Genomic DNA, 57,671 nt, shown 5'->3' with positions numbered 1-57,671 from the left:
CTGCGTTCCTATCTGCCGGAACTCCTCGACTCCGGCTATCGCATCACCCTGCCGAGCCGCTTCATGTCCTGAACCCTTTCGCCCGCCGGGTCGGTGTGCCGAGCGCGTTCGGTTTCTTCGGCTTGCTCAGCGCACGGCGACCAGGCGGGCGAACACCACCACGTTCCCGTCGTATCCGGACTGCTTGGAGAATCCGCCGCCGCAGGTGATGACCCGCAATTCGGGCCCGCCCGCGCTTCCGTACACGCGCTTTCCGGGGAAGTTCTCCTTCTCGAACACCTCGATGCCGTAGATCTCGAAAATCGCCGTCTTCTTGTCCTTGCGCGCGACCTCGACGCGATTTCCCTTCTTCAGGGAACCGAGGCCGTAGAAGACGGCGGGGCCCTGCTGATTGTCCACGTGGCCGACCACCACGGCCGTGCCCTTCTCGCCGGGGGAGACGGCGCCGGTGAACCAGCCCGCGAGATTCGGGTCCTCGGGCGGCGGCGCGTCCACCCAGCCCTCGGCGTCCAGGCCCACCGGCATGATCGGGGCGTCCACCTGGATGCCCTTGATGCGGACGCGCTCGGCGGGCGAGAACGCCAGGGGCGCGGGGGCGCCGCGGCCCGCGTCGGGCGCACGGTCCGCGGCCGCCGCGGACGCGGGCTGCGGCGGGCCGACGTCGAACTCCCCCGAACCGTTGCGGATCAGCGCGAGGCCGGTGAGCAGGACGAGTGCCATCACTCCCCACGGGGCGCGCTTCCTCTGCTTTTCGTCCTCCTGGAAATCCTGGAACTCGAACTCGTCGGCCGGATGGGACGAAGGCATTCTCTATCCCCTCTCAACGCGGCATTCCCGCCGCGTCCGTTGCGCGTACGAAAACGCTAAGCGCGGTGCGCGCGGCGTGCGAAAGGGCGGGAGCGAACGGGTGGCGTCCCGGCTCCGGTGCGCCATCCGAGTCGCCCCCGGCGGGAAATTTCTGACGGTCCGTGACCTGCGGCAATGGGGCCTCGCGCACACCCCCCTCGGCGTGTCGTCTCACCAGGACGGCCGATCCCCGAAATGCGGCTCCGCACACGGCGTCTGAGGGTCAGTCCGGGAGGCGCTCTCGCCGATCGACCGGGGACGGTATCCCCGGGGCGCCTTCCGCGGAGGATTGCCATGCGTACTTCTCGTATGCGGACCACCCGTGCCCTCGCGGTCGCCGCCGCGGCCGTCGGCGCCGTCGGGCTCGCCGCCCCGGCCGCGTCCGCGTGGGCCGACCCGACCAACATCGTGGCCATGCCCGGCGTGATCCCCAAGGGCGGACATCTGACGGTCACGGTCGACGGCACGTCCTGCCAGACGCCCGACAGCAAGATCACGTCGCCCGCCTTCCCCGACGCGCGGCTGCACAAGATCGACGGAGGCAGCACGTCGAGCGCGACGGCGGTCGTCCACACGAACGCCATGCCGGGCGCGTACGACATCACGGCGCACTGCGGCGGCAAGACGCTCACCCGCCCGGCCGCCTTCACGGTCATCCACGGCGGTGTCCGCGGTGGCGTCGGCGGCAGCTCGACCGCCGGGGCGACCAGCACCGACATGGCGATCGGCGGTGCCCTGGTGACCGCAGCCGTCGTCGGCGGCGGAGTGTTCTGGATGCGCCGCCGGTCCGAGAACAGGGCCTGACCCCTCGGCCGGGCACGGCGCGCCCCCTTCCGTGCCGCGCCCGGAGCCGCCTTCTCGCACGGCACGTGCCCCTTCTCGTACGGCACGTGCCAGCTACGGCACGTGACAGCGCTTCGCCCCCGGGACCTGGAGACGTCCCGGGGGCGAAGCGCCGTTGAGGCGGGTCAGGAGTTGTCCTCGCCGGTGCGCCGGCGCGTCTTGTGGTACGCGACACCGATGGTGCCCAGGATCAGCGCGCTGCCCAGCGCGATCTCGTGCAGGTCGAGTCCGCCGAGGCTGCCGCCGACGCCCGCTTTCACGCCCTTGTGGACGGTGTGGCTGTCCGGGCGTCCCGTGGCGATGGTGAGGTCGGTCTTGTCGCTGCCGGGGTTGCTGCCGGTGCAGGTGAACGTCACCTCGTACATCGCGCCCGGTTTCGCGTCCCAGAACACCTGCGCGGTGGCGGACTTCTGCCCCTTGGGGATGGTGGTGTCGTCGAAGACACCGGAGGTGACCTTGGTGTCGCCGTCGCAGCCGTCGACGTTGAGGGTGACCGTGCCGCCCGCGGCGATGGTCGTGGGGGAGACGCTGAAGCCGAACGCGGTGACGTTCTCCTCGCCCGCGACGGCCGCCGAAGCGGTCGGGGCCGTGAGGGTCAGGGCGGTGGCGGTGAGCAGAGCGGCCGAGGCGACGCGTATCGCGCGCATGGTGAATCCTCCGGGTCCCCGAGGAGCAACTGCGGACCTTCTTCCGCTGACGCCTGAAATGCACCTCGATGCCCGAAACGCTAGGTAGGGATCCATCCGGTCGCGATCGGTGTCGCGCGAACGGGGCATGCGTGTGGGCCGGACAGGGGAACGACGCGGCGCGCCGCCCCCGTCGGCACCCGATGGTGTGTCAGGAGTCCCGGCGCAGGGAGAGCCCCCGCTGCTCCAGCGTCTCCGACAGGATCCGCACGGCCTTCGGGCCCACCCCGTGCAGCGCGAGGAGTTCGGCCTCCGTGTGCCGCGCCACCTGTTCGAGCGTCGTCAGGCCGGCGCCGAACAGCGCCCGGGCGGCGGGTCGGCCGATGCCCGAGGGAAGGTCTCCGCCCGGGGCGTCGGCCGCCGATTCCGCGGCGGCGAGCGACGCGGCGAGCCGCTTCGGGGCGCGGCCGAACCACGAGGCGCGGACCAGTGCGTTGAGGTCCTTGCCGTTGATGTCGGCCAGCGGGGCGCGGAAGCCGATCGATGTGCCGTTGCGCGTCAGGCGCTCACCGCTCGGGTGCGCGGCGAGGGCGGCCTCCGTGTCGTCGGGCGGCAGATGGAGCTGGACCTGGCCGTCCTTGGTCACGGAGGCGAAGCCCTTGCCTCGTACGGTGAAGGCGACCATGCCGAAGTGGGTGCCCTCCTCGACCTCCGGGAGGGCGAGCGCGGCCTTGCGGAGCTGGGTCACGGTGGTCATGCCTCAGGATGTCAGACCGATGTGCGACGCGAGCCACGGCAGCTGCTTCTCCAGACCGGGGCGCCACACCTGCCAGCTGTGGCCGCCGGGCAACTCGACGAGCTGCACCGACATGCCGGCCTTCTTCGCCGCGGCGTACACCTTGAGTGCCTGCGGGCGGTACGTCGAGTCGTCCGTGCCCGCGACGAACGTGCCCGCGGTGTCGGGGAACTTCTTCCGTGCCATCACGTCCATCGGATTGACCTTCTTGAACGCCGCCTCGTCCCCGCCGAAGGCCGCGTCCACGGTCTTCTTCCGGCTGCCGAGCGTCGGCTCGTCCTGGCCCGAGATGTCGAGGAAGGTGCCGTACCGCTGGGGCGCGTTGACCGCCGTCTGCAGGGCGCAGGTCCCGCCGTTGGAGAGCCCCGAGACCGCCCAGTGCCCGCGGTCCGTGGCCGTCTGCAGGTGCGAGGCGGCCCAGGCGGGCACGTCGTCGGCGAGGTACGTCTGGACCTTGCCGAGCCTGGAGTCCATGCACAGCGGGTTGTCGAAGGGGGAGCCCAGCGGGTCGACCACCAGGACGATCGGTGCGAGTCCCGCGTGCCCGGCGGCGAACTCGTCCATCATGTCCGGCAGTTGACCCGAGGTGATCCAGTCCTGCGGGGACCCCGGCTGGCCCGCCATCAGGACCAGGACCGGCAGGAGGGGGCGGGGCGTCGCGCGGTAGGCCGGGGGCAGGTAGACGTACGCGTCGCGGGCCTTGAAGCCCGACTTCGTGCCGGGGATCGAGGCGGTCGACACGGTGCCCTGGGCGGGCAGTCCGGCCGGGGCCTTCCAGACCTCGGAGAGCGCCTTGCCCTTCGGTACGTCGAGTGTGGGCTCCTTCTTCCCCGTGGCGTCCTCGAGGCTCACGGTGCCCTGGGGGCCGAGCATGGTCCGCAGGGTCGGGTAGTTGTCGTAGTGGATGTTGACCTCGGACAGGCCGAGCACGACGACGAGCCCACCGGCCAGCAGGGCGCCCGCGCGGCCGCGCCAGCGCAGCGTGGGTATCCGGCAGAGCGCCAGGCACACCCCGAGGAGCGCGACGCCGATCCACAGCACCACATCGCTCGGGAGCTTGTCAGGGAAGGGCTGCCACCAGTCGTCGACGGTGAGCTTGACCAGGAACGTCAGCAGGAGGGCCGCGACCACGGCGATCGGGAGCAGCCGGGTCCACCAGCGGCGGTCGCGCGAGAAGAGGAGGACGGCGAGCGCCGCCGCGCCGAGGATCCGTACGACGAGGGGCACCGCCCCGTCGACCAGCGACCAGTCCAGCGGCCCGGCGGCCATCGGCACCCGCTCCACGCGCGTCCCCGTTCCGTTCGGTTGCCGGCCCCCAGGGAGGTAGGTGAGCGGACCGCTCTACCTTGAGCTACAGCCCCGCGCAGTGGAGCTGGGTGGACTTGAACGCACCATCTGTCCGCTCACAAAAAACGATAGCAATCGGGGGAAAGCTCGCAAATCGTGCGGTGGGACGGGCTGGGGCTACGCGCCTGTGTCCCCTATGCGCCCGTCCACACATGCGCGTCGCCGCGCCATTCGACGAGGTGCGGGTCGTCGAGGGCCATGTCGGCGTCGCCGAGCCCCGCGCGCCGCAGGAACTCCATCAGGTCCCGGTCGCTGCGGGCGACGCCGACGTCCTGTCCGCGCACGGTGACCCGCCGTCCGCCGTCGGCGGCGGGCGGGTGGACGACGATGGGTGACTGCCAGGCCATGGCACCAGAGTGCGCCGTGCGGGGGCGCGGCGCAGCGCGGTTCACGGCCAATACGGGCGCACCCTGCCCCGAGATCCCTGCCGTAGTGTGGGGCGACCACACGGAGAATCGCACGGGGGAATGGTTGTGGAACAGGCATCCCGGGCCGCCGGCGCGGCCGTCCCGAAGGTCGTGGTGGTGGTTCCCACGTACAACGAACGGGAGAACCTGCCCCTCCTCGTCGACCTGCTCATGGACCTCGGTCTGCCGGGGCTGCACGTCCTCGTCGTCGACGACGGCTCGCCCGACGGCACCGGCGCCGTCGCGGACGGGATCGCGGCGGAGTCGGCGGGGGCCGTGGGCGTGCTGCATCGCACCGAGAAGGACGGCCTCGGACGTGCGTACGTAGCCGGGATGACCCGCGCCCTGGCCGAGGGCGCGGACGTGGTCGTCCAGATGGACGCCGATCTGTCGCACCCCGCCCAGACGCTGCCGGTCATGGTGCGCACCCTGCTGGAGGACGACGGCGTGGCCGTCGTCCTCGGCTCCCGCTACGTGGCCGGCGGGAAACTCGCCACCGAGTGGGCCTGGCACCGCAAGGCGCTCTCCGCCTGGGCGAACTTCTACGTCAACGCCGTCCTGCGGCTCGGCGTGAAGGACGCGACGGCCGGGTTCAAGGCGTGGCGGGGCGCCGCCCTGGAGGCGATCGACCTGCCGTCGGTCCGGAGCAACGGCTACTCCTTCCAGGTCGAGATGAACTTCCGGGCGGTCCGCCGCGGCATGCGGATCGTCGAGGTGCCGATCACCTTCGAGGAGCGCGTCAACGGCGAGTCCAAGCTCAGCCTGCGGGTGCAGGCCGAGTCGGCGATCACTCCGTGGAAGCTGCGGTTCGGCCGCCGGGGCGCGGGGAGCTGACGGCTCCCCGCGCCGGGGCCGGGCTCATCCCCCGAGGCCGGGGAACAGGGCGTGGAAGGGCTCCGCCGTCGCCGCGATGCCGCGGCTGTAGGGCGCGTCGAAGTCCCAGATGAGGAAGAGCAGGAAGGCGAAGAGGGCGGAGAAGAGGCCGGCGAGGATCAGCTCGCGCGGGGTGCGGCGGATCTGCAGCGCGAAGATCATGCCGATGGTGACGAGGCCTCCGGAGATCAGGCCGAACCAGACCACGCCGGGCATGGTCGCCCCCGCGCTGTCCGCGCGGGCGCCGCGCGCGTCGTCCGCGACCGCCACCTGGTCGACGAGTGGCTGGTACGCCTGGGCCTCGAAGTCCGACTTCGGCTGGTAATCGGTGACGTCGTGCCGCACGCGGGCCAGCAGTTCCGTGCCGCGGTCGGTGAGTTCGCCCTTGTCCTTCATGGTGTCCCACTCCGTGGTGACGACATGGCTGACATAGGTGTGGACGTCGGCGCGAATTCGCTCCCTGACCTCTTCCGGATAGACCCGCGCGCGCTCGGAGACCTCGTGCAGGGCCTGGGCCTCCACGCGTACGTGTTCCTGGGCGGCGCCGCGTGCCTCCCAGACGCCCGCGATGGCCAGGCCAAGGACGATGGCGTACACGACGCCGATCATCATCGTCATGTACTCGATGACGTCCGGCGTCTCGGACGCGTCGTAGTCCGCGCCCGTCCTGCGGTGCCGCAGCAGTGTCACGACGAGCACGACACCGCAAGCGGCGGCCATCGCGAGGGTGAGAACAAGCCATTCCGACATGGGACCTCCGGATGGTCAGCGCGGGCGGAGCGCGGCGACGGCGAGCACCGCGGGCGCGGTGACGAGCAGGGTGAGGGAGACGAGGGACGGGCCGCCGCGGGGCGGCCGCTTGCGGGTCGGGGTGCGGTACGCCGGATATGTCACAGGTGGCGGTGGCTTGACCGCTCTGCGGTGAACAGGGGCTTTGGGCTTGGGGGTTGGGGTCGCCTCGGGAGACGGGGGCGGGGTCCGGGAGGGCGTCGGCGGGGGTGCGGGAGCGGGGGTGCGCGGGGCGGCGGGCGCCGGTGGCGGAGGAGGTGATTCCGGTTCTCGCGGCTTCGGCGCCGGCGGGGACGGCGTCGGCGCGGGAGTCGGCGTCGGTTTCGGGGGCTTCGGGGTGGGCGTGGGCGTGGGTGTGGGCGTCGGGGTGGGCGTCGGCGTCGGCTTGGGGGGCCGGCAGGAGGTGCCGGCGACGGCCACCAGGTCGCCGTCCTGACTGATCGACGCGTACGCGCAACTGTCGGCGGGGACCGCGCCCGAGGCCGAGGACGCGCCCAGCGCGAGCGCCAGCGCGAGCAGCGCCAACACGCGCGTGATGAGGGGCGATAAGCCCCGTGGTGATCCGTGCACGACCGTGAGCATGGGCGGCGCGCACGCCTGCCACGCCGGAGTTGCCTCCGAATACCCCGAAGGAAGGAGGCGGGCCCGTCAAGGGTTTGACGGCGTGCGCCCCCAACTCGGGCGGCGCCCGCCCCCCTCGTGCCTGCCCCGCGCCTGCTCCGTGCCTGTTCCGCGTCGGCCTCGCGCCCGCCGTGTGCCCGCGCCCGTGCCCGCCCCGCGCAAAGAATCTTGCGAGGCCGTTGAACGCGGCGCCCGTTCCCACCCGTACCTAGGGCCATGTGTGACGCCACCGGGCGCCACAGCAACGGAGCCGACAGCGGGAGTTGGAGATGCGGCACCTTTCAGGGGGTTCCCCCCGGGCCTGGCGGAGCGCCTCGCTCGTAGCGACGGCTGCGGCCTTGCTGGCGTTGACGACGGCGTGCGGTCAGGACACCGGCGACCAGTCCACCAACGGCCAGAACGTGGGCAACGAGGCGCCCGCCAAGGACGACGGCTACGGCTATGGAGCAGACTCGGGCGACGCCGACAAGGGCGCGGACGCGAAGGCGGCGTCCGCCGGACAGCTCGCGGTCCGGGACAGCAAGAAGCTCGGCAAGGTCGTCACCGACAGCGAGGGCTTCACGCTCTACCGCTTCGACAAGGACACCGCGCAGCCACCCGAGTCCAACTGCGACGCGGCCTGTCTGAAGGCCTGGCCCGCCGTGGCCGCCGACGGCGCCAAGGCCGCCCCGGGCGTCGACGCCTCCCTGCTCGGCGAGGTCACCAACGCGGACGGTACCAAGCAGCTCACCATCGACGGCTGGCCGATGTACCGGTACGCGCAGGACACCAAGCCCGGCGACGCCAAGGGGCAGGGCGTGGGCGGGACTTGGTACGCCGCCGCCCCCGACGGCAAGAAGGCCGCGCCCGCGACCGCGGAGGCCGCCCCCGTCGACCCGGCGGGCCTGTCCACCCGCAAGGACCCCGAGCTCGGCGAGATCGTCGTCGACAAGAACGGCATGACCGTCTACCGCTTCACCAAGGACTCCGCCTGGCCGATGAAGTCGGCGTGCACCGGGCCCTGCCTCGACAAGTGGCCCGTCGTGGAGCCCGTCGCCAAGAACGACACCAAGGGCATCCTCAAGAAGGGCTTCGTCACCTTCGACAGGCCCGACGGCAAGAAGCAGCAGACGATCGACTGCTGGCCGCTGTACACCTTCGCGGGCGACAAGAAGCCCGGGGACACCAACGGCCAGGGCGTGGGCGGTACTTGGTACGCCGCGAGCCCCGAAGGGAAGGCGGTGGGCGCCCCCAAGTAGCCCGCCGCGACCCGTGCGCGGCACGGGCGGACCGGCCCGTTCCCTCCCATATCACAAGGAGGGGACGGGCCGGTCGCTGGTGTGGGATACGGCACTTGCCAAAGGCAGTGACCGAGAACGGACGGCCAATTTCCGTTTTGACTCGCTCCCTTGGCGGACGATCAGTAGCCTCACCCTCGAACATCGGATCGCCCGTGCCACCCCCCCTATGCCTTGGAGTCTTGATGGAGCGTCCCGCCTGGGCACCGCTCGGCATCGACATCTCGATGCCCAGCGTGTCCCGCATCTACGACTACTACCTGGGCGGCTCGCACAACTTCGAGGTGGACAGGGAGGCGGCCCGCAAGGCGATGGAGTTCATGCCGGGGCTGCCCAAGGTGATGCAGGCGAACCGTGCCTTCATGCGGCGTGCGGTGCGTCACGCCGTCGACCAGGGCGTCACGCAGTTCCTCGACATCGGCTCCGGCATCCCGACGTTCGGCAACGTCCACGAGGTGGCCCAGCAGGCCAGCCCCGACGCCCGGGTCGTCTACGTCGACCACGACCCCGTCGCCGTGGCACACGGCGAGGCCGTGCTCGACGGCGACGAACGGACCGCGGTCCTCGCCGCCGATCTGCGCAAGCCCCGGGACATTCTGGGCAGTTCGGAAGTCACCTCCCTCCTCGACCTGGACCGCCCCGTCGCCCTTCTCCTCGTCGCCGTCCTGCACTTCGTCGAGGACGCGTACGATCCTTACGCGGCGGTGGCCGAACTGCGGGACGCAACTGCGCCCGGCAGCCTGGTCGTCGTCACCCATGCCTCGTACGAAGGGATCCCGGTTCCCCCCGAACAGGCCGGCGGGACCGTCGGTGTATACAAGGACATCCGCAATCCACTGATCATGCGCTCGCGCGACGAGATCGCGCGGTTCTTCGAGGGATACGACATGGTGGAACCCGGCCTGGTGCCGATGCCGCACTGGCGGCCCGACACCGCGCCCGAGGAGGAGGATCCGTACTCCTTCTCGGGATTCGCGGGCGTGGGACGGAAGCGTTGAGCGGCGAGCAGGACGGACCCGAGGGAAGACTCCGCAGGTTCGCCACCATCTGGAGCCGCGCGATCTTCCCCGTGACGGCCACCTCGCTGACCCGTCCCGAGTTCGAGCAGCAACTCGTGCCGCTGGCACGGCGGTTGCGCGACGCGCTGCAGGCGCGGGTCTTCGACGCGGCAGAGGGGCAGGCTGTCGGCGCCGCGCTCATCGGCACGCACTGCACCGACCCCGAGGCGCTCAGCCGCACGCTCGACTGCGTCGACGCCTACCTGGTCCTGTACTGCGGCGGCGACGGACCCAAGGAGGAGCTGCGGGCGCGCTCCGCGCGGATCCAGCACGCGATGGCCGCGGGCTTCGCCCAGGCGCTGCGCGAGCGGACCCGCGCCGAGCAGGAGGCGATCTACCGGGCCGCCCTGAGCGCCCGCAGCGCCGTCGCCGAGGCCCTGCACGCCAGCGAGGCGCGCTTTCGCGCGGTCTTCCACGGCGCCGCGATCGGCATCGGGATCGCCGACCTCGACGGCACGGTCCTGGAGGTCAACGACGCGCTCATCCGTATGTTCGGCGGCCTGGAGCAGCATCTGCGCGGACGCAACGTGGGGGAGTGGACGCACCCCGACGACTCCCCGCACGTCTGGAGGCTCTACGAGGAGCTGGTCCGCGGCGAGCGCGAGCACTACCGCGTCGAAAAGGCCTTCTACCGCCCCGACGGCACGGTCCTGTGGACCAACCTGACCGTCTCGCTGCTGCGTGACGCCGACGGAGTGCCGCAGTACCAACTGGCGCTGATGGAGGACACCACCGAGCGCCGCCTCCTCAACCTCCGCCTGCGGTACGAGGCCACGCACGACGCGCTCACCGGACTCCCCAACCGCACCCTGTTCTTCGAGCGCCTGGAGAAGGTCCTCGCGGCGGGCCAGGACGCCCGGTTCGGGCTGTGCTATCTCGACCTCGACGGCTTCAAGACCGTCAACGACAGCCTGGGGCACGCGGCGGGGGACCGGCTGCTCGTCGAGGTCGCCGACCGGCTGCAGTCCTGCGCGACCGCCCCCGGCGAGATGGTGGCGCGGCTCGGCGGCGACGAGTTCGTGGCGCTCACCACCGGCCCCGACACCCAGCACGAGGTGGACGAGCTCGCGGGCCGCATCATGAACGCGCTCGCCGCCCCGATCCGCGTCGACGGCCGCGAACTGACCGTGCGCGGCAGCATCGGCATAGTCGAGGGCCCGGCGGGCGAGCGCGGTGCCGCCGAGGTGCTCCGCAGCGCCGACATCACGATGTACCGCGCCAAGTCCGCGGGCGGCAACCGCTACGAGCTCGCCGACCCCGAGGCCGACGCCCGCGCCATCACCCGGCACGGCCTGACCACCGCCCTGCCGACGGCCCTGGAGCGCGGCGAGTTCTTCATCGAGTACCAGCCGCTCGTGCACCTCGGCGACGGCAGCGTGCGCGGCGCGGAGGCGCTCGTGCGGTGGCTGCACCCGCAGCACGGTGTCATCGGCCCCGACCGGTTCATCCCGCTCGCCGAGCACACCGGCCTGATCGTGCCGCTCGGCCGCTGGGTCCTCGAGGAGTCCGTGCGCCAGGCCCGCCTGTGGGAGTCGCGGCATGCCGAAGCGGGTCCGCTGCGCGTCAACGTGAACCTCTCGCCCTGCCAGCTGACCCACCCCGGCCTGGTGTCCGACACGGTCGACATTCTGGAGCGGGAGGGCCTGGAGCCGGGCGCGCTGTGCCTGGAGGTCACCGAGTCCGCGCTGATAGGAGCCGACGACGACCTGCTCAAGCCGCTGCGCAGGCTCGCCGAGATGGGCGTGGACATCGCGCTCGACGACTTCGGCACGGGCTACTCCAACCTGGCCAACCTGCGCCGTCTTCCGGTGAGCGTGCTCAAGCTCGACCGCTCCTTCACGCAGGGCATGCAGCACTTCCCCGCCGATCCCGTCGACCTCAAGATCGTCGAGGGGATCGTTTCGCTCGCGCACAGCCTCGACCTCGCGGTCACCGTCGAGGGCGTCGAGACGGGCGCGCAGGCGGACCAGTTGCGGGAGCTCGGCTGCGACACGGCCCAGGGTTGGTACTACGCGCGCCCGGGCCCGCCCGACCGGCTGCACGAGCTGGCACTCGCGGACGCGACGGGCTGAGCGGTGATCCGTTGGGCGTACGCCTTCGTCGACCGGCCGCGTGACCGCTTCCCGCAGGCGTGTGCCTTCTGGGCGGCGGTCACCGGCACGCGGCTCTCCGAACCGCGGGGCCCCGGCGGCGAGTTCGTGACGCTGCTGCCGCGCGGGCCCGCCGACGCGTTCCTGAAGGCGCAGGCCGTGGGCGGGCCCGGCGGCGCACATGCCGACCTCGCGGTGGACGACCTCGGTGCCGCCGCGGTCCGCGCCCGCGTGCTCGGTGCCGCCCCGGTCTTCGCGGAGGACAGCCTCGAAGTGCTCCGTTCACCCGGCGGACTGTTGTTCTGTCTGGTGCCCTGGGAGGGGGAGGCGTCCCGGCCCGCGCCGGTCGAGGGGCCCGGCGGCGCCACCGCCCGCCTGGACCAGGTGTGCGTGGACGTCGCTCCGGAGACATTCGACGCGGAAGTCGCCTTCTGGGTGGCGCTCACCGGCTGGGAGTCCGTCGAGACGCGGCTCCCCGAGTTCCGTCGGGTGCTCTCGCCGTCCGCCCTGCCGCTGCGGATCCTGATGCAGCGCCTGGGCACACCAGGACAGCCCACCGGCGCACACCTCGACCTCGCCTGCTCGGACGTCGAAGCGGTGCGGGCCTGGCACGAGAGCCGTGGCGCGGAGTTCGTCTCGCGCGGCGCGGCCTGGCTGGTGATGCGGGACCCGGCGGGCGGCCTGTACTGCCTGACGACGCGCGACCCGGAGTCGGGCCGCCTGCCGTCACGGCGGAGCGCCGGGTGACGCCGGGGACGTCGTGGACGTCGGCGAGGGGCTCGGCGTCTCGACGGGAGCCGTGACGTTGTTCGCCCAGGCGGTCGCGAGGACGGTGACCGCCGCGGCGAGCGCCGCCACGAGGACGGTGACCGCCGGGGCCGCGAGCGAGGAAAGCCGCCGGAAGTTGCGGATGTGCCCCCACAGCAGATCCGCCCTGCGCACCAGGCGGATCTCCCAGTAGAGGGCGAGCCCGAGGGCCATGACGGTGCTCTGGGCGAGGAGCAGGAACACCGAGAGCGTCGTCGCGCCGGACGGCACCTGGAGCCGGGGCACGACGAGCAGGACCTGCACCGTCGACATGACCGCCCACAGCCAACCCGCCTTCGCCACCGGGCTGTTGCCGCGCAGCCAGGGGTAGAGATAGCCGTACGTGAAGCCATGGGCGAGCCATACGCAGGTCGCGCCGCCGCCGACGGTGATCGCCTCCGGGAGGCCGCTGTAGCCGCCGGACTGCCCTACCGTCCACACGGTCCAGGGCAGCGTGAGCAGCGCGGTCGCGGCGGCCGCCGCCGTGGCGTTGGTCCACGCGGGCCGCCCCGCGGAGCTGCCGAGCGCGGTGGCCCGCAGCCGGACGGTCTCGCGCGCCGCGTCGGACGCCGTGGGCCGCTTGAGGCTGCGCCACTTCTCGTCCCAGGTGTCGGCGGGCTGCGAGGCGTCGGCGAGTGCCGCGCGCGAGGAGGTGAGGAAGCGGTGGCGCCCCTCGGCGAAGAGCAGGGCGCGGGCGAGGGCGCCCATGCGCCGGGAGTGGGCGGAGCCGGACAGGGCGTGCAGTTCGGCTGCGCGGTCGGCGCGCCCCGGGGGCAGCAGGAGGAGGGCGCCGGCCCAGGCGGTGAGCAGCGCCGCGCCGGTGGTCCAGTACGGCAGCCAGCTCTCGGGCGAGCCGATGACGGTCGCGCTCGCGGCGAGCAGCAGGAGCGTCATGCAGTGGCCTCGGGCGGTGGGGCCCCATGTGCCCGGGCGGGTGCCGGTGTCGCGCAGGCGCAGCAGGAGGAGTGCGACGGCGGTGAGCCAGATGGTCTGGAGAGCGGGTTCCATGACGCGGATGCCCAGGATCGTCCCGTCACCCGGGCTCTGTCCGGTCAGTTGCATCAACAGGTCGGCGGTCAACGGCAGTTCGGAGGGGATCGAGCCCTGAAGGGGGTTGCGATAGGGCAGCAGCGCCAGGATCAGTACGACACCCAGCGCGAGGCGGCGGGGTCTGGACAGCCGGGGCCCGGCCAGCAGGACCGCGGCCGTGGCCCACGGCGCGAGCAGCACGAAGACGGTGGGCCAGCTCGCCAACAGGGTGAGGCGGGTGTACGTCTCGGGCGCGCCGGCGAACTGCCGCGTCAGGTTCCAGGGCAGAGCCTGCAGCACGACGACCGAGGCGACCGCGGCCCAGGTCGCGGCGGCGAGCGGCACGGCCAGGGTGCGCGACTGGCCTGCCCCGTGCGGCAGAAGCAGCACGCCGAGGACGGCGCCCGCGGCCAGTGAGGCGCAGGCCAGGCAGCGGACCACCGTCCCGGTCCAGTCGCCCCCGCCCATGGCCCAGGCCAGCAGGACGAGCGCCAGGGAGGGCGCGGCGACGGCGAGTGCCGGGCGCGCGGAGCGGCGTACGAAGGCGGTGACGAGAACCGGGAGGGTGAACAGCGCGATCCCGAGGAACACACCCTGGACGAGAGATTCCAGAGGCAGGGTCTGCTGGGTGAGTTCGTAGTACTCGAAGAGGCCGGCGCCCCACAGCCAGTTGAGCACGCTCCAATCGGGCAGGTAGAGATCCTCCAGGACGGCGCCGAGGGCAGCACACAGCAGGGCAGCGGTGCCGAGGGCCATGGAGCGGGAGCGGCGCCGGACCCCGGCCGCCGTCTGCGGCGTGCGCAGAAGTCCGGTCAGGGCGCCGCCCGTGGTCAGGCACAGGAAGAGGAGCGTGAGAAGCGCCTGGTGTTCCGAGGCGGGGTAGGAGCGTGCCGCGTCGGCCTCCTCCGGCTCGTCCGCCCTGGGGGCGACGAGCACGGCGGTCACCTGGGCCTGGTCACGTTCCAGGTCGAGGCGGAAGCCGACCGAGCGCGTGGTCTGCCGGTCCGGGCGGCCCTCGACGCTGAAGCCCCACTCCTTGGGCACGTGGAGAGACCAGGTCCACCGGCCGGGCAGGCGCGGCACCACTCCGCCGTCGCCGTCCGAGACGCGATCGGACAGGTAGTAGGGGGACAGCTGGCTGCCCTCCGCCGTACCCGTCGTGACGTCGTGCTCGGCGGTGACCGTGACGCGCCCGTTCCCGGTGGGCTGACTGACGGTGCACCAGTCGGGGAGTCCTGCCGTTTTCCCGCCGGCCGGGGCGGTGTCCTGTTCCAGTGCGGCGACGGGCTGCGCGGTGGCGTACCCGCCGGGCAGGACGTAGGCGACTTGAGGGAAGAGGTCGGGGGTGGCTCTGAGCTGCGCGACCAGGGGATCTTTCGCCTGCAGGGTCAGGCGGTAGCTGGACGTGATCCGCCATCCGCCGTCGGGCCCGGCTCGGCTGACGCGGACGGAGATCTCCCCGCTGCTGCCCCTGTCGGGGATGCGTGGGGCCACGTCGTGCGGCCCGGTCGGGAAGTCGGGGGCGGTCGTCGCCGGCTCGGGCTCGGGCTCGGCGTGGGCGTGCTCGTGCTCCTCCGTGAAGGCCTGCCGCCGCGCCGCCTCCCCCCACCCGTCCGCCCCCCACACCGCGCACCCCACGACCACCGCGCCCAGCACAAGGGCGAGGACGGCCCGCGCGGCCGTCCCGGCCCTGCCTCGCGCAGTCGGCATGGGCGTCCCCCCCCTCCCGCCACCGGGAGGGACACTGTAGAGCCGCGCGGGACCTGCCGGGAGCCTCAGTGTTCCAGGAGCATGCGTTGGAGTTCGCGGGCCGCCCTCGGCGGTGCCACGTCGCTGCGGTGGGCCAGGGCGATCGTGCGGTGCAGGCTCGGTCTGGACAGCGGGGTCACGCGCAGGCCGGAGCCCGAGCGCTCGGCGACCATGCGCGGCACGACGGCCACCCCGAGCCCCGCGCGCACGAAGCCGAGCACCGCGTCCATCTCGCCGCCCTCCACCGCGAACTCGGGCTCGAAGCCCTCGGCGCGGCAGGCGGCGACGGTGAGCTCGCGCAGGTCGTAGCCGTGGCGGAACATCACGAGGCGTTCGCCCTGCAGGTCCGCGATCCGTACCGAGTCGCCGAGTCCGCGCGAGCGGGGCGCCGACACCACGACCAGGTCCTCGCGCAGCAGCTCCACGGTCGTCAGTGCGGGCGAGGGGGTGGGCAGCGGGAGCACCACGAGGGCCAGGTCCAGGGCGCCGCGCGCCAGTTCGCGTACGAGATCGTGCGAGCCGCCCTCCTCGACGAGGAGCTGGATGCCGGGGTGCCGGTCGTGGAAGGCGCGCAGCACCTCGGGCAGCAGACCCGTGCACACGCTCGGCGTCGCGCCCAGGCGGATGCGGCCGCGGCGCAGCTGCGCGAGCTCCTGCACCTCGATGCGGGCGGTGTCCGCGTCCGCGAGGATCCTGCGGGCCAGCGGAAGGAGGGCTTCCCCCGCGTCGGTCAGCGCGATGTTGCCGCGCGCCCGGCTGAACAGCTCCGCGCCCAGCTCCTTCTCCAGGGCCCGGATCTGCTGCGAGAGCGAGGGCTGCGAGACGTGCACCGCCTCCGCGGCCCGCGTGAAGTGCCGGGTCTCGGCGACCGCGACGAAGTAGTGCAGCTGCTGGAATTGCATACCGGCACGATACGTCGCTCCATAGGCAACGGCTATCGAGATGAGCTGAACCATCTCTTGGACCGATCGGGACTTTCGGCCGTAGCGTCTGTGACATGGCTCTGGCAACGCGGACGGACAAACGGCCGTCCATGACCCGCACGCTCTGGGACTCCACCATCGGCAAGAAGACCGTGATGGCGGTGAGCGGCCTGATCATGCTGCTCTACCTGGTCGCGCACATGGTCGGAAACCTGAAGATCTTCTTCGGTCCCGAGGAGATCAATCACTACGCGCACTGGCTGCGCACGGTCGGCGAGCCGTTCATGCACTACGAGTGGACGCTCTGGCTGGTCCGCGCGGTCCTCGTCGTCGCGGTCGTCGCGCACGCCACCTCCGCGTACCAGCTGAGCCGTCGCGACATCAAGGCGCGCCCCACCAAGTACGTGCACAAGCGGCGTGAGGCGAGCTTCGCCACCCGCACCATGCGCTGGGGCGGGGTCATCCTCGGCCTCTTCATCGTCTGGCACATCCTCGACCTGACGACCGGCACCGTGCACCCGGGCACCTACCAGCACCTGCACCCGTACCAGAACATCATCGACACCTTCTCGACCTGGTACGGCAACGTCATCTACATCGTCGCCGTCGTCGCCCTCGGCTTCCACGTCCGGCACGGACTGTGGAGCGCCGCGCAGACCCTGGGCGTGGGCACCGCGACCCGCGACCGCGTCCTCAAGACCCTCGCGAACGGCCTCGCCCTGGTGCTCGTCGTGGGCTTCGTCTCCGTACCCGTGGCCGTCATGACCGGACTGGTGAGCTGACCCATGAACTACTCCAGTGAGTACGCCGACTACGCGACCGGCGAACCGGTCGTCGACACCAAGGCCCCCACCGGGCCGATCGCCGAGCGCTGGGACACCCGCCGCTTCCAGGCGAAGCTGGTCAACCCCGCCAACCGCCGCAAGCACACCGTGATCGTCGTCGGCACCGGCCTCGCGGGTGGCTCGGCGGGCGCCACGCTCGCCGAACAGGGCTACCACGTCGTGCAGTTCTGCTACCAGGACTCACCGCGCCGCGCCCACTCCATCGCCGCGCAGGGCGGCATCAACGCCGCGAAGAACTACCGCAACGACGGCGACTCGATCCACCGCCTCTTCTACGACACCGTCAAGGGCGGCGACTTCCGCGCCCGCGAGTCCAACGTGCACCGCCTCGCGCAGATCTCCGTCGAGATCATCGACCAGTGCGTCGCGCAGGGCGTGCCGTTCGCCCGTGAGTACGGCGGGCTCCTCGACACCCGCTCCTTCGGCGGCGTCCAGGTGTCCAGGACCTTCTACGCCCGCGGGCAGACGGGGCAGCAGCTGCTCCTCGGCGCCTACCAGGCGCTCAGCCGGCAGATCGCCGCGGGGAACGTGGAGATGCACCCGCGTACGGAGATGCTGGACCTGATCGTCGTCGACGGGCGCGCCCGCGGCATCGTCGCCCGCGACCTGATCACCGGCAAGATCGACACGTACTTCGCCGACGCCGTCGTCCTCGCCTCCGGTGGCTACGGCAACGTCTTCTACCTGTCGACCAACGCCATGAACTCCAACGCCACCGCCGTCTGGCGGGCCCACCGGCGCGGCGCCTACTTCGCCAACCCCTGCTTCACCCAGATCCACCCCACCTGCATCCCGCGCACCGGCGACCACCAGTCCAAGCTCACGCTGATGAGCGAGTCGCTGCGCAACGACGGCCGCATCTGGGTGCCCAAGGCCAAGGGCGACACCCGCCCCGCGGGCGAGATCCCCGAGGACGAGCGCGACTACTACCTGGAACGCATTTACCCCTCCTTCGGCAACCTCGTCCCGCGTGACATCGCGTCGCGCGCCGCCAAGAACGTCTGCGACGAGGGCCGCGGTGTGGGCCCCGGCGGCCAGGGCGTGTACCTCGACTTCGCCGACGCCATCCAGCGGATGGGCAAGAAGAAGGTCGAGGAGAAGTACGGCAACCTCTTCGACATGTACGAGCGGATCACCGCGGAGAACCCGTACGAGGTGCCGATGCGGATCTACCCCGCCGTGCACTACACGATGGGCGGCCTCTGGGTCGACTACGACCTGCAGACCACCGTCCCCGGGCTCTTCGCGATCGGCGAGGCCAACTTCTCCGACCACGGCGCGAACCGGCTCGGCGCGAGCGCCCTCATGCAGGGCCTCGCCGACGGCTACTTCGTGCTGCCGTCCACCATCAACGACTACCTCGCGCGCAACCCGCACAAGGACGAGGTGAGCGACGACCACCCTGTCGTGCAGGAGGTCCTCGCCGAGACCGAGGACCGCCTCAACCTCCTCCTGTCCGTGGACGGCGACCGCACCCCCGACTCCTTCCACCGCGAACTGGGCGAAGTCATGTGGGAGTTCTGCGGCATGGCGCGCACCGAGACGGGGCTGCGCAAGGCCCTGGAGCGCATCCCGCAGATCCGCGAGGAGTTCTGGCGCCGCATCAAGGTGCCCGGCACCGGGGAGGAGTTCAATCAGTCCCTGGAGAAGGCCAACCGCATCGTCGACTACCTCGAACTCGCCGAGCTGATGTGCCTCGACGCCCTGCACCGCGCCGAGTCCTGCGGCGGCCACTTCCGCGAGGAGTCCCAGACCTCCGACGGCGAGGCCGCCCGCGTCGACGAGGAGTTCTCGTACGCGGCCGCCTGGGAGTTCACCGCCAGCGGCGACGCCCCCGTCCTTCACAGAGAAGACCTCGTCTTCGAGTACGTCCACCCCACTCAGCGGAGCTACGCATGAAGCTCACCCTGCGCGTCTGGCGCCAGAAGAACGCCGACGCCGACGGCGCGATGTCCACGTACGAAGTGGACGGCATCTCCTCCGACATGTCCTTCCTGGAGATGCTCGACACCCTCAACGAAGAGCTCATCGTCAAGGGCGACGACCCCGTCGCCTTCGACCACGACTGCCGCGAGGGCATCTGCGGTGCCTGCTCGCTCGTCATCAACGGCGACGCGCACGGCCCCGAGCGCACCACCACCTGCCAGCTCCACATGCGGTCCTTCAAGGACGGCGACACGATCGACATCGAGCCGTGGCGCGCCGCCGCCTTCCCGGTCGTCAAGGACCTGGTGGTGGACCGCTCGGCCTTCGACCGCATCATCCAGTCCGGCGGCTACATCAGCGCCAACACCGGTTCCGCGCCCGAGGCGCACGCCACCCCCGTGCCCAAGCCGGACGCCGACTCCGCCTTCGAGCACGCGGAGTGCATCGGCTGCGGGGCGTGCGTGGCCGCCTGCCCCAACGGCTCGGCGATGCTGTTCACCTCCGCCAAGGTCAACCATCTCAACGTGCTTCCGCAGGGCGCCCCCGAGCGGGAGACTCGCGTCCTGGACATGGTGGCGCAGATGGACGAGGAGGGCTTCGGCGGCTGCACGCTGACCGGGGAGTGCGCGACCGCATGCCCGAAGGGCATTCCGCTGCCCTCCATCGCCGCCATGAACAAGGAGTGGCTGCGGGCCACTCGGAAGGTGAGCCGGTAGTTCTCCGACGGGGCCGGTGGGAATCCATGGGTCTGATGTGGCTGATCGCGCAGTTCCCCGTGCCCCTGCGGGGCGCGTAGCTTCGGCCCCATGTATCCGGGAGCGTACGAACCCTCCAGGCCCGCCGTCGTCACCGCCGACGGCACACGGGCCCTCAGCTACGGACAACTCGAAGAACGCTCCCTGCGGCTCGCGGACCATCTGCGGGCCGCGGGACTGCGTCGGGGCGACCACTTCGCCCTGCTCTGCGACAACGACCCGCGCGCGCTGGAGATCTACTGGGCCGCCCTGCGCTCGGGCCTCTATCTCACCGCCGTCAACCACCACTTGAGCGCGGACGACGCCGCGTACATCGTGCGGGACTGCGGGGCCCGCGTGCTGATCGTCTCCGGCTCGCTCGCCGAACTGGGCCAGCGCCTGAGGGAGTTGGCGGGCGGCCCGCCGCACGTGCTCGGCCTCGACGACGGTACGTACGACAAGGCGCTGGACGCAGCGTCCGCCGTGCCGCCGCGCAGGCAGCCGCTCGGCACCGACATGCTCTACTCCTCCGGCACCACGGGCCGGCCCAAGGGCGTCAAGCCGCCGCTGCCCGAGGGGGACGTGCGCGAGCAGCCCACGACGTACACCGTCGTCTTCCAGGCCATGTACGGCTTCGGCGAGGACACCGTCTACCTCTGCCCCGCGCCGATCTACCACGCGGCGCCCCTGCGCTTCTGCGGCGTGGTGACCGCGCTCGGCGGCACCGTCGTCCTGATGGACTCCTTCGACGCCGAAGCGGCCCTCGCGGCCGTCGAGCGGCATCGGGTGACGCACAGTCAGTGGGTGCCGACGATGTTCGTGCGCATGCTGAAGCTGCCCGCCGAGGTGCGCGAGCGCTACGACACCTCGTCGATGAAGATCGCCATCCATGCCGCCGCGCCCTGTCCCGTCGAGGTCAAGCGGCGGATGATGGAGTGGTGGGGGCCCGTCCTGTACGAGTACTACTCCTCGACGGAGGGCAACGGCATCACCTTCATCTCGCCCGAGGAGTGGCTGCGCAAGCCCGGCTCCGTCGGGCGCGACGGCTTCCTCGGGAACCTGCGGATCTGCGACGAGGAGGGCCGCGTCCTGCCGCCCGGCCAGACCGGCACCGTCTACTTCGAGCGCGACGAGACGCCCTTCCGCTACCACGGCGACGAGGCCCGCACCCGTGAGGCCCAGCACCCCCAGCACCCGAACTGGACCACCACGGGCGACATCGGCCACGTCGACGAGGACGGCTACCTCTTCCTCACCGACCGCAAGGCCTTCATGATCATCTCGGGTGGCGTGAACGTCTATCCGCAGGAGGCCGAGGACGTCCTCGTGCTGCACCCCGCCGTCGCCGACGTGGCAGTCGTCGGGGTGCCGGACGCCGATATGGGCGAGACGGTCAAGGCGGTCGTCCAGGTCGAGCCCGGCATCACCCCGGGGCCCGAACTGGCGCGTGAGCTCGTCGCGTTCGCGCGCGAGCGGATGGCCCACTACAAGGCCCCCCGCAGCGTCGACTTCACCGAGCGCCTGCCGCGCACGCCCACGGGCAAGCTGGCGAAGTCCCGGCTGCGCGACGCCTACCGGAACGCGTGATCAGCCGAGCCGCGCCGCGAGACGGCCGCGGTAGTGGTCCACCACCACCGCGACCATGATCACGCCACCGGTGATCATCTGCCGCTGGAAGTCCGAGACGCCCATCAGCAGAAGGCCGTTGGTGAGCACGCCGAGCAGACACGCGCCGAGCAGTGTGCCGATCATGGAGCCCTTGCCGCCGGACAGCGACGCCCCGCCGATCACCACGGCCGCGATGGCGCTGAGTTCGTAGCCGCCGCCGAGGATCGGCGACGCGATGTTCAGGCGCGCCATGTACGTGATCGCGGCGATGCCGACACAGAACCCCGCGATCACGAAGACCGCCACCTTCACCACGGAGGTGCGGTGCCCGGACAGGCGTACCGCCTCCTCGTTCGAGCCGATCGCGAGGGCGAGGCGCCCGAACACCGTCCGCGTCAGCACCAGATGGCCGACCGCGACCATGGCGAGCGCGATCCAGAAGAGGGCCGGGACGCCGAGCAGCGTCGAGGTGCCGAAGCGGCTGAAGCCCTGCGGGAAGTCGTACTGCGTCCTGGCGTCGGTGTAGTCGAGGGCGGCGCCCCGGGCGATGTTGAGCATGCCGAGCGTGACGATGAAGGAGGGGACGCGCCAGCGCTCCGACACGAAGCCGTTGACCAGGCCGCAGGCCATGCCGACGGCGACGGCCACCAGGACGGCCAGCGTCACCGCCGCGCCCACCGAGAGGTCCTCGTTCGTGAGCACGTCGCCCGCGACCACCGCCGAGAGCGCCATCACCGAACCGACCGACAGATCGATGCCTCCGACCAGGATGACGAAGGTCAGGCCCACCGCCAGCATCGTGTTCAGGGTGATCTCGGTGGCGATGTTGGTGAGGTTGCCGGTGGTGGCGAACTTCGGCGCGGCCGACGTGAAGACGGCCACCAGGGCGAGCAGGGCGATCCCGGTGCCCGCCTCGCCCATCGCCCGGCGGGCGAGGGAGCCGACCGTGGAGCGGTCTTCGAGGGGACGCGGGGCGGCGGGCGGAGCGGACGTCATGCGGGGGCACCCTTCGTCGTACCGTCGGCCGAGCCGTTCCCGTTCGTGTAGCCGGAGTAGGCCAGCGCGAGGATGTGGGAACTGTCGAAGTCGGCGCGGGCCACCTCGCCCGCGACCCGGCCGCGCGAGAAGACGAGCAGACGGTCGCAGATGCCCATCAGCTCCGGCAGGTCGGAGGAGACGACGAGGAGCGCCCTGCCGTCCGCCGCGAGGTCGACGAGCTGCTGGTGGATCTCGTACCGCGCGCCCACGTCGATGCCGCGCGTCGGCTCGTCCACCACCAGGACGTCGGCGCCCGCCAGCAGCCATCTGCCGAGGACCACCTTCTGCTGGTTGCCGCCCGACAGCGTACGAACGACCGTGCGCACCCCGGGAGTTCGCACCCGCAGCCGCTCCACCGTCTCGCGCGCGATGCGGTCCTCCGCGCCGCGCCGCAGCAGCCCCGCGCGCGAGACCCGGCCCGTCGCGGCGAGCGTCACGTTCGCCGACAGCGGCAGATCCAGGACGAGGCCCTGCCCCTTGCGGTCCTCCGTCAGCAGGCTGATGCCGTGCCGCACGGCGTCGCGCGGTCCCCTGATCCGCACCGGCCTGCCCTTCACCAGGACCTGCCCGCCGATCGCGCGGTCGGCGCCGAACAGCGCCCGCACGGTCTCCGTGCGCCCCGAACCCACCAGGCCCGCCACGCCCACCACTTCACCGGCGCGCAGCGCGAACGAGACCGGGGCGCCGCCGCGCGGCGTGAGACCCCGCACGCGCAGCAGCTCGGGCCCCGGCGTGCGCGGCACGTACGGCGGGTACTCCCGCTCCATGTCGCGGCCGACCATCAGCCGGATCACCTCGGCGGTGTCCGTGCCCGCGACGTCCTTGGTCACCACATGACGGCCGTTGCGCAACACCGTCATCCGGTCGGCGAGTTCGAAGACCTCCTCCAGATGGTGGGAGATGAACAGGACCGCCGTGCCGCGCCCGGTCAGGGACCGCAGCAGCGCGAAGAGGCGCCGGGTCTCGCGCGGGGTGAGGGTCGCCGTCGGCTCGTCCATCACCAGGACCCGGCACTCCTGGTGCAGCGTGCGCGCGATCTCCAGGAGCTGCATCTGCGCGATGCCGAGCCGCTCCACCTCGGTCTGCGGCCGCACCTCCAGACCGACCTCGGCGAGCAGCTCCCGGGCGCCGCGGTGCAGGGCGCGCCGGTCCACAAAGCCGTGGCGGCGCGGCAGACGCCGCAGGAAGAGGTTCTCGGCGACGGAGAGGTGCGGCACCAGGTGGAACTCCTGGTGCACCACCTGCACGCCGGCCCGCATCGCCGCCGCCGCGTCACCCGGTGCGTAGGGCGCGCCGCCGAGCCGCATCGTGCCGCTGTCCGGCGGCTGCGTGCCCGCGAGGATCCTCACGAGGGTCGACTTGCCCGCGCCGTTCTCCCCGACGAGGGCGTGCACCTCGCCGGGGACCAGATCCAGGCGGACGCCGTCGAGGGCGAGGACTCCGGGGAACGCCTTCGAGACGTCCGCGACCTCCAGGACGGGTCCGTCGCCGCGGTCCTTCGCGCGTACGTCCATGCCACACACCCGCCGTCAGTTCAGATCGTCGGCGGTGACGACCTTGACGTCGGTCTTCACCCAGCCCGTCGGCTCGTCGCCCTCGATCGCCTTCATCGCCTGGTCGATGCCGTCGGCCGCCTGCTTCGCCGCGTACTGGTCGACCGTCGCGACGACCCGGCCCTTCTTCACGTACGGGCGGATGGCCTCGATGTTGTCGAACGAGGCGATCTTCACGGAGGCGGCGGCCTTCTTGGCGTCGACGGCCTTCAACGCGCCCAGCGCCATCGAGTCGTTGGAGGCGAGGACGCCCTTGATGCCCGGATGCGCGGTGAGCATGTTGCCCAGCACGTTGTACGCCTCGTCCGTCTCCCAGTGCGCCGTCTTGGAGGAGACCACCTTCAGGCCGCCCGCCTTGGCAGCGGCGCGGAAACCGGCGGCGCGCTGACGCGCGTTGTCGGCGCCGGGGCTGCCTTCCAGGAGGGCGACCTCGGCCCCCTTGCCGAGCTCCTTGGCCAGGACGTCGCCCGAGAGACGGGCGCCCCGTTCGTTGTCGGGGCCGACGAAGGGGACCTTCATGCCGGCGGCCTTGAGGGCGCCGTCGTCGAGCTTCACGTCGATGTTGATGACCTTCAGGCCCTGCTTCTCGGCCCGTTGGAGGGGCGCGACCAGGGCGCGGGAGTCGGCGGGCGCGATCACGAGGGCGTCGGCGCGGTCGGTGACACAGCGGTTGATCGCCGCGACCTGACCGTCGATGTCCGTCTCGTTCTGGATGCCGCTGGTCTTCAGGCCGAGGTCGTCCCGCTTCTTCGCGTGCGCCTTCGCGCCCTTCTCCATCACCTGGAAGTACTCGTTGCCCAGCGACTTCATCACCAGACACACGGTGTGGCGCCCGCCGTCGCCGGGCTTGTCGGCGGCCGAGCCCTCGCCCTCCTGTCCGCAGGCGGTCAGGGCCGCCGCGGCACCGAGGGCACAGGCGAGGGTGAGAGCGGTGGTGCGGTGCTTCATCGCGTAACTGCCTTCCAGTGGTGGGGGATGGCCGGTCGTTCACGGGATGCCGGGACGCGCTCCCGGGCCGCCGGACGCCGCCGGGGCGCCGGGGACGCCGCCCTCGGGGTCCGGGCAGCCGCACGAGCCCCGGGCGATCAGCGTCACCGGCAGGACGTCCCGCGTGGGGGTGAGGTCCGGATCCCTGACGTGGGCGAGCAGTCGGCGCACCGCGGTACGGCCGAGCTCCTCGAACGGCTGGCGCATCGTGGACAGCGCCGGAGTCGTGTACGCTGCCGCCGCGATTCCGTCGAACGCGACCAGCGCGAGGTCGTCGGGGACCCTGATGCCGAGTTCGCTCGCCGCGCGTATCACCCCCGCCGCCTGGGTGTCGCAGGTGACGAAGAGGGCGTCCACCCCGCGGTCCCCCGACAGCAGGGCGAGGGCCGAGCGGTAGCCGTCGAGCCGGTCGAACGAGCCGTGCAGGAGCGGCGCGGCGGCCGTGTTCCCGCCGCCGTCCGCGCCGGTGCCCGCCGCGAGGCCCGCGTCCGCCAGAGCGGAACGCCAGCCCGCGACACGGTCCACGGTCGGGTGGATGCCCTCGGGGCCCGCGACGCACCCGACGCGGCGCCGGCCGTGGGCGAGCAGATGCAGCGTCGCGTCGCGGGCGCCGCCGACGTTGTCGGCGAGGACGTGCGAGGCGGCCACGCCCTCCAGTTCGCGGTCGAGGACCAGACGGGCCACGCCGGAGCGGGCCAGTTCGGCGCGCCAGGGCCGGTCGCCCCGGGAGGGGATCAGGACGAGCCCGTCGACCCGCCGGTCCAGGAACGTCCGCAGATAGCCGGCCTCGCGCCCGGCGTCGTCCACGCTGTTGCCCACGAGCAGGGTGTAGCCCGCAGCCCAGGCGTGGTCCTCCAGGGCGCGGGCCAGCTCGGCGAAGAACGGGTTCGCCGCGTCCGGGACGACCAGGCCGAGCGTCGTCGTGTGGCGCATGCGCAGCGATCTGGCGACCCCGTTGGGGCGGTAGTCGAGCGCCCGGACGGCCGCGAGGACCCGCGCCCTGGTGGCGGGTGCCACGGACCGGGGTCCGTTGTTCACCACATAGCTGACGACCGAGGGCGAGGTGCCCGCGAGCCGGGCCACGTCCTGCCGTGTCGCCATACGGGGCCTCCCGCGCGGGTCGGCGTACTCCTGGGCCCATCACTCGGCGCGCAACACGAGTTGGCAACTCGTGTTGCGTCAGGATCGGCCGGGCCCGCGGGGCGCCACAAGGCGGTGTTTCGGCCCCGTCCCTCGCCCGCGGGCTCAGTCCCGCCCGTCGTCCGCGCCGCGCGCCCGCGCCAGATACGGCGCGGTGCGGCTGCCCTCGGCCCGTGCCACGTCAGCGGGGGTGCCGGCCGCCACGATCATCCCGCCCTCGTCGCCGCCGCCGGGGCCGAGGTCGATCACCCAGTCGGCGCCCGCGACCACCGCCATGTCGTGCTCGACGACGACCACCGAGTTGCCGGCGTCGACGAGTTCGTGCAGGCGGCGCGTGAGGACCTCGACGTCCGCCGGGTGCAGGCCCGTCGTCGGCTCGTCCAGGAGATAGAGGGTGTGGCCCCGCCGGACGCGCTGCAACTCACTGGCCAGTTTGATGCGTTGGGCCTCGCCGCCCGACAGCTCCGTGGCCGGCTGGCCGAGCCGCAGATAGCCGAGGCCGACGTCGAGCAGCGTGCGCAGGCTGCGTACGACGGACGGGGTGTCGGCGAAGAAGTCCGCCGCGGCCTCGACGGTCAGGTCGAGCACCTCCGCGATGTTCCTTCCGTGGTACGTCACTTCGAGCGTCTCGGGGTTGTAGCGCGCGCCCGCGCAGGCCGGGCAGGGCGCGTACGTGCTCGGCAGGAAGAGCAGTTCGACGCTGACGAAGCCCTCGCCCTGGCAGGTCTCGCAGCGCCCGCCCGCCACGTTGAAGGAGAAGCGGCCGACGCCGTAGCCGCGCTCCCTCGCCGTGTCCGTGGCGGCGAAGACCTTGCGGACGACGTCGAAGAGCCCGGTGTAGGTGGCGAGGTTGGAGCGGGGCGTGCGCCCGATCGGCTTCTGGTCGACGCGCACCAGCCGCTCGACCCCCGCGAGGTCCTCGGTGATCTCGCCGACGAGCGTGGACTTGCCCGAGCCCGAGACGCCCGTGACCGCCGTGAACGCGTCGAGCGGGATCTCCGCCGTCACCTCGCGCAGGTTGTGCCGGGTGACCGGGCCGACCTTCAACCAGCCCTGGGGGGTGCGCACGTCACGTACGGGAGCGGGGTTCCGGTCGAAGAGGAAGCGGGCCGTCGCCGAGTCGCGGGCCCCCGCGAGCTCGGCCACCGGGCCGCTGTGCAGCACCCGCCCGCCGTGCTCGCCCGCCTGCGGGCCGACGTCGACCAGCCAGTCCGCGTGCCGTATGACATCGAGGTGGTGCTCCACGACGAACACGGAGTTGCCCGCCGCCTTGAGCTGGTCCAGGACCGTCAACAGGGCCTCGGTGTCCGCCGGATGGAGCCCTGCCGACGGCTCGTCCAGGACGTACACGACGCCGAAGAGCCCCGAGCGCAGCTGGGTCGCGAGGCGCAGGCGCTGCAGTTCGCCCGCGGAGAGGGTGGGTGTGGCGCGGTCCGGGCTGAGATAGCCGAGGCCGAGCTCGGTGACGGTCGCGATGCGCGCGATCAGGTCCTCGGTCAGGACGCGGGCGGTCTCCGACGAACCCGCTTGTCCCGCAAGGGCGTCGGCCAGCTCGGACAGCGGCAGCGCGGCGAGCTCGGCGATCGTGCGTCCCGCGAACGTCACGGCCATCGCCTCCGGGCGCAGCCTGCTCCCGCCGCACGCCGGGCACGGCGCGCTCGCCAGGAACCGCTCGGCCTTGGCGCGCAGCGTCTGGCTCTTGGAGTCCGAGAACGTCTTCATCACATAGCGCCGGGCGCTCATGTACGTGCCCTGGTAAGGGCGTTGGATGCGCCCGGCGTCGCGCACCGGGTGCACGGTCACCACGGGCTGCTCGTCCGTGAAGAGGATCCAGTCGCGGTCCTGCTGCGCGAGCTCGCGCCAGGGGCGGTCCACGTCGTAGCCGAGGGTGTCCAGGACGTCGCGGAGGTTCTTGCCCTGCCAGGCGCCGGGCCAGGCGGCGATCGCGCCCTCTCGGACGGAGAGCGACGGGTCGGGCACCAGGAGTTCCTCGGTGGTGCGGTGGACGAGGCCCAGGCCATGGCACTCGGGGCAGGCGCCCGCCGCCGTGTTCGGCGAGAAGGCGTCGGAGTCGAGCCGCTCGGCGCCCTCCGGGTAGCTGCCCGCGCGCGAGAAGAGCATCCGCAGCGAGTTGGACAGGGTGGTGACCGTGCCGACGGAGGAGCGCGAGGTGGGGGCCGAGCGGCGCTGCTGGAGCGAGACCGCGGGCGGCAACCCGGTGATCTCGCCGACCTTCGGCGCGCCCACCTGGTGGATCAGCCGTCGGGCGTACGGGGCGACGGACTCGAAGTAGCGCCGCTGGGCCTCGGCGTAGATGGTCCCGAAGGCCAGCGAGGACTTGCCGGATCCGGAGACGCCGGTGAACACGGCGAGGACGTCGCGGGGGATGTCCACGTCGACGCCCTGGAGGTTGTGCTCCCGGGCACCCCGGACGCGTACGAACGGGTCGTGGGGGCTGTGCATGGGGGACTCCGTACGCGGCTCGGGGACAAACCCCACGATTCTAGGCCGTGCCCCCGGGCGCGACCCGGGGGAGGGGCACGTGGCGCGGCGGCCCAGGGGCTCGCGTACTTCTTCGTGGAGGGGGCGAGGGCGCGGTGGGCGGCGGTGCGGTGGTGCTGAGGGCGGTGGGCGACGGTACGCGGCCGGTGGTGCGACGGGCGACGGGCCGCGGCGCGGCGGACAACGGCGATGGGCGCCGGTACGGCGGGCGGCAGGCCGCCGGGCGACGGCCGCCCGGCGACGGGGCGCGGGCTGCGGTGCGGTGGGCGGCAGGGCTTGTGGTGCGGTCTGTGGTTGAGGGGCCGTTTCACGGCCCCGGTGGCGGGGGCGCCGTGTTGTGGGTTGCTCGCAGGTCCTTCGCCGCCGCCACGTCCGCGCAGCCCGCGAGGCCCAGCGCGTCCCGGAACTCCTCGGCGAACAGGTCGAGGACCCGCCGGGCGCCGGCCTCGCCGCCCAGGGCCAGGCCCCACAGCGCGGGCCGCCCGACCAGGACGCCGGACGCGCCGAGCGCCAGCGCCCTCAGCACGTCCGTGCCGCTGCGGATGCCGCTGTCCAGCAGGACCTCGCACCGTCCCGCCAGGGCCGACACCACGGCGGGCAGCGCGTCCACGCTCGGTACCGCGCCGTCCAGCTGGCGGCCCCCGTGGTTGGAGACCACCACCGCGTCGACCCCGCACTCGGCGGCCCGCACCGCGTCCTCGGGGGCGAGGACGCCCTTGAGGACCAGCGGAAGCCGCGTCCGCTCCCGCAGCGCGGCCACGGACGACCAGGTCAGGGCCTGGGAGAACGCCGCCTCGGTGTGGACGGCGAGCGCGGAGGCCGCGTCCGCCGGCGCATGGTGCGCCGCCGACGGCCCTTCGGCGAGATGCGCCGCCCGCACATGGTCCGGCAGCGTGAACCGGTTGCGTACGTCGCGCAGCCTGCGCCCCATCCACGGCACGTCGACCGTCAGGACGACCGCCTCCACGCCCGCGTCCTCGGCCCGCCGGACCAGGTCGAGGGAGCGCCCGGTCTCGCGCAGCCAGTACAGCTGGAACCAGACCGTCCCGCCGGCCTCGGTGAGCCGCTCCACCGGGACGCTGCTGAGCGTGCTCGCGGTGAACGGCACGCCCGCCGCCCGCGCCGCCCGGGCGGCGGCCAGTTCGCCCTCGGGGTGCACCAGGCGCTGATACGCGATCGGCGCGACCGCCACCGGCATGCGCACGGGCCGCCCGAGCAGCGTCGTCCCGGTCGCGCACGCCGACACGTCACGGAGCACGCGCGGCACGAGGAAGACCCGGTCCAGGGCGGCGCGGTTGGCGTCGAGCGTCGTCTCGGCACCGCTGCCGCCCGCCACGAAGTCCCGTACGGCGGCGGGCAGGAGAGCGGCGGCGGCACGCTCGGCGTCGGCCACGCAACAGACGTCGGCCAGGGACCGGACGCCGCCCGCCGCGCCCCGGACGCCGTCGGCGGGGGCCGTGCTCCCGGCCACCGCCACCGCCCCCGCCTCAGCGCTGATGGAATCCACGCTGCCTCGTGCGCTCCAGCTCCACGGCCTCGTAGAGCGCCTTGATGTTCGCGCTGCCGAAGGTCGCCGCGCCCTGGCGTTCGATGATCTCGAAGAACAGCGTGCCCCGCGGATGCGACGAGGCGGTGAAGATCTGGAAGAGCTGGCCGTCGTGGTCCTCGGCGGCGAGCACGTTCGTCGCCCGCAGGTCGTCCAGGCGCTCCGCGCTCAACTCGACGCGGGCGCCCAGCAGGTCGTAGTACGACGACGGCGTGCGCAGGAAGGTGACGCCGCGCTCGGACAGGGCCCGCACCGACCGCACCGCGTCGCGCGCCGAGAACGCCAGGTGCTGGACGCCGGGACCGTGATGGTCCTTGAGGAACTCGTCGACCTGCCCGGAGGCGGCCGAGGTGTCGGGCTCGATGAGCGTGAGGGTCACGGTGCCGGAGCGGCTCTGCACGGCCGTCGACTCCATGGCCTGGGTGCCGACGACGATGCGCTCCTCGAAGATGTCGCGGAAGCCGAGGGCGTCGCGGTAGTAGTCGACCATCGGGCCGAGGTCGCCCGCGTTCAGGCAGACCGCGACGTGGTCCAGCTCCAACAGGCCCACCTCGTCGGCCTGCGCACGGCTCGGAGCGGTCACGGGGACGTAGCCGGGGGGCAGCCCGGGCCCCTCGTCGGGGCCGCGCTGGACGAGCGTGTGGACGGTGTCGCCGAACCCGCGGACCGCGGCGGTGACGGGCGGGCCGCCGTCCGTGTGCCGTTCGGGGCCCCGGTGGGCCAGGGCGCCGCGCGCGAGCGCCGCGTGGAAGGCCGCGTCGGCGTCGGCGGTGCGCAGGGCGATGTCGGCGACGCCGTCGCCGTGGTCGAGGACGTACGCCGACCCGGGATGCTGCTCCGAGGTCGCCTGGGTGAGGACGAGAGTGATCTCGCCGTGTCGGAGCGCGATGCCGCGGGCCTCCGCGGACTCGCTGGTGCCCGCCACCGTGAAGGCGTACCTGTCGGTCCAGGAGGACGCCGCGGCGTCCAGGTCCTCGACGTACATCTCGACGTAGTCGAGCGAGAGATCCGCGAGCGGATCCGCTGCCTTTGATAAATCCCTCATGAATGTCTCCAGATCCGGAGAGAAATGAGCGATGTGGACTCTACGAGGCCGATCTCGGGTCTGGCCAACGGGAATATGGACGGTGCGCGGGAATAGGCAGCCGTCAAGAAAGGCGAATCGAAACAGCGGGCCTGGTGGGTCGCGGTGGCGGGTGCATAAAATCGGCTGGCCCATCGGTTAATGGTCCGCGGCCTTCGACGGCCTTTTGAACGGGTGATGACTAGTGATGCGCACCATGACCGTCGTCGGCACCGGGCTGATCGGCACCTCGATCGCGCTCGCCGCGAGCCGGCAGGGAGTGACCGTGTTCCTCTCCGACCGGGACCCCGCGGCGGCCCGCACCGCCGCCGCGCTCGGTGCCGGACGCGCGCGGCGCCCCGTCGAGCCGGTCGACCTCGCGGTGATCGCCGTCCCGCCGAGCCACGTGGGCACCGTCCTCGGCGAGCTGCAGACGCGCGGTGCCGCCCGCAGCTACACCGATGTGGCGAGCGTGAAGGTCGAGCCGGAGCGGGCCGCCCTGAGCCGCGCCCCCGACCCCGCGAGCTACATCGGCGGGCACCCCCTGGCCGGACGTGAGCGCTCCGGTCCGCTGGCGGCCCGGGCCGAGCTGTTCCAGGACCGCAACTGGGTCCTCACCCCGTCCAGGCTCACCTCGGACGAGGCCTTCAACCGGGCCCTGGAACTGGTCGCCCTGTGCGAGGCCGTGCCGGTCGTGATGGGAAGCCAGGACCACGACGCGGCCCTGGCCGTGACCTCCCACGTGCCGCACCTGATGGCCAGCCTGATGGCGGCCCGACTGCGCGAGGGACCCGCCGAGCTGTCCCGCGTCGCCGGACAGGGCCTGCGTGACGCCACCCGGACCGCCGGCGGCGACTCGCGGCTCTGGGGCGACATCGTGCGGTCCAACGCCGAGGCCATCGCGGGCGTCCTGAAGGACCTGCACATGGATCTGTCCCGCCTCGTCCCCGCCCTCGACGCGCTCGCGCGGCCCGGCGGAAGGGACCGGGACCACGGCATGCGGACGCTGGTGGACCTGCTCGACCGGGGCGTCTCGGGGGTGGCGGGGATCCCGGGCACCGGCCACCGTGCCGCGCCCGGCGACCCCCGGGTGCGGGTGGCGCTCACGGACCGGCCCGGCGAGCTGGCGCGGCTCCTGGCCGACGTCGCGGAACTCGGCGTCGTGGGGGAGGACGCGGCCGTCGACGCCGGCGGCGAGCCCGACGGCGAGCCCGACGGCGGCGGGGCCGCGGGCCGCGGGGGCGGTGGCCTCACGGTGCGGTTCACCGTGCCGCCGACCGTCGCGGACCGGATGACGGCCGAGCTCGCGGCGGCGGGCTGGGACGCGGTGCGCGAGCGGGCCGGGCGGGCGGAGCGGCCCGAGCGTTCGGGGGGTGCGGGGCGTTCCGGGCGGGACGAAGGCGAGGACGTGGTGCTTCCGGTCGGATCATCCTGACCGGCGAGTGGTGTGCGGGGCGCCTGTAATTCGCGAGGCGCCTGTAAAGGGTGGGAAAGGACGGGAGAAGCCGCCGCTCCCGGTTCCGTGATCGAGCCCGTCCAGACTTGTCCAAGTGTGCGATTCGAGCGGTTGGACGACGTTGTCGGACTGTCGGGATTCATGTGAGTCTGAGCGTCTGGTGCCACATTCCCGAAAACTTCCGGACGCCTGGGGGAAATATCCATGGCGGGACAGATCGCCGACAGCCCCGCGCGATTTTCGCGTGATGGCCACAAGAACACGGATTCCGTGCCTGCCGATTCACCGTCGACCGACGGGGGCGCGGAGGCCGGGGAGCGCACGACGGCCGAGGAACGTCAGACGGCCGAAGCGCGCTCCTCGGCCGCCAACCGCCAGGCGTTCGACCGCACGGGGCTGCGGCAGGGCGGTCCGGGAAACGGGAGTCCCGGACCGCCCGACACCGCCGTGAAGATCCTGGACCGCGGCTGGTCGGCGCCGCTGGTCGTCGGCCCGCTCGCCGCCCCGGCACGGCCCGGCGGTGAGTTCGCCGTCGTCCAGGCCGCGGGGGCGGCCGGACTCCCGGCCCTCGTCAGCGCCTTCGCAGAGCGGCCCTTCGCCGAGCTCTCCTCGGCCGCCGACCTCCCGCTGTGGCTGCGTACGTACGCGTTCCACGACCCGCAGACGGCCCGGCGCACCGCGGGACAGGCCGAGGACGCCGGGTTCGGCGCGCTGCTCCTCGCTCTCGGCAGCCGCGACGACGTCCGTCTCCGGCGGGTCGCGGCGCCCGCCAACCTCGCCGCGCGAGGGCCGCTCGCCGACGTGCGGTCCCTGCTCGCCGAGCACGCCGACTGGGACGACGTCGCCCGGCTGCGCACGGCCTCCTCGCTGCCGCTCCTGGTCGCGGGCGTCCGCACGCCCGCCGATGCGCTGCGTGCCGTCGAGACCGGCGCCGACGGGATCGTCGTCACCTCCTTCGACGCGCTCCCCGAGATCGCGGCGTCCGTGACCGGGCGCTGCCCCGTCCTGCTGAGCGGCGGCGTGCGCCGCGGCGCGGACGTCCTCGCGGCGCTCGCAGCGGGCGCCGACGCGGCGTTCGCCGGACGGCCGGTCCTCGACGGACTGCGGGCCGGCGGCCGCGCGGGAGTGGCGGAGGCACTGGCCGGCCTCGTACGGGAGTTCGCGGAGTCGATGGCGTTCACCGGGGCCGGCACCGTCGCGGACATCGGCCCCGAGCTGATCCGCACCGGACCGCGCCCCGCGGACCCGCCGCCGACCAAGGCCGCGCAGCCGCTGCGCAAGGCCGAACTGCACGCCAGCGTCGGCGCCCCCGTCCTGGACACGATGACGTTCCTCAACGAGATCACCTACCGCTACCCGGAGGCGGTCTCCTTCGCGCCGGGACGTCCGTACGACGGCTTCTTCGACAGCGAGCAGATCTTCGCCCACCTGCGCCGGTACCTCGACCACCTTGCCGAGCAGGGGAGTTCGCCGCAGGAGATCCGCACCGCCATGTACCAGTACGGACCCACCGCGGGCCAGATCCGCGAGATCATCGCCGACTCGCTGCGCGCCGACGAGAACATCGACGTGCCCGCCGAGTCCGTCGTGGTGACCGTCGGCGCGCAGGAGGCGATGCTCCTGGTGCTGCGCGCGCTGATCACGGGACCCGACGACGTCCTGCTCGTCTCCAGCCCCTGCTACGTGGGGATCACCGGCGCGGCCCGACTCCTGGACGTCCCGGTGACACCCGTCGAGGAACGGGAGGACGGGCTCTGCTGCGCCGACCTGGAGGCGGCGATCAGGGCCGAGCAGGCGCGCGGGCGCCGGCCCCGCGCCTTCTACGTCGTGCCCGACCACTCCAACCCGTCCGGGACCACCATGGGCCCGCGGGCGCGGGCCGAGCTGCTCGAACTCGCCGCCCGCCACGGCATCCTCGTCCTGGAGGACAGCCCCTACCGCCTGGTCAGCCCCGGGCCTCCGCTGCCGACGCTGAAGTCGCAGGACCGCGCGCACACGGTCGTCCACCTGGGCTCCTTCTCCAAGACGGTCTTCCCCGGCGCCCGGCTCGGCTTCGTCGTCGCCGACCAGCCCGTGGTGGACGACGAGGGCCGCACCGGCCTCCTCGCGGACGAACTCGCCAAGATCAAGAGCATGGTGACGGTCAACACCTCGTCGCTCAGCCAGGCCGCCGTCGCGGGGGCGCTGCTCGCGGCGGGCGGCCGGATCTCCGAGCTGAACCAGGCGGCGGCCACCTACTACGGCGACGCCATGGCGGCAACCCTCCGCGAACTGGACACCCATCTGCCGCGGGCCCGCAGGGAGGCCCTCGGCGTGCGCTGGAACGAACCCACGGGCGGCTTCTTCCTGACCGTGCGCGTGCCCTTCCGCGCGGACAACGCCGCGCTGATCCGCTCGGCGCAGGACTTCGGCGTCATCTGGACGCCCATGGCGTACTTCTATCCGGGCGGCGGCGGGCTGCACGGCATCCGCCTGTCGACCAGCTATCTGACGCCCGCCCAGATCGCGGAGGGCACCGCGCGGCTCGCGCGCTTCATCGAGGCCGAGAGCGCGCGGGCGTAGATCCGTACGACCGTTCCGACGGCACGTGCCACGACCGTTCCGACGACAGGTGCCACGACCGTTCCGACGACAGGTCCCACGACCGTACTCACGAGAAGGGGCAGGACAGTGACCGGCTACAACACCGTGCGACAGCCGCGCAGCAAGCCGCGAATGTGGGGGTGGACCTTCCGATGACCACAGACATCGCACCGCCCGAGGCCCTGGACGGCGTCCTCGACCCCGAGATCCACGAGACCGGCGTCCTGACGGCGCAGGGCCTTCCCGCGACGGCCGTACGCCCCCGGATCCTCGGCGTCGGCACGGCCGTGACCCCCACCTCCTACTCCCAGCCGGAAGTGCTCGACGCCTTCGGGATCACCGACCCCAAGGTGCGTTCGGTCTTCCTCAACAGCGCGATCGAGCGGCGCAACCTCTCGCTGCCGCCCGCGGACGCCGACGGCGTCCGGGTCCCCGAGTCGCAGGGCGACCTCCTCGACAAGCACAAGGCGCTGGCGCTCGAAATGGGCGCCGAGGCCCTGCGCGCCTGCCTCAAGGAGGCCGGGGCCGAACTCGCCGACCTGCGCCACCTGTGCTGCGTGACCTCCACCGGCTTCCTCACCCCGGGCCTCAGCGCGCTGCTGATACGGGAGTTGGGCATCGACCGGCACTGCAGCAGGGCCGACATCGTCGGCATGGGCTGCAACGCCGGCCTCAACGCCCTGAGCCTGGAGTCCGGTTGGGCCACCGCGCACCCCGGCGAACTCGCCGTGGTGCTCTGTGTGGAGGCCTGCTCCGCCGCGTACGCGGTGGACTCGACGATGCGCACCGCCGTGGTCAACAGCCTCTTCGGCGACGGCGCCGCGGCCGTCGCGCTCCGCGCCGAGCCGGTGCCCGAGCGCGGCCGCGAGAGGGATCGGCGCGGCTCGAACGCCCCGCACGACGCGCACCGTGAAGTGGGCCCGACCGTCCTGAAGTTCGCCAGCTGCGTCATTCCCGACGCCGTCGACGCCATGCGCTACGACTGGGACCGCGACCAGGGAAGGTTCAGCTTCTTCCTCGACCCGCAGATCCCCTACGTGGTGGGCGCGCACGCCGAGATCGTCGTCGACCGCCTGCTCGCGGGCACCGGACTGCGCAGGAGCGACATCCGGCACTGGCTGGTCCACTCCGGCGGCAAGAAGGTCATCGACGCCGTCGTGGTCAACCTCGGCCTGACCCGCCACGACGTACGGCACACCGTCGGCGTGCTGCGCGACCACGGGAACGTGTCCAGCGGCTCGTTCCTGTTCTCGTACGAACGCCTCCTCGAAGAAGGCGTCACCCGGCCCGGCGAGTACGGAGTGCTCATGACGATGGGACCGGGCTCCACGATCGAAACGGCGCTGATCCGATGGTGAGGACGGACCGATGGTGAGGGCGGACCCGATGGTGAGGACGGACCGATGGTGAGGACGGAAGGGCCCATGGAACCCGCACTGGAGCTGGACGGCTCGGAGCCGCTGACGGCCGCGACGGTCAAGGCCGTCGCCGCCCTCTGCGACCACGCCGAGGACGGGGACGGCGGCGGCGCGGCCGTCGTGCACGTCACCGGCGCCCCAACGGGCCACTGGACCAGCGGACTCGACGTCATGCTGGTCACCAAGTGGGAGCGCGTCCTGCGCCGCTTCGAACGGCTGCCCACCGCCTCGGTCGCGGTGGCCCGCGGCGACTGCGGCGGAACCGCACTCGACGCCTTCCTCGCCGCGGACCTGCGCGTCGCCGCCCCGGACACCCGGTTCCTCGTGGCGCGCGACGCCACGGCCACCTGGCCCGGCATGGCCGGCTACCGCCTGGTCCAACTCGCCGGCGCCGCCCGGGTCCGCGCGGCCGTGCTGTTCGGCCGCCCGATCCCGGCCGCCGAGGCGCGGACCCTGGGCATCGTCGACACCGTGGCCGACGACCCGGCGGCCGCGGTCGCCGAGGCTGCGGCGCTCGCCGACGGCATCGCCGGACACGAACTCGCGATCCGGCGGCAGTTGCTCTTCGACGCCGCGACGACCAGCTTCGAGGACGCCCTGGGCGCACACCTCGCGGCCTGCGACCGCGCCCTGCGCCGGCCGGACGCCGAGGAGGTGGCGGCCTCGTGACGACGGTCGTGCAGCCCGCGCGCCCCGCACACCCCACGGGCCCGGGGCGCTCCGCCCGCGCCCCGCACGAGGACGTCGCGGACGCCTGGTCGCGTCTTGCGACGGAGTCGGGCGCCGTCGCCCGCGCGGAGGAACTCCTCGCCGCCCTGCCCGACCCGGTCGCCCGCACCGCGGGACAACAGGCCGAACTGGCCGCCGCCATGGACGCGGCCCGCGCGCTGCGGGCGCGCTTCCTGGACACGTACGCGGACGCCGTCTACGACCGGCTGACCGAGGGCCGCACCGTCGCCCTGCGCATCGACGAACTCCTCGAAGCGGCCGCCGGGGAACTGCCCGGCCTGGTGCCCGACGACGCCCGGCTCGCCTCAGAGCGGAGCCGGGTCCAGGCCGGCAAGGAGGGCCACGAGATCGACCAGGGCATCTTCCTGCGGGCCGTGCTCCGCTCGCCGACCGCGGGAGCACACCTGCTCGACGCCATGCTCAGGCCGACGCCCCGCGCGCTGGGGCTCCTCGACGATTTCACCCGCACCGGCGTCGTGGAGATGGAGTCGGTGCGCCTGGAACGGCACGACGACGGCGTCGCCCGCCTGACCATGTGCCGCGACGACTGCCTCAACGCCGAGGACAGCCGCCAGGTCGACGACATGGAGACCGCCGTCGACCTGGCCCTGCTCGATCCCGCCGTACGCGTCGGGCTGCTGCGCGGCGGCGAGATGACCCACCCCCGCTACCGCGGCAGGCGCGTGTTCAGCGCCGGGATCAACCTCAAGAGCCTCGGCGCGGGCGACATCCCCCTGGTCGGGTTCCTGCTCCGCCGCGAACTCGGCTACCTCCACAAGCTCGTCAGGGGCCTGCGCGCCGACCACCCGGGTCGGTGGCACACCCCCTTCCTGGAGAAGCCGTGGGTCGCCGCCGTCGACGGCTTCGCCATCGGGGGCGGCACCCAGATCCTGCTGGTCTGCGACCACGTACTCGCCGCGTCCGACGCCTACTTGAGCCTGCCCGCGGCGAAGGAGGGGATCATCCCCGGGGTCGCCAACTTCCGGTTCACCCGGTACGTGGGGCCGCGCGTCGCCCGGCAGGTCATCCTGGCGGGCCGCAGGATCAGGGCGGGCGAGCCCGACGCCCGGCTGCTCGTCGACGAGGTCGTGGAGCCCGAGGAGATGGACGCCGCCGTCGAGCGGAGCCTGGCACGGCTCGACGGCTCCGCGGTGCTCGCCAACCGGCGGATGCTGAACCTCGCCGAGGAGCCGCCGGACGCCTTCCGCGCGTACATGGCGGAGTTCGCGCTCCAGCAGGCGCTGCGCATCTACGGCCAGGACGTCATCGACAAGGTGGGCCGGTTCGGCGCCGAACACCCCGGCCCGCCGGGGAACGGCGCCGCGCAGGCCCGCGGCTGAGGGGACACCGCGATGCCGATCGCCCGGGTCGACGGGATCAGGCTCAACTACGACGAGTACGGCACCGGGGAGCCGGTCGTCATGGTGACCGGCAGCGGTGCCCCCGGCCGCATGTGGCGCACGCACCAGGTGCCCGCCCTGACCGTGGCGGGCTACCGCGTCATCACGCTCGACAACCGGGGCATCCCGCCGAGCGACCCCTGCCCCGACGGCTTCACCCTCGCCGACATGGCGGCGGACGTCGCCAAGGTCATCGAGGCCGTCGGGGAGGGCGCCTGCCGGGTCGTGGGCTACTCGCTGGGCGCGATGGCCGTCCAGGAACTGCTCCTGGCCCGCCCCGACCTCGTACGCCAGGCCGTCCTGATGGCGACCACGGGACGCACCGACGCCCTGACCGCCGCGATGACGGCCGCCGACATGGAACTCAGCGACGGCGACACCAAGCTGCCGCCCCGCTACGCCGCCTATGTGCAGGCCCTGCAGAACCTCTCGCCGCGGACGCTGAACGACGAGGAGCGGCTGCGGGACTGGCTCGCCGTCTTCGAGATGTCGGCCGTCGACCGCTCCGGCGTCCGCGGCCAGCTCGGTCTGCAGCTCATTCCCGACCGGCTCCCGGCCTACCGGCGCATCTCGAGGCCGTGCCTCGTCATCGGATTCCAGGACGACCTGGTCGTCCGCCCGCACCTGTCCCGCGAGGTCGCGGAGAGCATTCCCGGCAGCGCCTATGCCGAGATCCCCGGATGCGGCCACTACGGATATCTGGAGAACCCCGCCGCCGTGAACGCGGCGATCACCGACTTCTTCACGGGACGGCTTCGCTGAATTCCGTCCCGCACCACGCGGCGCCTGGACGGCCTTGTCGGTCAAGTGGCGCCCCGTTAGCGTGAATTACGTCCTGCCAGTGACACGATGAAAACGATCGGAGTGGTTATGCCGAACCCGTTCGACGACGAAAACGGTACGTTTCTGGTTCTCGTCAACGACGAGAACCAGCATTCCCTCTGGCCCGCCTTCGCCGAGGTGCCCGCCGGATGGAAGACCGTCTTCGGAGAAGAGACGCGCAAGGCCTGCCTGGAGTACATCGAGGAGAACTGGAAGGACATGCGCCCCAAGAGCCTCATCGACGAGATGGAGAAGTTCGAAGCCGCCGGCTAGGCGGGCCCCGCCCGGCAATCACGACGAAAACTGGAGGTTTTCGTGGCAATACTCGGCGGACCGGGGCCGGTATTGATGCGCGGTATGGGGCCGGACGACGAGTCCGTGACGAGGCAGCAGATCAAGCCCGGCACGGCGAAACGAATCCTCCCCTACGCGAAACCGTACCGACTCAAGATCGTCCTTCTTCTGCTCGCCACCGCGCTCAACGCGGGCAACGTGGTGGCCACGCCCATCCTGTTCAAGTACCTCATCGACAACGGCATCTCGAAGGGCGACACCTCGGTGGTCGTCTGGATCTCCGTCGTCGTCGCCGTTCTCGCACTCCTGAGCGCGGGCCTCGGCTTCGCCGAGGCCTGGTACTCCGGGCGGGTCAGCGAGGGGCTCATCTACGACCTCCGCACACGGATCTTCGACCATGTGCAGCGCCAGCCGCTGGCGTTCTTCACCCGCGCGCAGACCGGGTCCCTCGTCAGCAGGCTCAACACCGACGTGGTCGGCGCCCAACAGGCCGTGACGTCGCTCCTGTCGACGGTCGCGTCCGCCGGGCTGACCCTGGTCCTGGTCCTCGGCGCGATGTTCTACCTGTCCTGGGTGGTCACTCTGGTCTCCCTGCTCGTGATCCCGCTGTTCATCCTGCCCGGCCGGCTCGTCGGCCGGCGGCTGCAGCGGATCATGCGCGAGCACATGCAGGTCAACGCCGAGGTCGGCTCGTTCATGCACGAGCGCTTCAACGTGACCGGCGCGCTGCTCGCCAAGCTCTACGGCCGGCCCGCCAGTGAGACGGGCATGTTCGCGGGGCTCGCCGCCAAGGGACGCGACCTGGGCATCCTGGCCGCCGTCTACAGCAAGTTGCTCTTCCTCTCGATGACGTTCGTGGGCGCCATCGCCATCGCGCTCGTGTACGGCGTGGGCGGCGGCCTCGTCATCGACGGCACGTTCCAGATCGGCACGCTGGTGGCCCTCGCCACGCTGCTCACCCGGCTGCTGGGACCCATCAACCAGCTCGCCGGGGCCCAGGCGAGCGTGGTGACCGCGCTGGTCAGCTTCGACCGGCTCTTCGAGATCCTCGACCTGAAGCCGCTGATCTCCGAGAAGCCGGGCGCGAAGCCCCTGAAGTCCGCGGCCACGACCACGGACAGCATCGGCCGTCCCGCGCCGGAGATCGAGTTCGACGGGGTGTCCTTCCGCTACCCGAAGGCCGCCGACGTCTCGCTCGCCTCGCTGGAGTCGATCGCCCTGCCGATGCAGGAGCGCACCAAGAACACCTGGACCCTGCGCGACCTGAACTTCACCGCGCCGGCCGGCAAACTCACCGCTCTGGTGGGCCCGTCGGGCGCGGGCAAGACGACCATCACCCACCTGGTGCCGCGGCTCTACGACCCGGTGGAGGGCGCCATCCGGATCGGCGGCCAGGACATCCGCGACGTGACGCTCGCGTCCCTGAACGACACGGTCGGCATGGTCACCCAGGACGCGCACCTCTTCCACGCCACCATCCGCGACAACCTCACCTACGCACGGCCGGACGCCACCGAGCAGGACCTGATAGACGCGTGCAGGTCGGCGCAGATCTGGGACCTGATCGAGTCGCTGCCCGACGGCTTCGACACCGTCGTCGGCGACCGCGGATACCGGTTCTCCGGCGGCGAGAAGCAGCGCGTGGCCATGGCCCGGCTGCTGCTCAAGGCCCCGCCCATCGTCGTGCTCGACGAGGCCACCGCGCACCTCGACTCGGAGTCCGAGGCGGCCGTGCAGCGGGCCCTGAAGACGGCGCTGCGGGGCCGGACCTCGCTCGTGATCGCGCACCGGCTCTCGACCATCCGCGACGCGGACCAGATCCTGGTCGTCGACAAGGGCCGGGTCCAGGAGCGCGGCACCCACGAGGAACTGATGGAACTGGACGGGCTGTACGCGGAGTTGTACCGCACCCAGTTCTCCCGTCAGCCGTCCGGCAACGGCGAGGCCCCGGTGCCCGAACCGGTCGGCGGCCCGCACGGTCCCGAACCCGTCCTGCACGGCGGACCCCTGCAGGGCGGCGGCCCCGGCCCCCTTCCTGGCCCGGGCGCGGGACGGCCCGCGCCGGGCGTCTACTTCGCCCCTCCGGGGGCCGGACCGGGCAGTTCAGGACCAGGTCCGGGTGCGGGCCCGGGGCCCGGCCAGGGCCACGTCTACGGACCCGGCCCGGGTCCCGGCCCCGGAGGCCCACCGCCTCCGCGGCACGAACCCGGCTGATCACACCGGCCGTACGGCGGTACGGCACACGGCATCCGCGACGCGGTCCTCCGCGTCGCGGATGCCACGTTGTGGATGCCGTGTTGTGGAGGGTGTGTTTCCGAACCCGCCCGGCACGCGCGGCACGGCGGTAGCCTGGACGGCGTCTGCGCTTCGTGCGGGGCCGCGGCGGACTGTGACCGGTGTGTGACCTCAACTCGGCCACCCTGGGCAGCCATGATCCGCTTCCGCCGCCCGCCCCCGCCGGTCGCGACGCGCCGTGTTCCGGCTGTTCGGGTTGTTCGGGGGTGAGCGGTGATGGTGCCACGCGTACGCCGAACTCCCGTCGCGCACCGGGACCCCCGCCCCACGCCCCCGATCGGCGGCGCCGCACGTCGTGACCGAGACCATCCCTGCCGCGGGTACCGGATTCGACGATGTGATGTGAGATGCCGATGCGTCTGCCCGACTCGTCCCACGCGTCCCGTGCGACCCGGCGCCGGTCCCGGGTCGTCTCCCGCCTCCTGCCCAAACGGGTCCGCATGCGGCTCACGCTGCTGTACGGATCACTGTTCGTCGTCTCGGGCGCCGTCCTCCTGACGATCACCTATCTGCTGGTCAGCCGCTCCAGCGGCATGTTCGTCTTCAGCAGGGACAGGTCCGACCCGTCCGGCGACGACGGCGTCCACATGTACAACGGCAACAGCGGCTCGATGCCGCTGGACGGCTTCGCGGAGGCCCAGCGCCAGCAGGCGATGCGCCAGCACGCGCTGGAGATGAACCGCCTGCTGATCGAGTCCGGCGTCGCGCTGGCCATCATGTCGGTGATCGCGATCGGCCTCGGCTGGTTCGTCGCGGGGCGCGTGCTGCGGCCGTTGCGCACGATGACCTCCACCATCCAGCGGATCTCCGCGCACAACGTCCACGAACGCCTCGCCGTCGAGGGCCCGGGGGACGAGCTGAAGGGCCTGGCGGACACCGTCGACGGACTGCTCGGCCGGCTGGAGGGGGCGCTCGACTCCCACAAGCGCTTCGTCGCCAACGCCGCCCATGAACTCCGTACGCCACTGACCGTCGAGCACGCGCTCCTGGAGGAGTCGCTGATCGACCGCGACGCCACCGTCGAGTCGTTCCGGTCCAACTTCGAGCGCCTCCTCGTCCTGAGCGAGCAGCAGGCGCGGCTCCTGGAGTCGCTCCTGACCCTGTCGAGCAGCGAGCGGGGCCTCGACCGCAGGGAGCCCCTGGAACTGGCGGAGCTGGCGGGCAAGGCGGTGCTCGGCTGCCGCGAGAAGGCCGAGCGGAGCGGCCTGCGCCTGGACGTGACGACCGATCCCGCGGGCATCTGCGGCGACAGCGCGCTGGTCGAGCGCCTGGTCGCGAACCTCCTTGACAACGCGATCGGTTACAACGTGCCCGACGGCTGGGTGAAGGTCGTGACCCGCGTCGAGGACGGGCGCGCCGTCGTCCGCGTGGCCAACTCCGGCAGGCTGGTCCCACCGGCCAGGGTGGGCCGGTTGTTCGAGCCCTTCCAACGGCTCGACCGCACCGCGGGAGACGGACACCACGGCCTCGGCCTGTCGATCGTGCGCTCCATCGCCGCCGCCCATGACGCGACCATCGACGCGCATGCCCGCGCGCGGGGCGGCCTCGTCGTGGAGGTCGCCTTCCCGCTGCGGGTCACGGATCCGTCGCCCGCGGCCGGGCACCACGAGGGCCGGCACCGACTGCCCCCGGCCGCCTCGCTGACGGCCGGCACGGCCCCTCGTTGACCGTCGGCACGGCAGGACCGCGGTAACGCGGACGGTCGCATCAATTCCCCGGTCGGCATAGCATCGAATTCACCGCGTACGTTCCCGTGAATGTTCCCGCGCCCGCTGAGCGTCCAAGTGCGCAATCCGCACGGTTGGACGCCTGTCGGTTGTCGGTCGGACGCCGGTTGGACGCCCCGGAAATCGATGAAACAGCCGACGCGCATGGCTCGGCGAGGGGGAAAGATGAACGGCAAAGCTGGTCGCACTCTGCCCTTGTTCGATTCCCAGGAAGGAATCTGGCTGGCGCAGCGTGTGGAAGGCTCCCGTCAGCTGTACAGCGTCGGTCAGTACGTCGAAATAGAAGGGCCCGTCGACACACGGGTATTCGGGCGCGCTCTGCGGCACGTCGTCGCCGAAACGGAAATCCTGCGGGTGCGTTTCGTGGAGACGGAAACGGAAGACGGCGACAGGGTTGCGCAGTTCGTCGCTCCCGCGCCCCCGGAAGGGGACGTTCTCCGCTTGGTCGACCTCAGCGATGTCAGTGACCTCAGTGATCCCAGCGGCCTCGGCGCCGCCGACGATCCGCGCACTGCCGCCGAAGCATGGATGCGAGCGGAACTGACCCAGGGCGCGGGAGCAGGAGAGGGAGAGGGAGCGGGCTCCCTCTCCGCCCACGTTCTCTTCCGACTCGCCCCGGACCGCCACATCTGGTTCCAGCGCCACGACCACCTGCTGATGGATGTCTACGCGTGTTCCCTCCTCGGGCGCCGCGTCGCCCACGTCTACACGGCACTGCTGCGCGGACAGCACCCCGAACCCTCCGCCCAGGCAACACTCGGCGAACTCCTGGAGGAGGAGTCCGCCTACCGGTCCTCGGAGCGGTACGAGCTCGACCGGCAGTACTGGCTCGACCACTTCGCCGACCGGCCGGACCTCGTGGGCATCCCCGGACACGGCTCCGCCGCGCCGCGGGCACCGCACGACGACCTGCCCGAGGTCCTGCGGGCGACCGGCCATCTGCCCCCTGCCGCCGTCGCGTTCCTGCGCTCGGCGGCGGCACGGGCCGAGGTGAGCTGGCCCCGGCTCGTCGTCGCCGCGGTCGCCGCCTTCATGGGCCGGATGACGGGAGCGGACGAGGCCTTCCTCAGCCTTCCGGTCGCCGGACGCACGAGCGACCCGGCACGACGCACCCCCTGCACGATGGCGAACATGCTGCCGCTGCGGCTGCCCGCCACCGCCGGCAGGAGCCTGCTGGAGCTGGCACGAGAAGCGGGCCGCGAGATCGGCGGCCTCCTCGTCCACCAGGGCTTCCGAGGCGAGCGGTTGCGCCGTGAACTCAACTGGCCGACCGGCGACCGATGGCACTTCGGGCCGTACGTCAACATCATGCCGATGGCCGGCGAGACCCTGTGGTTCGGCGAGCACCGCGGCACCGTCCGCGACCTGTCGAGCCGGCGCGTCGAGGAGTTCGGCGTGCTGGTCAGCGGCTGGTCCGAGGACGAGGGCATGCAGATCACGTTCGAGGCCAACTCCACGCTGTACGGCCCCGACTGGCTCCGGGCGGCACACCGCTCCTTCCTCGCGTTCCTGGAGCGGGCCGTGGGGGACCCGTCGGTGCCGGTGGGGCGGATCGACGCGGTGAGCGCGCCGGAGCGGGCGCGGGTGGTGGAGCGGTGGAACGCGGCGGTGGCGGCCGCCCCGCACGCACTGGTGCCGGAGCTGTTCGCGGGGCGCGCGCGGCGCTCGCCGGACCTGGTGGCGGTGCGCTGTGGCCAGGACGCGGTGTCGTACGGGGAGTTGGAGGCGCGGGCGAATCGGCTGGCGCGGCATTTGGCGGACCTCGGGGTGGGTCCGGAGTCGCGGGTGGGTCTGTGTCTGCCGCGCGGGATCGACATGGTTCTGGGGGAGTTGGCCGTGTGGAAGGCGGGCGGTGCGTTCGTTCCGCTGGACCCGGAGTACCCGGCCGACCGTCTCGGCTATGTGATCGTGGACAGTGGCGCGGACGTCGTCGTCGGCGCCGGAGAGTCGCTGGACGGCATCCCTGCCGGCACGAGCCGCCTCGTCCTGCTCGACGAGGTGGAGACCGTCCGGACCATCGCGGCGCGGTCCGCGGAGCCGTTCGGGGCGCAGGTCCTTGCGGATCAGCTCGCGTATGTGATCTACACGTCGGGTTCGACGGGGCGTCCCAAGGGTGTGGCGGTGGCGCACGGTGGTGTGGCGAACCTGGCGGAGGTGATGCGTCCCGCGCTGGGGGTGGCCGAGGGTGTGGTGGTGCTGCAGTTCGCGTCGTTCAGCTTCGACGCGGCGGTCCTCGACGTGGCGGTGACGCTTGCGGGCGGCGGCACGCTGGCCATCGCCTCGGGTCAGGAGCGGGCCGAGCCGGGCGCGCTGGCGGAGATGATCGAGGCCGCGGGCGTGAGCACCGCGAGCGTGGTGCCGTCCTTGCTGGGCGTCTTGGATCCGAACTCCGTTCCAGGGGTACGGAATTGGGTTCTGGGTGCGGAGCTGCTGACCGCAGACTTGGCGAGCCGCTGGACCGAGCAGGCGCGTGTGTGGAACACGTACGGCCCCACCGAGGCGACGGTCATGGTCACCGCGGGACCGGTGGACGCGGGGATCGGGCCGCGCGACGAGGCGCCTCCGATCGGGCGCCCGCTGGGGAACGTACGGATATACGTCCTGGACGCGTATCTGCGGCCGGTGGCGCCGGGTGTGATCGGTGAGGTGTACATCGCGGGGCCGGGTGTGGCGCGCGGTTATGTGGGGCGTCCCGGCCTGACGGCCGAGCGGTTCGTGGCGTGTCCGTTCGGTGGCGGTGGTCGGATGTACCGCTCCGGGGACCTGGCCCGCTGGGCGGCCGACGGGCAGCTGGCGTTCGCCGGGCGCGCGGACGACCAGGTGAAGATCCGTGGCTTCCGGGTGGAGCCGGGTGAGGTCGAGGCCGTGCTTGCCGCGTCCCCGGGGATACGCCAGGCCGCGGTGGTCGTGCGCGAGGACAGGCCGGGCGACAAGCGCCTGGTCGCCTATGTCGTGGTCGACGAGCGGCACGATCTCGCCGACGGCCTCACCCCTCAGGCCATACGTGGGCAAGTGGCCGCCCATGTACCGGAGTTCATGGTCCCGGCGTCGATCCAGATCCTGAACGCGCTGCCGCTCACGGTGAACGGAAAGGTGAACCGTTTCGCCCTCCCCGCGCCGGACCTCCCGGGCGCGGGCGGCGGCCGTGGACCCGCGACACCGCTGGAGGAGGTGTTGTGCGGGCTCTTCGGAGAGGCCCTGGGGCTGGGGCAGGTGGACACCGACACGTCGTTCTTCGAGCTGGGCGGCGACTCGCTGCTCGCGATGCGGCTGCTCGCCCGGGTCCGTGCCGTGCTCGAAGTCGAGGTCGGCATAGCGGAGTTGTTCGGGGCGCCCACGGTGGCCGGGCTGGCGCGGCTGATCGGTGACGGGACGGGCGACGGTGAGGCGCGGGTCGCGCTGGGCGCGCGGGTGAGGCCGGACGTGGTGCCCCTCTCCTTCGCCCAGCAGCGGATGTGGTTCCTGAACCGGATGGAGGAGTCCGTCCCGGGAGCGGCGGCCGCGTACAACTTGCCTCTGGCGGTCCGTATTTCGGGTGTGCTGGACGAGGCAGCTCTGGAGGCGGCGCTCGGTGACGTGGCCGACCGGCACGAGAGCCTGCGCACGGTCTTCCCCGACGCCGGCGGAGTCCCGCGGCAGCAGGTTCTGCACGGAGAGGCGGGGCGTCCGCGGATGGCGACCGTGGAGTGCGCGGAGCAGCGGGTCGGGGACGTGCTGGCGGAACACGCGCGAAGCGGCTTCGACCTGCGGGTGGACGTGCCGTGGCGGGTCTGGCTGCTGGTGGTCGGCCCGGCGGAGTGCGTGCTGTCGGTGGTGGCTCATCATGTGGCTGTCGACGGCTGGTCGATGGGTGTCCTTGCGCGCGACCTGGAGGTCGCGTACGCGGCCCGGTGCGAGGGCAGGCCGCCCGGCTGGGGCCCGTTGCCCGTGCAGTACGCGGACTACGCGCTCTGGCAGCGTGAGGTGCTCGGGGAGCTGGAGGATCCGGCCAGCGTGATCAGCGGCCAACTGGCGTACTGGCGTGACGCGTTGGAAGGCATCCCGCAGGAACTCTCTCTGCCGGTCGACCGAGCCCGGCCCGTGGTTCCGTCCTTCGAGGGATGGCGGGCGCCGCTCGGGACGGACGCGGAGACGCACGCTCGCCTCGTGGAGATCGCGGGTCGGGGCCGGGCGACGATGTTCATGGTGGTGCACGCGGCGGTGAGCGTGCTCCTGGCCCGGATGGGCGCGGGCGAGGACATTCCTGTCGGTACGCCGGTCGCGGGGCGGGGTGAGGCGGCTCTCGAAGAGCTCGCCGGGTTCTTCGTCAACACCCTTGTGCTGCGTGCCGACGTGAGCGGTGATCCGACCTTCGCCGAGCTGCTCGAACGGGTGCGGGCCGCGGATCTCGCCGCGTACGCCCATCAGGACGTGCCCTTCGAGCGCCTCGTCGAAGAGGTCAACCCGTCCCGCTCGGTCTCCCGAAACCCCTTGTTCCAGGTCATGTTGGCCTTGGAGACCGTGCCGGAGCCGGAGTGGCGGCTGCGGGGCGCGCGGGTGCGGTCGGCTTCGATGGTCGCGCCTGCCGCGCGGTTCGACCTGGCGGTGACGCTCGCCGAACGGCGCGACGGGAGCGGCGCCCCGGCCGGGCTGGACGGGGACGTCCTGTTCGCCGCGGACCTGTTCGACGAGGACACCGGGCGGGCGCTCGCGCGGCGCCTCGTGCGGGTCCTTGAGCAGGTCGCCGCCGATCCGCGGATCCGGCTCAGCGAGGTGGACGTCCTGACGGCGGACGAGCGGGCGCGGGTGGTGGAGCGGTGGAACGTGTCCCACCGGCCGGTGCCGGCGGGTTCGGTCGTGGGGGAGTTCGAGAGGTGGGCGGTGCGGACGCCGGACGCGGTGGCGGTGCGGTGCGGTGCGGAGGCTTTGTCGTACGGGGAGTTGGAGGCGCGGGCGAACCGGCTGGCGCGGCATCTGAAGGCGCTCGGTGTCGGCCGTGAGGGCCGGGTGGGTCTGTGTCTGCCGCGCGGGATCGACATGGTCGTCGCGGAGCTTGCCGTGTGGAAGGCGGGTGGTGCGTTCGTTCCGCTGGACCCGGAGTACCCGGCCGACCGTCTCGGCTATGTGATCGTGGACAGTGGCGCGGACGTGGTGCTGGGCGTCGGGGAGTCGCTGGCCGGGGTGTCGGTGGGTGTGGCGAGGGTCGTGCTGCTGGATGGCGCGGAGACCGAGGCGGCGTTGGCGGCGCGGTCCGCGGAGCCGTTCGGGGCGCAGGTCCTTGCGGATCAGCTCGCGTATGTGATCTACACGTCGGGTTCGACGGGGCGTCCCAAGGGTGTGGCGGTGGCGCACGGCGGTGTGCTGGACCTGGCGGACTCGATGCGGCTGCCGCTGGGCCTCGACGCGGGTGTGGTGATGCTGCAGTTCGCGTCGTTCAGCTTCGACGCGGCGGTCCTCGACGTGGCCGCCACGCTGACGGCCGGAGGGACGCTGGCCATCGCATCCCGTGCGGAGCGGGCCGAGCCCGCGGCCCTGGCACGGATGATCGAGGCCGCGGGCGTGAGCACGGCGAGCGTGGTGCCGTCCCTGCTGGGTGTGCTGGATCCGGACTCCGTGACAGGGGTGCGGAATTGGGTTCTGGGAGCGGAGCTGCTGACCGCCGACCTGGCGAGCCGCTGGACCCCGCAAGCGCGCCTGTGGAACACCTACGGCCCCACCGAGGCGACCGTCATGGCCACGGTCGGTCCGGTGGCCGATGACATCCGCCCGGAGGATCAACCGCCGCCGATCGGGCGCCCGTTGGGCAACGTACGCATGTATGTCCTGGACGCGTATCTGCGGCCGGTGGCGCCGGGCGTGATCGGTGAGGTGTACATCGCGGGGCCGGGTGTGGCGCGCGGCTATGTGGGGCGTCCCGGCCTGACGGCCGAGCGGTTCGTGGCGTGTCCGTTCGGTGGCGGTGGTCGGATGTACCGCTCCGGGGACCTGGCCCGCTGGACGGCCGACGGGCAGCTGCTGTTCGCCGGGCGCGCGGACGACCAGGTGAAGATCCGCGGCTTCCGGGTCGAGCTGGGCGAGGTCGAGGCCGTGCTCGGCTCGTACGCGGGGGTCCGTCAGGCCGTGGCGGTCGTGCGGGAGGACAGGCCGGGCGACAAGCGGCTCGCCGCGTATGTCGTGCCTGAGGGGCGAAACGGCCTCGACCCCCACGCCCTGCGCGAACAAGTGGCCCTCAGGCTCCCGGAGTTCATGGTTCCCGCGGCGGTCATGGCGCTGGACGCCCTGCCGCTGACGGTGAACGGAAAGGTGGACCGCGCGGCCCTCCCCGCACCGGACTTCACCCTCAGGGCCTCCGGGCGGGAGGCGCGCACGCAGACCGAGGAGATCCTGTGCGGGCTGTTCGCCGAGGTGCTCGGCCTTGAGTGGGTCGGTGCCGAGGACGGCTTCTTCGAGCTGGGCGGCGACTCGCTGCTCGCGATGCGGCTGCTCGCCCGGGTCCGTGCCGTGCTCGAAGTCGAGGTCGGCATAGCGGAGTTGTTCGGGGCGCCCACGGTGGCCGGGCTGGCGCGGCTGATCGGTGACGGGACGGGCGACGGTGAGGCGCGGGTCGCGCTGGGCGCGCGGGTGAGGCCGGACGTGGTGCCCCTCTCCTTCGCCCAGCAGCGGATGTGGTTCCTGAACCGGATGGAGGAGTCCGTCCCGGGAGCGGCGGCCGCGTACAACATGCCCTTGACGCTCAGCATTTCGGGCGTGCTGGACGTCGCCGCCCTGGAGGCGGCGCTCGGTGACGTGGCCGACCGGCACGAGAGCCTGCGCACGGTCTTCCCCGATGCCGACGGAGTCCCGCGGCAGCACGTGCTGACCGGCCGCGCGGGCCGCCCGCCCCTGACCATCGTGCAGACCGTCGCGGACCAGGTGCCGGAGGCGCTCTCCGCCGAACTGGGCGAAGGCTTCGACCTGCGGGTGGACGTGCCGTGGCGGGTCTGGCTGCTGGTGGTCGGCCCGACGGAGTACGTGCTGTCGGTCGTCGCGCACCATGTGGCTGTCGACGGTTGGTCGATGGGTGTCCTCGCGCGGGACCTGGAGGTCGCGTACGCGGCCCGGTGCGAGGGCAGGCCGCCCGGCTGGGGCCCGTTGCCCGTGCAGTACGCGGACTACGCGCTCTGGCAGCGTGAGGTGCTCGGCGAGCTGGAGGATCCGGCCAGCGTGATCAGCGGCCAACTGGCGTACTGGCGCGAAGCTTTGGAAGGCATCCCGCAGGAACTCTCTCTGCCCGTCGACCGGCCCCGGCCCGTCGTGCCCTCCTTCGAGGGGCGCCTGGTGCCGGTGGCCGCGGACGCCGAGACGCACGCCCGCCTCGTGGAGATCGCGGGTCGGGGCCGGGCGACGATGTTCATGGTGGTGCACGCGGCGGTGAGCGTGCTCCTGGCCCGGATGGGCGCGGGCGAGGACATTCCTGTCGGTACGCCGGTCGCGGGGCGGGGCGAGGCGGCTCTCGAAGAGCTCGCCGGGTTCTTCGTCAACACCCTTGTGCTGCGTGCCGACGTGAGCGGTGATCCGACCTTCGCCGAGCTGCTCGAACGGGTGCGGGCCGCGGATCTCGCCGCGTACGCCCATCAGGACGTGCCCTTCGAGCGCCTCGTCGAAGAGGTCAACCCGTCCCGCTCGCTGTCCCGCACCCCTCTCTTCCAGGTGATGCTGGCCCTGCAGAACGTGCCCGAGGCCACCTGGGAACTGCCCGGCGTGCAGGTGCGTCCCGCCGCGCTGCCGACCCGGCTCGCCGCCCGGTTCGACCTGGCGGTGTCCATGGTCGAGCGGCGCGACGCGCACGGGGCTCCGGCCGGGATCGACGGCGAGATCCTCTACGCCACCGACCTGTTCGACCCGGACACGGCCCAGACGCTCGCGCGGCGCCTCGTACGGGTCCTTGAGCAGGTCGCCGCCGATCCGCGGATCCGGCTCAGCGAGGTGGACGTCCTGACGGCGGACGAGCGGGCGCGCGTGGTGCAGCGGTGGAACGACTCCGCACAAGCGGTGCCGCCCTCGTCGGTCGTCGAGCTCTTCGAGGAGTGGGCCGCGCGGACGCCGGACGCGATGGCGGTCGAATCGGGCGAGGACACCCTGACCTACGGGGAGTTGAGGGAGCGGGCGGCGCGCCTGGCGCGGTACCTGATCGCCGCGGGCGTGGGCCCGGAGTGCCGCGTCGCCGTCGTGGTCGAGCGGTCCGTGGCGCTGATGGTGTCGCTCGTCGCGATCTCGATGGCGGGCGGGGTGTTCGTCCCGGTGGACCCGGAGTACCCGGCCGACCGCGTGGCCTACCTCCTGGAGGACTCCGACCCGTCCGTGGTCCTGTGCACCACGGAGACACGGCGGGCGCTGTCGGTGGACGTGGGAGCCGCTGGAGCCGCGGGGGACACAGGCGGCGCGGGGGCCGCGGGAGACACGAACGGCGCGCCGCCCTCGCGGCGAGTCATCGCCATGGACGACCCCGCGGTGGCCGGTGAGGTGGCCGCGCGCGACGCGGGACCGCTGCGGGACACGGAGCGCCGGGCACCGCAGGCCGCGGACAACACCGCGTACGTGATCTACACCTCGGGCTCGACGGGCGCACCCAAGGGCGTCGCGGTCTCCCACCGCGGGCTGCGCAACGTCGTCGAGGACAACCTCCGGCGGTACGGGCTCGACGAGCACAGCCGTGTCCTGCAACTGGTCTCGCCGAGCTTCGACGTCTCCATGGCGGACATCTGGCCGGCGCTCTGCGCGGGCGCGCGGCTCGTCCTGGCACCGGCGGGCCTCGACGCATCCGGCGACGAACTCGCCCACCTGATGCGCACACGGGGCGTCACCCACCTGGCGACGACCCCGACCCACCTGCTGCAGATGCGCCCCGAGGACGTGCCCGAACTCCGCCTGCTGATGATCGGCGGCGAACCCATGGCGCCCGAGCCGCGCCGCCGCTGGTCGACGGGCCGCACCATGTACAACCAGTACGGCGTCACCGAGGCGTCGATCATCTCCACGGTCAGCCCGATCCGGCCGGACCGCGACGGGACGACGCCCATCGGCCGGCCGATCGCGAACACCCGGGTGTACGTCCTGGACACGGCCCTGCGGCCGGTGCCGGTGGGTGTGCCCGGTGAGCTGTACGTGGCCGGTGCCGGGCTCGCGCGCGGCTACGTGGGGCGCGCGGGGCTCTCGGCGGAGCGGTTCGTGGCCTGCCCGTTCGGGGCGGGGGAGCGGATGTACCGCACCGGGGACGTGGTGCGGTGGACGGGCGAGGGGGAACTCGTCTTCGCGGGCCGCGCCGACGACCAGATGAAGGTCCGCGGGCACCGCATCGAACCCGGTGAGGTCGAGGCCGCGCTCGCGGGACACCCCGGAGTGCGCGAGGCCGTCGTGGTGGTGCGGGAGGACCGTCCGGGCGAACGCCGGCTGATCGGCTATGTGGCCGCCGACGCGGGGACGGTGGACGGGCCGACGGTCCGCGAACGTGCCGCCGCCGTGCTGCCGGAGCACATGGTGCCGACGGCGGTCCTGGTCCTCGACGCGCTGCCCCTGTCGGCGAACGGCAAGGTCGACCGGGCCGCGCTGCCCGCGCCCGACTTCGCCGAGCGGGTCTCGGGCCGGGCGCCCCGCACCGAGACCGAGCGCATTCTGTGCGACCTGTTCGCCGAGATGCTCGGCCTCGAACGGGTCGGTGCCGACGACGGCTTCTTCGAGCTCGGCGGCGACTCGATCAGCTCCATGCAACTGGTCTCCCGGGCGCGCAAGGCCGGCCTGGTCATGACGCCACGGCACGTGTTCGAGGAGAAGACCCCCGAACGCCTCGCGGCCGTGGTGGAGGCGGCAGGCACGGCGGACCGCGCCGCGGCCGTCCCCGACGTCGGTGTGGGCGAGGTGCCCTGGACGCCGGTCATGCGGGCGTTCGGCGAGCGGGCCGTGGGCGCGCGCTTCGCCCAGTGGATGACGGTCGGCGCTCCGGCGGGGCTGGGCCTCGATGTGCTGGCGGCCGGTCTGGGGGCCGTGCTCGACGCGCATGACATGCTGCGGGCGCGGACGGTTCCCGGTGAGCCGAAGCTGGTCGTGGGCGAGCGGGGGTCGGTGGACGCCGGACGGTTGGTCGTCCGCGTGGACGCGGTGGGCGACGACGACGCGGTGCTGGACGAGATCGCGGGGCGGGCGGCGCGCGAGGCCGTGGAGCGGCTCGACCCGGCGGCCGGTGTGATGGTGCAGGCGGTCTGGGTGGACGCGGGACCCGCACGCACGGGGCGCGTCGTCCTCGTCGTCCACCACCTGGTGGTCGACGGCGTGTCCTGGCGGATCCTGCTCCCCGACCTCCAGTCCGCGTGCGAGACGGCGACCGCCGGGCGCGTGCCACAGCTCGACGCGGTGGGTACCTCGTTCCGCCGCTGGGCGCGGCTCCTTGCCGGGCAGGCGCTGGACGAGAGCCGGGTCGCCGAACTCGACGGCTGGCGTGCCGTGCTCGGGGATCCCGAACCACCGCTGGGCGCACGGCCGTTGGACCCGCGGCAGGACACCGTGCGCAGTCTGCGCCGCCGCTCGTGGACGGTGTCGCCCGAGCAGGCGGCCACCCTGGTCGCCCGCACGCCCGGCGCCTTCCACTGCGGTGTGCGCGAGGTGCTCCTCGCGACCCTGGCGGGCGCGGTCGCGCACTGGCGGCCGAGCACCGCGTCCGGGCTCCTCGTGGAGATCGAGGGCCACGGCCGCGAACCCCTGGAGGGCGCCGACCTGTCCCGCACCGTCGGATGGTTCACGAGCGTCCATCCGGTCCGCCTGGCGGTGACCGGCACCGACCTGGACGACGCTATGGCCGGCGGCCCGGCGGCCGGTAGCGTGGTGAAGGCCGTCAAGGAGCAGGTCCGGGCGGTCCCCGGCGACGGCCTCGGGCACGAACTGCTCCGCCGTCTCAACCCCGGGGCGGGCCCGCTCATCGAGGCCGCGCCCGCCGCGCAGATCGGCTTCAACTACCTCGGCAGGTTCGCCGCGGGGGCGGCGGGCGCGGTCGACGACTGGCAGCTGGCGGGGGCGGCGGCGGTCGGCGGCTCCACCGAACCCGACCTGCCGGCGATGCACGTGCTGGAAGGGCTCGCGGTGGTCCGGGACACCCCGGAGGGCCCCGAGGTCACCGTCACCCTCAGCTGGCCCGAAGCGCTCCTGGACGAGGCCGACGTGGAGCGCCTCGGCCGGACCTGGGTGCGGATGCTCGGTGGCCTCGCCGCGCACACCGACGAACCGGCGGCCGGCGGGCACACCCCCTCCGACTTCCATCTCCTCGACCTCGAACAGGACGAGGTCGACCAGTTCGAAGCGATAGCAGCCAAGCTCGAGGAGGGTCTGTCCCGGTGAAGTCATCAACCGCAGCCCAGGGCTCGGCCCACGGCGCGCCCCGCGGCCCGTCCCAGGGGCCGGCCCGCGGCTCGGCGCTCGCGGGCGTGTGGCCCCTGTCGCCGCTGCAGGAAGGCCTCCTGTTCCACGCCGACTTCGACGACCAGGGACCCGACGTCTACGCCGTGCAGTTCACGCTGAACGTCGAAGGGCCGCTGGACGCCGACCGGTTGAGGGCGTCGTGGGAGGCGCTCCTGGACCGGCACGCGGCGCTGCGGGCGAGCTTCCACCGCAGGAAGTCGGGCGAGGCGGTCCAGCTCATCACCCGGAACGTGACGGTGCCCTGGCGCGAGGTCGACCTGACGGAGCGGGCGGGGGCCGGCCGCGCCGCTCGGCCGGAGGCCGACCTCCTGGCCCGGGTCGAGGAGCTGGCCGCGCGGGAGCGCGCCGAGCGGTTCGACCTGGCCGTCCCGCCCCTGCTCCGGCTGCTCCTCGTCCGGCTCGGCACGCACCGGCACCGGCTCGTCGTGACCTCGCACCACCTCCTCATGGACGGCTGGTCGATGCCGGTCCTGATGAACGAACTCTCCGAGGTGTACGCGGCGGACGGCGACGCCTCCGTGCTCAAGCGCACCACCTCGTACGGGGACTACCTGGTGTGGCTCGGCCACCAGGACAAGGAGGCCGCGCGGGCCGCCTGGCGGGCCGAGCTGTCGGGGGCGGACGAGCCGACCCTGGTGGCACCGGCGGTGCGGGGCGGGACGCCGGTGCTCCCCGAAGAGAGCGTGGTACGCCTTTCCCCCGAACTCACGCAGGACATCACGCAGTTGGCGCGCGCCCAGGGCCTGACGGTGAACACGGTGGTGCAGGGCGCGTGGGCGTTGGTCCTCGCGCGGCTCGCGGGGCGTACGGATGTGGTGTTCGGCGCGACCGTGGCGGGGCGGCCCGCCGAGCTGCCCGGCGTGGAGTCGATGGTGGGGCTGCTCATCAACACCCTGCCGGTGCGCGTGCGCCTCGACGGCGGCCAGTCGGTGGCGGACATGCTGGCGCGGCTCCAGGGACGCCAGTCCGGTCTGATCGCCCACCAGCACCTGGGCCTTTCGGAGATCCAGCGGCTTGCGGGCCCCGGTGCCCTCTTCGACACGCTCGTCGTCTACGAGAACTACCCGACCCCGTCCGGGAAACCGACCGCCCCCGACGCCCCCGCCTTCTCCGTCACCCCGGGCCACCAGGCGACCAACTACCCGCTGACGCTCGGCGTCCTCCTCACCGACCGCCTCCACGTCCGCGCCACGTACCGGCCCGACGTCTTCGACAGCCGGCGGATCGCCGAGCTGACGCGGCGCATCGTGCGGGTGCTGCAGCAGATGGCCGCCGACCCGTCGGTGCCGGTGGGCCGGGTCGACGTGACGGGCGGCCAGGAGCGCGAGCTGGTCGTCTCGGAGTGGAACGCGACGGCGGGCCCGGTGCCGGGCGCGTCCGTGCCGGAGCTGTTCGCGCGCCGGGCGGAGCGGTCGCCGGACGCGGAGGCGGTGAGCGACGGCGAACGGTCGCTCACGTACCGGGAGTTGGCCGAGAGGGCGGGCCGTCTCGCGTCGCATCTCGGGGACTTGGGAGTACGTCGCGGTGACCGTGTCGCGGTGCTGATGGAGCGGTCGGCCGATCTGCTGGTGGCGTTGCTGGGGGTGTGGCGGGCGGGCGCCGCGTACGTTCCCGTGGATCCGGACCATCCGGCGGAGCGGGTGGCGTTCCTGCTCGCGGACGCCGCGCCCGTGGCGGTGGTGTGCACCCGGGAGACGCGTGCGGCACTGCCCGGGGGCACGGCGGTCCGCACGGTGGTCCTGGACGACGCCGAGGTGAGCGAGGCGCTCGCCGGGCGCCGGGCTCCGCGGGCCGCTGTTGCGGTGGGTGCGCGGGACGTGGCGTACGTGATGTACACGTCGGGCTCGACGGGGGTGCCGAAGGGTGTGGCGGTGCCGCACGGGAGTGTGGCGGGTCTGGTCGGGGACCGGGGCTGGTCGGTGGGGGCGGGGGACGCGGTGCTGATGCACGCCCCGCACGCCTTCGACGTGTCGCTGTTCGAGGTGTGGGTGCCGCTGGTGTCGGGCGGCCGGGTCGTGGTGGCCGGGCCGGGCCCGGTGGACGCGGCGGGGGTGCGTAAGGCGGTCGCTGCCGGAGTGACGGTGCTGCACGTCACGGCAGGACAGTTCCGGGTGCTCGCGGAGGAGTCCCCGGAGTGTTTCGCGGGTCTGCGGGAGGTGTTGACGGGCGGGGACGTGGTGCCTGCTGGTGCCGTGGCGCGGGTGCGTGAGGTGTGTCCTGGGGTCGGGGTGCGGCATTTGTACGGGCCGACGGAGGTCACGCTGTGTGCGACGTGGCATGAGTTGCCGGTGGGGTCGATTGGTGGGGCGGTGTTGCCGATCGGGCGTCCGCTGTGCAACCGGCAGGTGTATGTGCTGGATGCGTTCCTGCGTCCGGTGCCGCCGGGTGTGGTGGGTGAGCTGTATGCGGCGGGTTCTGGTCTGGCGCAGGGGTACTTGAGTCGGCCGGGTCTCTCGGCGGAGCGTTTCGTGGCGTGTCCGTTCGGGGCGCAGGGGGAGGC

The 57,671-nt window shown here is 72.5% G+C and carries 38 protein-coding genes (1 of these 38 running past the window's edge); 22 read left to right on the top strand and 16 right to left on the bottom strand.

Annotated elements, in window-relative coordinates; genetic code table 11:
• Positions 1 to 72: the 3' end of a polysaccharide deacetylase family protein gene (locus ACZ4D5_RS41175; RefSeq protein WP_467777639.1), read on the top strand. It extends 774 nt beyond the left edge of the window; only the last 72 of its 846 coding nucleotides appear in the window; its start codon lies off the left edge, out of view; its stop codon occupies positions 70 to 72.
• A 54-nt stretch (positions 73 to 126) separates the two neighbouring features.
• Here ACZ4D5_RS41175 and ACZ4D5_RS41170 read toward each other — a convergent pair whose 3' ends face one another.
• Positions 127 to 807: a class F sortase gene (locus ACZ4D5_RS41170; protein WP_467777638.1), complete on the bottom strand. Its 681-nt coding sequence runs from the start codon at positions 805 to 807 to the stop codon at positions 127 to 129.
• A 348-nt stretch (positions 808 to 1,155) separates the two neighbouring features.
• Between ACZ4D5_RS41170 and ACZ4D5_RS41165 the strand changes: the two genes are divergently transcribed.
• Positions 1,156 to 1,650: a hypothetical protein gene (locus ACZ4D5_RS41165; RefSeq protein ID WP_467777716.1), complete on the top strand. Its 495-nt coding sequence runs from the start codon at positions 1,156 to 1,158 to the stop codon at positions 1,648 to 1,650.
• A 164-nt stretch (positions 1,651 to 1,814) separates the two neighbouring features.
• On the opposite strand, the gene ACZ4D5_RS41160 is transcribed toward ACZ4D5_RS41165, so the two are convergent.
• The 4 genes from ACZ4D5_RS41160 to ACZ4D5_RS41145 all read right to left on the bottom strand — a co-directional run bounded on the left by ACZ4D5_RS41160 (position 1,815) and on the right by ACZ4D5_RS41145 (position 4,805).
• A complete protein-coding gene (locus ACZ4D5_RS41160) occupies positions 1,815 to 2,336 on the bottom strand; it encodes a hypothetical protein (RefSeq protein WP_467777637.1) in 522 nt (173 codons plus the stop codon).
• A gap of 190 nt (positions 2,337 to 2,526) precedes the next feature.
• Complete coding sequence (locus ACZ4D5_RS41155; RefSeq protein WP_467777636.1) at positions 2,527 to 3,072, bottom strand: MmcQ/YjbR family DNA-binding protein; 546 nt, start codon at positions 3,070 to 3,072, stop codon at positions 2,527 to 2,529.
• 3 nt (positions 3,073 to 3,075) lie between these two features.
• The gene (locus tag ACZ4D5_RS41150; protein WP_467777635.1) at positions 3,076 to 4,380 is read right to left on the bottom strand and encodes an alpha/beta hydrolase; all 1,305 of its coding nucleotides are present in this window, start codon (positions 4,378 to 4,380) and stop codon (positions 3,076 to 3,078) included.
• Between the two features lie 212 nt (positions 4,381 to 4,592).
• Positions 4,593 to 4,805, bottom strand: a complete 213-nt coding sequence (locus ACZ4D5_RS41145; protein WP_467777634.1) for a hypothetical protein — start codon at positions 4,803 to 4,805, stop codon at positions 4,593 to 4,595.
• Between the two features lie 120 nt (positions 4,806 to 4,925).
• Between ACZ4D5_RS41145 and ACZ4D5_RS41140 the strand changes: the two genes are divergently transcribed.
• Complete coding sequence (locus ACZ4D5_RS41140; protein ID WP_467777633.1) at positions 4,926 to 5,699, top strand: polyprenol monophosphomannose synthase; 774 nt, start codon at positions 4,926 to 4,928, stop codon at positions 5,697 to 5,699.
• Between the two features lie 24 nt (positions 5,700 to 5,723).
• Here ACZ4D5_RS41140 and ACZ4D5_RS41135 read toward each other — a convergent pair whose 3' ends face one another.
• Together ACZ4D5_RS41135 and ACZ4D5_RS41130 are read right to left on the bottom strand one after the other, a co-directional pair.
• Positions 5,724 to 6,488 carry a bestrophin-like domain gene (locus ACZ4D5_RS41135; RefSeq protein ID WP_467777632.1) on the bottom strand — a complete coding sequence of 255 codons (765 nt, stop codon included), beginning with the start codon at positions 6,486 to 6,488 and terminating at the stop codon, positions 5,724 to 5,726.
• Positions 6,489 to 6,503: 15 nt separating this feature from the next.
• Positions 6,504 to 6,632, bottom strand: a complete 129-nt coding sequence (locus tag ACZ4D5_RS41130; protein ID WP_467777631.1) for a hypothetical protein — start codon at positions 6,630 to 6,632, stop codon at positions 6,504 to 6,506.
• Positions 6,633 to 7,417: 785 nt separating this feature from the next.
• On the opposite strand from ACZ4D5_RS41130, the gene ACZ4D5_RS41125 reads away from it, so the two are divergent.
• The 4 genes from ACZ4D5_RS41125 (at position 7,418) to ACZ4D5_RS41110 (ending at position 12,320) form a co-directional block, all read left to right on the top strand.
• Entirely contained in the window at positions 7,418 to 8,386 is a 969-nt protein-coding gene (locus tag ACZ4D5_RS41125; RefSeq protein WP_467777630.1) for an SCO0930 family lipoprotein, read from the top strand.
• Between the two features lie 224 nt (positions 8,387 to 8,610).
• Positions 8,611 to 9,423: an SAM-dependent methyltransferase gene (locus tag ACZ4D5_RS41120; protein ID WP_467777629.1), complete on the top strand. Its 813-nt coding sequence runs from the start codon at positions 8,611 to 8,613 to the stop codon at positions 9,421 to 9,423.
• The gene (locus ACZ4D5_RS41115; protein WP_467777628.1) at positions 9,420 to 11,555 is read left to right on the top strand and encodes a putative bifunctional diguanylate cyclase/phosphodiesterase; all 2,136 of its coding nucleotides are present in this window, start codon (positions 9,420 to 9,422) and stop codon (positions 11,553 to 11,555) included. The genes ACZ4D5_RS41120 and ACZ4D5_RS41115 overlap by 4 nt, the downstream gene beginning before the upstream one ends.
• Before the next feature lie 3 nt (positions 11,556 to 11,558).
• Positions 11,559 to 12,320: a VOC family protein gene (locus ACZ4D5_RS41110; RefSeq protein ID WP_467777627.1), complete on the top strand. Its 762-nt coding sequence runs from the start codon at positions 11,559 to 11,561 to the stop codon at positions 12,318 to 12,320.
• Here ACZ4D5_RS41110 and ACZ4D5_RS41105 read toward each other — a convergent pair.
• Together ACZ4D5_RS41105 and ACZ4D5_RS41100 are read right to left on the bottom strand one after the other, a co-directional pair.
• A complete protein-coding gene (locus tag ACZ4D5_RS41105) occupies positions 12,300 to 15,119 on the bottom strand; it encodes a hypothetical protein (protein WP_467777626.1) in 2,820 nt (939 codons plus the stop codon). The two genes, ACZ4D5_RS41110 and ACZ4D5_RS41105, sit on opposite strands and share 21 nt — an antisense overlap.
• 65 nt (positions 15,120 to 15,184) lie before the next feature.
• Positions 15,185 to 16,060: a LysR family transcriptional regulator gene (locus tag ACZ4D5_RS41100; RefSeq protein ID WP_467777625.1), complete on the bottom strand. Its 876-nt coding sequence runs from the start codon at positions 16,058 to 16,060 to the stop codon at positions 15,185 to 15,187.
• Between the two features lie 95 nt (positions 16,061 to 16,155).
• On the opposite strand from ACZ4D5_RS41100, the gene ACZ4D5_RS41095 reads away from it, so the two are divergent.
• The 4 genes from ACZ4D5_RS41095 to ACZ4D5_RS41080 all read left to right on the top strand — a co-directional run bounded on the left by ACZ4D5_RS41095 (position 16,156) and on the right by ACZ4D5_RS41080 (position 21,173).
• Positions 16,156 to 16,863: a succinate dehydrogenase gene (locus ACZ4D5_RS41095; protein WP_467777624.1), complete on the top strand. Its 708-nt coding sequence runs from the start codon at positions 16,156 to 16,158 to the stop codon at positions 16,861 to 16,863.
• Positions 16,864 to 16,866: 3 nt separating this feature from the next.
• Entirely contained in the window at positions 16,867 to 18,825 is a 1,959-nt protein-coding gene (locus ACZ4D5_RS41090; RefSeq protein WP_467777623.1) for a fumarate reductase/succinate dehydrogenase flavoprotein subunit, read from the top strand.
• Positions 18,822 to 19,568, top strand: coding sequence for a succinate dehydrogenase/fumarate reductase iron-sulfur subunit (locus tag ACZ4D5_RS41085; RefSeq protein WP_467777622.1), 747 nt, complete (start codon positions 18,822 to 18,824; stop codon positions 19,566 to 19,568). Before ACZ4D5_RS41090 ends, ACZ4D5_RS41085 begins: the two co-directional genes overlap by 4 nt.
• 90 nt (positions 19,569 to 19,658) lie before the next feature.
• A complete protein-coding gene (locus tag ACZ4D5_RS41080; protein WP_467777621.1) occupies positions 19,659 to 21,173 on the top strand; it encodes an acyl-CoA synthetase in 1,515 nt (504 codons plus the stop codon).
• Here ACZ4D5_RS41080 and ACZ4D5_RS41075 read toward each other — a convergent pair whose 3' ends face one another.
• The 7 genes from ACZ4D5_RS41075 to hppD all read right to left on the bottom strand — a co-directional run bounded on the left by ACZ4D5_RS41075 (position 21,174) and on the right by hppD (position 31,005).
• Entirely contained in the window at positions 21,174 to 22,190 is a 1,017-nt protein-coding gene (locus tag ACZ4D5_RS41075; RefSeq protein WP_467777620.1) for an ABC transporter permease, read from the bottom strand.
• Entirely contained in the window at positions 22,187 to 23,746 is a 1,560-nt protein-coding gene (locus ACZ4D5_RS41070; RefSeq protein ID WP_467777619.1) for a sugar ABC transporter ATP-binding protein, read from the bottom strand. Before ACZ4D5_RS41070 ends, ACZ4D5_RS41075 begins: the two co-directional genes overlap by 4 nt.
• Before the next feature lie 15 nt (positions 23,747 to 23,761).
• Positions 23,762 to 24,733 carry a substrate-binding domain-containing protein gene (locus ACZ4D5_RS41065; protein WP_467777618.1) on the bottom strand — a complete coding sequence of 324 codons (972 nt, stop codon included), beginning with the start codon at positions 24,731 to 24,733 and terminating at the stop codon, positions 23,762 to 23,764.
• A 39-nt stretch (positions 24,734 to 24,772) separates the two neighbouring features.
• Positions 24,773 to 25,873 (bottom strand): LacI family DNA-binding transcriptional regulator, encoded by a 1,101-nt coding sequence (locus tag ACZ4D5_RS41060; RefSeq protein ID WP_467777617.1) that lies wholly within the window; start codon positions 25,871 to 25,873, stop codon positions 24,773 to 24,775.
• Positions 25,874 to 26,017: 144 nt separating this feature from the next.
• Positions 26,018 to 28,375, bottom strand: coding sequence for an ATP-binding cassette domain-containing protein (locus ACZ4D5_RS41055; protein ID WP_467777616.1), 2,358 nt, complete (start codon positions 28,373 to 28,375; stop codon positions 26,018 to 26,020).
• Between the two features lie 346 nt (positions 28,376 to 28,721).
• The gene (locus ACZ4D5_RS41050) at positions 28,722 to 29,825 is read right to left on the bottom strand and encodes an alpha-hydroxy acid oxidase (protein ID WP_467777715.1); all 1,104 of its coding nucleotides are present in this window, start codon (positions 29,823 to 29,825) and stop codon (positions 28,722 to 28,724) included.
• Between the two features lie 76 nt (positions 29,826 to 29,901).
• A complete protein-coding gene (gene hppD / locus ACZ4D5_RS41045; RefSeq protein ID WP_467777615.1) occupies positions 29,902 to 31,005 on the bottom strand; it encodes a 4-hydroxyphenylpyruvate dioxygenase in 1,104 nt (367 codons plus the stop codon).
• Between the two features lie 226 nt (positions 31,006 to 31,231).
• Between hppD and ACZ4D5_RS41040 the strand changes: the two genes are divergently transcribed.
• From ACZ4D5_RS41040 to ACZ4D5_RS40990, 11 genes are all read left to right on the top strand, one after another.
• A complete protein-coding gene (locus tag ACZ4D5_RS41040) occupies positions 31,232 to 32,458 on the top strand; it encodes a prephenate dehydrogenase (protein WP_467777614.1) in 1,227 nt (408 codons plus the stop codon).
• Between the two features lie 225 nt (positions 32,459 to 32,683).
• Positions 32,684 to 35,041 carry an aminotransferase class I/II-fold pyridoxal phosphate-dependent enzyme gene (locus ACZ4D5_RS41035; protein ID WP_467777613.1) on the top strand — a complete coding sequence of 786 codons (2,358 nt, stop codon included), beginning with the start codon at positions 32,684 to 32,686 and terminating at the stop codon, positions 35,039 to 35,041.
• Between the two features lie 173 nt (positions 35,042 to 35,214).
• Complete coding sequence (gene dpgA / locus ACZ4D5_RS41030) at positions 35,215 to 36,420, top strand: 3,5-dihydroxyphenylacetyl-CoA synthase DpgA (protein WP_467777612.1); 1,206 nt, start codon at positions 35,215 to 35,217, stop codon at positions 36,418 to 36,420.
• Positions 36,421 to 36,486: 66 nt separating this feature from the next.
• On the top strand, positions 36,487 to 37,149 hold the full coding sequence (gene dpgB, locus ACZ4D5_RS41025) for an enoyl-CoA-hydratase DpgB (RefSeq protein WP_467777611.1): 663 nt from the start codon (positions 36,487 to 36,489) through the stop codon (positions 37,147 to 37,149).
• Positions 37,146 to 38,549 (top strand): (3,5-dihydroxyphenyl)acetyl-CoA 1,2-dioxygenase DpgC, encoded by a 1,404-nt coding sequence (gene dpgC, locus ACZ4D5_RS41020; protein WP_467777610.1) that lies wholly within the window; start codon positions 37,146 to 37,148, stop codon positions 38,547 to 38,549. The genes dpgB and dpgC overlap by 4 nt, the downstream gene beginning before the upstream one ends.
• A gap of 12 nt (positions 38,550 to 38,561) precedes the next feature.
• Positions 38,562 to 39,371 carry an alpha/beta fold hydrolase gene (locus ACZ4D5_RS41015; RefSeq protein WP_467777609.1) on the top strand — a complete coding sequence of 270 codons (810 nt, stop codon included), beginning with the start codon at positions 38,562 to 38,564 and terminating at the stop codon, positions 39,369 to 39,371.
• Positions 39,372 to 39,479: 108 nt separating this feature from the next.
• A complete protein-coding gene (locus ACZ4D5_RS41010) occupies positions 39,480 to 39,704 on the top strand; it encodes an MbtH family protein (protein ID WP_362340401.1) in 225 nt (74 codons plus the stop codon).
• Between the two features lie 48 nt (positions 39,705 to 39,752).
• A complete protein-coding gene (locus ACZ4D5_RS41005; RefSeq protein WP_467777714.1) occupies positions 39,753 to 41,939 on the top strand; it encodes an ABC transporter ATP-binding protein in 2,187 nt (728 codons plus the stop codon).
• 434 nt (positions 41,940 to 42,373) lie between these two features.
• Entirely contained in the window at positions 42,374 to 43,687 is a 1,314-nt protein-coding gene (locus ACZ4D5_RS41000) for a sensor histidine kinase (RefSeq protein ID WP_467777608.1), read from the top strand.
• A gap of 90 nt (positions 43,688 to 43,777) precedes the next feature.
• Positions 43,778 to 55,090: a non-ribosomal peptide synthetase gene (locus tag ACZ4D5_RS40995; RefSeq protein WP_467777607.1), complete on the top strand. Its 11,313-nt coding sequence runs from the start codon at positions 43,778 to 43,780 to the stop codon at positions 55,088 to 55,090.
• The coding region (locus ACZ4D5_RS40990) for a non-ribosomal peptide synthetase (protein ID WP_467777606.1) at positions 55,087 to 57,671 on the top strand (2,585 nt) is incomplete at its 3' end. The genes ACZ4D5_RS40995 and ACZ4D5_RS40990, both read left to right, overlap by 4 nt.

The sequence above is a fragment of the Streptomyces sp. NPDC025651 genome (genome assembly GCF_055558735.1).
The sequence above is the reverse complement of the archived record's forward strand: the minus strand, read 5'-3'. Positions and strand labels throughout refer to the sequence as shown.

Excerpts from the sequence above, each read along its gene's own strand:
- dpgA (WP_467777612.1), top strand. The coding sequence starts at position 35,215 with ATGACCACAGACATCGCACCGCCCGAGGCCCTGGACGGCGTCCTCGAC.
- ACZ4D5_RS41085 (WP_467777622.1), top strand. The coding sequence starts at position 18,822 with ATGAAGCTCACCCTGCGCGTCTGGCGCCAGAAGAACGCCGACGCCGAC.
- ACZ4D5_RS41105 (WP_467777626.1), bottom strand. The coding sequence starts at position 15,119 with ATGCCGACTGCGCGAGGCAGGGCCGGGACGGCCGCGCGGGCCGTCCTC.
- ACZ4D5_RS41000 (WP_467777608.1), top strand. The coding sequence starts at position 42,374 with ATGCGTCTGCCCGACTCGTCCCACGCGTCCCGTGCGACCCGGCGCCGG.
- ACZ4D5_RS41160 (WP_467777637.1), bottom strand. The coding sequence starts at position 2,336 with ATGCGCGCGATACGCGTCGCCTCGGCCGCTCTGCTCACCGCCACCGCC.
- ACZ4D5_RS41065 (WP_467777618.1), bottom strand. The coding sequence starts at position 24,733 with ATGAAGCACCGCACCACCGCTCTCACCCTCGCCTGTGCCCTCGGTGCC.
- ACZ4D5_RS41080 (WP_467777621.1), top strand. The coding sequence starts at position 19,659 with ATGTATCCGGGAGCGTACGAACCCTCCAGGCCCGCCGTCGTCACCGCC.
- ACZ4D5_RS41145 (WP_467777634.1), bottom strand. The coding sequence starts at position 4,805 with ATGGCCTGGCAGTCACCCATCGTCGTCCACCCGCCCGCCGCCGACGGC.
- ACZ4D5_RS41075 (WP_467777620.1), bottom strand. The coding sequence starts at position 22,190 with ATGACGTCCGCTCCGCCCGCCGCCCCGCGTCCCCTCGAAGACCGCTCC.
- hppD (WP_467777615.1), bottom strand. The coding sequence starts at position 31,005 with ATGAGGGATTTATCAAAGGCAGCGGATCCGCTCGCGGATCTCTCGCTC.
- ACZ4D5_RS41125 (WP_467777630.1), top strand. The coding sequence starts at position 7,418 with ATGCGGCACCTTTCAGGGGGTTCCCCCCGGGCCTGGCGGAGCGCCTCG.
- dpgB (WP_467777611.1), top strand. The coding sequence starts at position 36,487 with ATGGAACCCGCACTGGAGCTGGACGGCTCGGAGCCGCTGACGGCCGCG.
- ACZ4D5_RS41155 (WP_467777636.1), bottom strand. The coding sequence starts at position 3,072 with ATGACCACCGTGACCCAGCTCCGCAAGGCCGCGCTCGCCCTCCCGGAG.
- ACZ4D5_RS41010 (WP_362340401.1), top strand. The coding sequence starts at position 39,480 with ATGCCGAACCCGTTCGACGACGAAAACGGTACGTTTCTGGTTCTCGTC.
- ACZ4D5_RS41040 (WP_467777614.1), top strand. The coding sequence starts at position 31,232 with ATGCGCACCATGACCGTCGTCGGCACCGGGCTGATCGGCACCTCGATC.
- ACZ4D5_RS41060 (WP_467777617.1), bottom strand. The coding sequence starts at position 25,873 with ATGGCGACACGGCAGGACGTGGCCCGGCTCGCGGGCACCTCGCCCTCG.
- ACZ4D5_RS41140 (WP_467777633.1), top strand. The coding sequence starts at position 4,926 with ATGGTTGTGGAACAGGCATCCCGGGCCGCCGGCGCGGCCGTCCCGAAG.
- ACZ4D5_RS41150 (WP_467777635.1), bottom strand. The coding sequence starts at position 4,380 with ATGGCCGCCGGGCCGCTGGACTGGTCGCTGGTCGACGGGGCGGTGCCC.
- ACZ4D5_RS41170 (WP_467777638.1), bottom strand. The coding sequence starts at position 807 with ATGCCTTCGTCCCATCCGGCCGACGAGTTCGAGTTCCAGGATTTCCAG.
- ACZ4D5_RS41035 (WP_467777613.1), top strand. The coding sequence starts at position 32,684 with ATGGCGGGACAGATCGCCGACAGCCCCGCGCGATTTTCGCGTGATGGC.
- ACZ4D5_RS41090 (WP_467777623.1), top strand. The coding sequence starts at position 16,867 with ATGAACTACTCCAGTGAGTACGCCGACTACGCGACCGGCGAACCGGTC.
- ACZ4D5_RS41100 (WP_467777625.1), bottom strand. The coding sequence starts at position 16,060 with ATGCAATTCCAGCAGCTGCACTACTTCGTCGCGGTCGCCGAGACCCGG.
- ACZ4D5_RS40995 (WP_467777607.1), top strand. The coding sequence starts at position 43,778 with ATGTTCCCGCGCCCGCTGAGCGTCCAAGTGCGCAATCCGCACGGTTGG.
- ACZ4D5_RS41070 (WP_467777619.1), bottom strand. The coding sequence starts at position 23,746 with ATGGACGTACGCGCGAAGGACCGCGGCGACGGACCCGTCCTGGAGGTC.
- ACZ4D5_RS41015 (WP_467777609.1), top strand. The coding sequence starts at position 38,562 with ATGCCGATCGCCCGGGTCGACGGGATCAGGCTCAACTACGACGAGTAC.
- ACZ4D5_RS41055 (WP_467777616.1), bottom strand. The coding sequence starts at position 28,375 with ATGCACAGCCCCCACGACCCGTTCGTACGCGTCCGGGGTGCCCGGGAG.
- ACZ4D5_RS41120 (WP_467777629.1), top strand. The coding sequence starts at position 8,611 with ATGGAGCGTCCCGCCTGGGCACCGCTCGGCATCGACATCTCGATGCCC.
- ACZ4D5_RS41165 (WP_467777716.1), top strand. The coding sequence starts at position 1,156 with ATGCGGACCACCCGTGCCCTCGCGGTCGCCGCCGCGGCCGTCGGCGCC.
- ACZ4D5_RS41135 (WP_467777632.1), bottom strand. The coding sequence starts at position 6,488 with ATGTCGGAATGGCTTGTTCTCACCCTCGCGATGGCCGCCGCTTGCGGT.
- ACZ4D5_RS41095 (WP_467777624.1), top strand. The coding sequence starts at position 16,156 with ATGGCTCTGGCAACGCGGACGGACAAACGGCCGTCCATGACCCGCACG.